This is a genomic window from Streptomyces tendae, from assembly GCF_008632955.1.
Lineage (GTDB): Bacteria > Actinomycetota > Actinomycetes > Streptomycetales > Streptomycetaceae > Streptomyces.
Genome location: NZ_CP043959.1, coordinates 1,427,321 through 1,484,991, shown reverse-complemented (window position 1 = coordinate 1,484,991; position 57,671 = coordinate 1,427,321). Strand labels below are relative to the sequence as shown.

General features: G+C 71.8%; 44 protein-coding genes and 2 pseudogenes (2 of these 46 running past the window's edge). 15 read left to right on the top strand and 31 right to left on the bottom strand.

Translation table 11 applies throughout. The annotated features are described in order from the left end of the window. From gltX to F3L20_RS06955, 3 genes are all read right to left on the bottom strand, one after another. Window positions 1-588: the start of a glutamate--tRNA ligase gene (gene gltX / locus F3L20_RS06965; RefSeq protein WP_206338867.1), read on the bottom strand. Its footprint begins 900 nt before the window's first position; the window shows 588 of its 1,488 coding nt (coding positions 1-588); it begins with the start codon at window positions 586-588; its stop codon lies off the left edge, out of view. Beyond that, entirely contained in the window at window positions 572-1,348 is a 777-nt protein-coding gene (locus F3L20_RS06960; protein ID WP_150153089.1) for a fumarylacetoacetate hydrolase family protein, read from the bottom strand. The genes gltX and F3L20_RS06960 overlap by 17 nt, the downstream gene beginning before the upstream one ends. A gap of 173 nt (window positions 1,349-1,521) precedes the next feature. Then, complete coding sequence (locus F3L20_RS06955) at window positions 1,522-1,710, bottom strand: hypothetical protein (protein ID WP_167534421.1); 189 nt, start codon at window positions 1,708-1,710, stop codon at window positions 1,522-1,524. A 604-nt stretch (window positions 1,711-2,314) separates the two neighbouring features. Between F3L20_RS06955 and F3L20_RS06950 the strand changes: the two genes are divergently transcribed. The 8 genes and pseudogenes from F3L20_RS06950 to F3L20_RS06915 all read left to right on the top strand — a co-directional run bounded on the left by F3L20_RS06950 (window position 2,315) and on the right by F3L20_RS06915 (window position 12,867). Further along, window positions 2,315-6,055 (top strand): sensor histidine kinase, encoded by a 3,741-nt coding sequence (locus F3L20_RS06950; RefSeq protein WP_150153087.1) that lies wholly within the window; start codon window positions 2,315-2,317, stop codon window positions 6,053-6,055. A gap of 9 nt (window positions 6,056-6,064) precedes the next feature. Continuing rightward, window positions 6,065-6,478, top strand: coding sequence for a roadblock/LC7 domain-containing protein (locus tag F3L20_RS06945; RefSeq protein WP_004983056.1), 414 nt, complete (start codon window positions 6,065-6,067; stop codon window positions 6,476-6,478). 111 nt (window positions 6,479-6,589) lie between these two features. Beyond that, window positions 6,590-6,985 carry a DUF742 domain-containing protein gene (locus F3L20_RS06940; protein ID WP_004924977.1) on the top strand — a complete coding sequence of 132 codons (396 nt, stop codon included), beginning with the start codon at window positions 6,590-6,592 and terminating at the stop codon, window positions 6,983-6,985. Then, window positions 6,966-7,556, top strand: a complete 591-nt coding sequence (locus tag F3L20_RS06935; RefSeq protein ID WP_145829948.1) for a GTP-binding protein — start codon at window positions 6,966-6,968, stop codon at window positions 7,554-7,556. The genes F3L20_RS06940 and F3L20_RS06935 overlap by 20 nt, the downstream gene beginning before the upstream one ends. Window positions 7,557-7,933: 377 nt before the next feature. Then, window positions 7,934-11,215 (top strand): nitrate- and nitrite sensing domain-containing protein, encoded by a 3,282-nt coding sequence (locus tag F3L20_RS06930; protein WP_167534483.1) that lies wholly within the window; start codon window positions 7,934-7,936, stop codon window positions 11,213-11,215. Between the two features lie 10 nt (window positions 11,216-11,225). Further along, window positions 11,226-11,639: a roadblock/LC7 domain-containing protein gene (locus tag F3L20_RS06925; protein ID WP_004983065.1), complete on the top strand. Its 414-nt coding sequence runs from the start codon at window positions 11,226-11,228 to the stop codon at window positions 11,637-11,639. A 94-nt stretch (window positions 11,640-11,733) separates the two neighbouring features. Beyond that, on the top strand, window positions 11,734-12,306 hold the full coding sequence (locus F3L20_RS06920; protein WP_024888674.1) for a DUF742 domain-containing protein: 573 nt from the start codon (window positions 11,734-11,736) through the stop codon (window positions 12,304-12,306). Beyond that, a pseudogene (locus F3L20_RS06915) lies at window positions 12,287-12,867 on the top strand (GTP-binding protein). The gene F3L20_RS06920 and the pseudogene F3L20_RS06915 overlap by 20 nt, the downstream one beginning before the upstream one ends. 307 nt (window positions 12,868-13,174) lie before the next feature. Here the strand turns inward: F3L20_RS06915 and F3L20_RS06910 are convergent. The 3 genes from F3L20_RS06910 to F3L20_RS06900 all read right to left on the bottom strand — a co-directional run bounded on the left by F3L20_RS06910 (window position 13,175) and on the right by F3L20_RS06900 (window position 16,730). Further along, entirely contained in the window at window positions 13,175-13,366 is a 192-nt protein-coding gene (locus F3L20_RS06910) for an acyl-CoA carboxylase subunit epsilon (RefSeq protein ID WP_145829950.1), read from the bottom strand. Window positions 13,367-13,381: 15 nt separating this feature from the next. Then, the gene (locus tag F3L20_RS06905; protein ID WP_150153083.1) at window positions 13,382-14,965 is read right to left on the bottom strand and encodes an acyl-CoA carboxylase subunit beta; all 1,584 of its coding nucleotides are present in this window, start codon (window positions 14,963-14,965) and stop codon (window positions 13,382-13,384) included. Between the two features lie 916 nt (window positions 14,966-15,881). Continuing rightward, window positions 15,882-16,730, bottom strand: coding sequence for an SDR family NAD(P)-dependent oxidoreductase (locus tag F3L20_RS06900; RefSeq protein WP_150157246.1), 849 nt, complete (start codon window positions 16,728-16,730; stop codon window positions 15,882-15,884). A 300-nt stretch (window positions 16,731-17,030) separates the two neighbouring features. Between F3L20_RS06900 and hpnR the strand changes: the two genes are divergently transcribed. Next, complete coding sequence (gene hpnR, locus F3L20_RS06895; protein WP_145830231.1) at window positions 17,031-18,530, top strand: hopanoid C-3 methylase HpnR; 1,500 nt, start codon at window positions 17,031-17,033, stop codon at window positions 18,528-18,530. A gap of 146 nt (window positions 18,531-18,676) precedes the next feature. Beyond that, the gene (locus tag F3L20_RS06890) at window positions 18,677-19,279 is read left to right on the top strand and encodes a YceI family protein (protein ID WP_150153081.1); all 603 of its coding nucleotides are present in this window, start codon (window positions 18,677-18,679) and stop codon (window positions 19,277-19,279) included. 117 nt (window positions 19,280-19,396) lie between these two features. Here F3L20_RS06890 and F3L20_RS06885 read toward each other — a convergent pair whose 3' ends face one another. The 7 genes from F3L20_RS06885 to ureA form a co-directional block, all read right to left on the bottom strand. After that, a complete protein-coding gene (locus F3L20_RS06885) occupies window positions 19,397-20,743 on the bottom strand; it encodes a hypothetical protein (RefSeq protein ID WP_150153079.1) in 1,347 nt (448 codons plus the stop codon). 136 nt (window positions 20,744-20,879) lie between these two features. Next, window positions 20,880-22,481: a citramalate synthase gene (gene cimA / locus F3L20_RS06880; protein WP_150153077.1), complete on the bottom strand. Its 1,602-nt coding sequence runs from the start codon at window positions 22,479-22,481 to the stop codon at window positions 20,880-20,882. A 342-nt stretch (window positions 22,482-22,823) separates the two neighbouring features. Then, on the bottom strand, window positions 22,824-23,369 hold the full coding sequence (locus tag F3L20_RS06875) for a TetR/AcrR family transcriptional regulator (protein ID WP_240810930.1): 546 nt from the start codon (window positions 23,367-23,369) through the stop codon (window positions 22,824-22,826). A gap of 56 nt (window positions 23,370-23,425) precedes the next feature. Further along, window positions 23,426-23,917 carry a hypothetical protein gene (locus tag F3L20_RS06870; RefSeq protein WP_150153073.1) on the bottom strand — a complete coding sequence of 164 codons (492 nt, stop codon included), beginning with the start codon at window positions 23,915-23,917 and terminating at the stop codon, window positions 23,426-23,428. A 9-nt stretch (window positions 23,918-23,926) separates the two neighbouring features. Then, window positions 23,927-24,976, bottom strand: coding sequence for an agmatine deiminase family protein (locus F3L20_RS06865; RefSeq protein WP_150153071.1), 1,050 nt, complete (start codon window positions 24,974-24,976; stop codon window positions 23,927-23,929). 8 nt (window positions 24,977-24,984) lie between these two features. Beyond that, window positions 24,985-26,697 (bottom strand): urease subunit alpha, encoded by a 1,713-nt coding sequence (locus F3L20_RS06860; protein WP_150153069.1) that lies wholly within the window; start codon window positions 26,695-26,697, stop codon window positions 24,985-24,987. Continuing rightward, entirely contained in the window at window positions 26,694-27,413 is a 720-nt protein-coding gene (ureA, locus tag F3L20_RS06855; RefSeq protein ID WP_150153067.1) for an urease subunit gamma, read from the bottom strand. Before ureA ends, F3L20_RS06860 begins: the two co-directional genes overlap by 4 nt. Window positions 27,414-27,572: 159 nt before the next feature. Here ureA and F3L20_RS06850 point away from each other — a divergent pair, with 159 nt between their 5' ends. Beyond that, window positions 27,573-29,006 carry a cytosine permease gene (locus F3L20_RS06850; RefSeq protein ID WP_150153066.1) on the top strand — a complete coding sequence of 478 codons (1,434 nt, stop codon included), beginning with the start codon at window positions 27,573-27,575 and terminating at the stop codon, window positions 29,004-29,006. A gap of 54 nt (window positions 29,007-29,060) precedes the next feature. Here the strand turns inward: F3L20_RS06850 and F3L20_RS06845 are convergent, their stop codons facing one another. The 5 genes from F3L20_RS06845 to F3L20_RS06825 form a co-directional block, all read right to left on the bottom strand. After that, complete coding sequence (locus F3L20_RS06845) at window positions 29,061-30,149, bottom strand: branched-chain amino acid aminotransferase (protein ID WP_150153064.1); 1,089 nt, start codon at window positions 30,147-30,149, stop codon at window positions 29,061-29,063. Window positions 30,150-30,398: 249 nt separating this feature from the next. After that, a complete protein-coding gene (locus tag F3L20_RS06840) occupies window positions 30,399-31,442 on the bottom strand; it encodes a 3-isopropylmalate dehydrogenase (RefSeq protein WP_145830220.1) in 1,044 nt (347 codons plus the stop codon). Window positions 31,443-31,605: 163 nt separating this feature from the next. After that, complete coding sequence (locus F3L20_RS35230; RefSeq protein ID WP_106967124.1) at window positions 31,606-31,737, bottom strand: hypothetical protein; 132 nt, start codon at window positions 31,735-31,737, stop codon at window positions 31,606-31,608. Window positions 31,738-32,060: 323 nt separating this feature from the next. Beyond that, entirely contained in the window at window positions 32,061-33,692 is a 1,632-nt protein-coding gene (gene pruA / locus F3L20_RS06830) for an L-glutamate gamma-semialdehyde dehydrogenase (RefSeq protein ID WP_150153062.1), read from the bottom strand. Between the two features lie 34 nt (window positions 33,693-33,726). Next, a complete protein-coding gene (locus F3L20_RS06825; protein WP_150153060.1) occupies window positions 33,727-34,707 on the bottom strand; it encodes a proline dehydrogenase family protein in 981 nt (326 codons plus the stop codon). Between the two features lie 138 nt (window positions 34,708-34,845). Here F3L20_RS06825 and F3L20_RS06820 point away from each other — a divergent pair, with 138 nt between their 5' ends. Beyond that, entirely contained in the window at window positions 34,846-36,084 is a 1,239-nt protein-coding gene (locus tag F3L20_RS06820; protein WP_206338866.1) for a PucR family transcriptional regulator, read from the top strand. Here F3L20_RS06820 and F3L20_RS06815 read toward each other — a convergent pair. Then, window positions 36,065-36,739 (bottom strand): TetR/AcrR family transcriptional regulator, encoded by a 675-nt coding sequence (locus F3L20_RS06815; protein ID WP_240810855.1) that lies wholly within the window; start codon window positions 36,737-36,739, stop codon window positions 36,065-36,067. The genes F3L20_RS06820 and F3L20_RS06815 overlap by 20 nt on opposite strands. An 84-nt stretch (window positions 36,740-36,823) precedes the next feature. Between F3L20_RS06815 and F3L20_RS06810 the strand changes: the two genes are divergently transcribed. After that, window positions 36,824-38,371: an MFS transporter gene (locus tag F3L20_RS06810; protein WP_206338865.1), complete on the top strand. Its 1,548-nt coding sequence runs from the start codon at window positions 36,824-36,826 to the stop codon at window positions 38,369-38,371. A gap of 55 nt (window positions 38,372-38,426) precedes the next feature. Here the strand turns inward: F3L20_RS06810 and serA are convergent, their stop codons facing one another. From serA to F3L20_RS06780, 6 genes and pseudogenes are all read right to left on the bottom strand, one after another. Continuing rightward, the gene (gene serA, locus F3L20_RS06805) at window positions 38,427-40,016 is read right to left on the bottom strand and encodes a phosphoglycerate dehydrogenase (RefSeq protein ID WP_145830215.1); all 1,590 of its coding nucleotides are present in this window, start codon (window positions 40,014-40,016) and stop codon (window positions 38,427-38,429) included. Window positions 40,017-40,284: 268 nt separating this feature from the next. Beyond that, a complete protein-coding gene (ilvC, locus tag F3L20_RS06800; RefSeq protein ID WP_024888026.1) occupies window positions 40,285-41,283 on the bottom strand; it encodes a ketol-acid reductoisomerase in 999 nt (332 codons plus the stop codon). A gap of 117 nt (window positions 41,284-41,400) precedes the next feature. After that, window positions 41,401-41,925: an acetolactate synthase small subunit gene (gene ilvN / locus F3L20_RS06795; protein WP_024888027.1), complete on the bottom strand. Its 525-nt coding sequence runs from the start codon at window positions 41,923-41,925 to the stop codon at window positions 41,401-41,403. Window positions 41,926-41,946: 21 nt separating this feature from the next. Further along, complete coding sequence (locus tag F3L20_RS06790) at window positions 41,947-43,797, bottom strand: acetolactate synthase large subunit (protein ID WP_150153054.1); 1,851 nt, start codon at window positions 43,795-43,797, stop codon at window positions 41,947-41,949. Between the two features lie 231 nt (window positions 43,798-44,028). Continuing rightward, window positions 44,029-47,024 (bottom strand): annotated as a pseudogene (locus tag F3L20_RS06785) (putative bifunctional diguanylate cyclase/phosphodiesterase). A gap of 408 nt (window positions 47,025-47,432) precedes the next feature. Next, window positions 47,433-48,383 (bottom strand): 2-hydroxyacid dehydrogenase, encoded by a 951-nt coding sequence (locus tag F3L20_RS06780; protein WP_150153052.1) that lies wholly within the window; start codon window positions 48,381-48,383, stop codon window positions 47,433-47,435. 75 nt (window positions 48,384-48,458) lie between these two features. On the opposite strand from F3L20_RS06780, the gene F3L20_RS06775 reads away from it, so the two are divergent. Together F3L20_RS06775 and F3L20_RS06770 are read left to right on the top strand one after the other, a co-directional pair. Then, a complete protein-coding gene (locus F3L20_RS06775) occupies window positions 48,459-49,457 on the top strand; it encodes an aldo/keto reductase (protein WP_150153050.1) in 999 nt (332 codons plus the stop codon). Window positions 49,458-49,681: 224 nt separating this feature from the next. After that, window positions 49,682-50,839 carry a PQQ-dependent sugar dehydrogenase gene (locus tag F3L20_RS06770; protein ID WP_240810854.1) on the top strand — a complete coding sequence of 386 codons (1,158 nt, stop codon included), beginning with the start codon at window positions 49,682-49,684 and terminating at the stop codon, window positions 50,837-50,839. On the opposite strand, the gene F3L20_RS06765 is transcribed toward F3L20_RS06770, so the two are convergent. The 6 genes from F3L20_RS06765 to F3L20_RS06740 form a co-directional block, all read right to left on the bottom strand. Continuing rightward, window positions 50,836-51,048 (bottom strand): DUF6191 domain-containing protein, encoded by a 213-nt coding sequence (locus tag F3L20_RS06765; RefSeq protein ID WP_145830211.1) that lies wholly within the window; start codon window positions 51,046-51,048, stop codon window positions 50,836-50,838. The genes F3L20_RS06770 and F3L20_RS06765 overlap by 4 nt on opposite strands. 42 nt (window positions 51,049-51,090) lie before the next feature. Then, a complete protein-coding gene (locus F3L20_RS35225) occupies window positions 51,091-54,186 on the bottom strand; it encodes a helix-turn-helix transcriptional regulator (protein WP_150153048.1) in 3,096 nt (1,031 codons plus the stop codon). Window positions 54,187-54,327: 141 nt separating this feature from the next. After that, window positions 54,328-54,507, bottom strand: coding sequence for a hypothetical protein (locus F3L20_RS06755; protein ID WP_145830210.1), 180 nt, complete (start codon window positions 54,505-54,507; stop codon window positions 54,328-54,330). Between the two features lie 159 nt (window positions 54,508-54,666). Then, window positions 54,667-55,194 (bottom strand): hypothetical protein, encoded by a 528-nt coding sequence (locus tag F3L20_RS06750; RefSeq protein WP_150153046.1) that lies wholly within the window; start codon window positions 55,192-55,194, stop codon window positions 54,667-54,669. Between the two features lie 35 nt (window positions 55,195-55,229). Further along, a complete protein-coding gene (locus F3L20_RS06745) occupies window positions 55,230-55,799 on the bottom strand; it encodes a GNAT family N-acetyltransferase (RefSeq protein WP_145830208.1) in 570 nt (189 codons plus the stop codon). Beyond that, on the bottom strand, window positions 55,777-57,671 hold the 3' portion of the coding sequence (locus tag F3L20_RS06740; protein WP_150153044.1) for an MMPL family transporter. 352 nt of this gene lie beyond the right edge of the window; the window shows 1,895 of its 2,247 coding nt (coding positions 353-2,247); its start codon lies off the right edge, out of view — the gene reads right to left on this strand; it ends in the stop codon at window positions 55,777-55,779. Before F3L20_RS06740 ends, F3L20_RS06745 begins: the two co-directional genes overlap by 23 nt.

Below are 57,671 nucleotides of genomic sequence, written 5' to 3'. Positions count from 1 at the left end.
GCCGTTGGCGCGCACGATGCCGTAGTCCGGGACGTTCTCCGGCTGGTAGGTGATCTCGCCGCGGACCAGGTCCGTGAAGGTGATCGGCTCGTCGGGCATCCGGAAGCGGACGATCGGCTCGCGGCCCTGGGCCTGGTACTCCTCGACCTGCGCGGGCGCGAGCTCACGGCAGTGGCCGTCGTAGCCGGACGGCTTGCCGGCGGCGCGGGCGGCCTCGCGGCGGGTGTCCAGCTCCTCCTGGGAGCAGTAGCAGTGGTAGGCGTGGCCGGCGTCGAGGAGCTTGCGCGCGACGTCCCGGTAGATGTCCATCCGCTGCGACTGCCGGTACGGCGCGTGCGGGCCGCCCACCTCCGGGCCCTCGTCCCAGTCGAAGCCCAGCCAGCGCATGGAGTCGAGCAGCTGGTTGTAGGACTCCTCGGAGTCGCGGGCCGCGTCGGTGTCCTCGATGCGGAAGACCAGGGTGCCGCCGTGGTGCTTGGCGAACGCCCAGTTGAACAGGGCGGTGCGGACCAGGCCCACATGGGGGTTACCGGTGGGCGACGGGCAGAAACGGACGCGTACGGCGGATGCGCTAGCCACGCTTGACAACCTTGTTGGTGAGAGTGCCGATGCCTTCGATGGTGACGGCGACCTCGTCGCCGACGTGCAGGGGGCCGACCCCAGCCGGGGTGCCCGTGAGGATGACGTCGCCCGGGAGCAGCGTCATGGCCTCGGAGATGTTGACGATCAGGTCCTCGATGGAGTGGATCATCTCGCTGGTGCGGCCGAGCTGGCGCTGGCCGCCGTTGACCGTGAGCTGGATCGTCAGGTCGTTCGGGTCCAGTTCGGTCTCCACCCAGGGGCCGAGCGGGCAGGAGGTGTCGAAGCCCTTGGCCCGGGCCCACTGCTTCTCGCGCTTCTGGACGTCGCGCGCGGTGACGTCGTTGGCGCAGGTGTAGCCGAAGATCACGTCCTTGACGCGCTCGCGCGGGACCTCCCGGCAGAGCCGGCCGATGACCACGGCGAGCTCGGCCTCGTGGTGCACGTCCTGCGAGAAGGAGGGGTACTGGATCTCGTCACCGGGGCCGACGACGGAGGTGGCGGGCTTGAAGAAGGCGAAGGGGGCGTCGGGCACCTCGTTGCCCATCTCCTTGGCGTGCTCGGCGTAGTTGCGGCCGAAGGCCACCACCTTGTTCGGGAGCACCGGGGGCAGCAGCCTGACCTTGCTCACCGGGACCTTGGTGCCGGAGAGCTCGAAGTCCGCGAACGGGATGCCCTTGATGATGTCCAGGACGAGCTCGTCCTGCTTCTCGCCCTCGACCGCGCCGAAGGCGACGTTCCCGTCGATGGAGAATCTGGCGATGCGCACGGGATGCTGGTCCCCTTGACTGAAGCGGCTGGAGTCTGACGCTCCAGGCTAACGCGCAGGGGTCCCGGCCCGACGCACCGACGAGGGGCGCCCCACCGTCCGTGGTGGGGCGCCCCTCGTGGTCGCGCGGTGCGCGTTGAGCGTTTCGCGGCCGTCGCGCGTATGGACCGGTGTCAGTGCGCGGCGTCGGCCGCGACGGGGATCTCCATGAGGACGGTGCGCTTGGGGTTGGCAGTCTGGGCGGGGAGTTCGACGGGGTGCTCCTGCTGTACCGGCGTCCGCAGTTCGTCGGCACCGCCGAGGTGCGCCAGCGTCGTGCGCCGCGGGTTGGCGATCTTGTGGAACATCGTCGTCGTCTTCACTGTTTACTTGACCCTGTCCTGTGCACGGGCGCCCGGCGGGGTCCGGAGGACCTCACGCGGGCGCGGGTTGTCAGTTCTGCCGTCCCTGTAAAGCGTCAGGCTAAACATTGAATTCCCGGCGACCCGGGTGCGGATCCGGTGATCTCGGTGTGAGTTTCCTCACGAAGTGATGAACATTTCAGGCAATGTGGACCCGTTCCGGGGTGACCGGAATCGGACATTGACCCCCTGAAGCGACCATTCCGCTGCTGATCATGCCGACTGGGACACCCGCACCACCTCGCCGGTCCGCGTCGTTTCGCCCGATATCGACAAGATCCTTTTCTACCCCCGGTGATGTGTCACTCACCGGGTGTCACGTATGTCACGGGTAAGCCCACGGGCCTTGTTGGAGATCCTGCACTGTGCTGGAATCTCACGGACCGCCGCAGGGATCGAGCCGGCGCACAGGGGGCGCGACCACGCGCCGAGTGGCGGCGAGATGGGGGACCGGCGCCGGATCATCACGACCACCACGGGGGCGTATTCAGGGCGCCCCTATGACGCCGACACCGTGCCTCGCCGTTCACGCGGAGGGGCGCCTGGTTCAGAGGTTGCGACGCTAGTGCAGGGACGTTTCAAGAGGGATGGCAGCGCTTCGGCGGAGCCGGAGCCGCAGGGCGGGACTGGCCCCAAGGCCGTCAGCTCCTCGCCCCAGCACGCCCAGAGCCAGGGTTCGACCACGCCCGGCAACGGCGGCGAGCGCCCCGGCGCGGGCGCGCCGCCCGCACCGCCGACTTCGCCGTCGGCCGCCCCCGCCGAGTCGACCGGCCCGGGTTCGCGAATAGCCCTGCGCAACTGGCGCATCTCGACCCGTCTGGTGTCGCTGCTCGCGCTGCCCGTGGTCGCGGCCACCTCGCTCGGCGCGCTGCGTATCCAGCAGTCGATGGACGACATCCAGCAGCTCGACAACATGAAGCTGCTGACGGACATGACCAAGCAGGCCACCGAACTGGCACACGCGCTCCAGGAGGAGCGCGACCAGTCGGCCGGTCCGCTCGCGCACGGCGGCAAGGGCACGGACTTCTCGGTCAAGGGCTACCGGGAGAAGACCGACCGCGCCAAGTCGAACTTCCTCGACAGCTCCGAGGAGATCGACGCCGCGAGCAAGGACGGCAACCTCAAGGGCGTCCGCGACAACCTGGTGCAGATCGCCGGTGACCTGGGCGAGCTCGAGAAGATCCGCAACACGGCCTTCCAGACGGAGAACAACTCGACCCAGACCGTCGAGGGCTATCACCGCCTGATCGAGAACCTGATCGACCTCTCGCAGGACATGGCGGAGGCGACCAGCAACCCCGACATGATCCAGCGCACGCGTGCCCTGGCGTCCTTCTCCTCCGCCAAGGAGTACGCCTCGGTCCAGCGCGCCGTCCTCGCCGCGGCGCTGCCCGCCAGCAACACCACCAAGGGCAAGCTGAACGAGAACGACCGGCTGTACGCGGAATCGGCCCTGACGAGCCAGAAGTCCGAGCTCCGCAGCTTCAAGAGCATCTACGGCGAGGACCTCGCCGCCGAGCTGCTGCTGCCCATCGAAGAGGGCAACACCACGATCAAGGCCACCGACGAGTACGCCGGCCGCGCGTTGGCCTCGCAGTACGGTCTCGCCTCGGTCGGCGCGCGCTCCTACCGCGACTGGCTGGACGACAGCTCCACCAAGATCCAGCAGATGAAGAACATCGAGCACTCGCTGCTCGAGGACATGGAACAGAAGGCCCGTGAGCTGCGCAGCGCCACCGAGCGCGACGCGATCGTCTCCGGTGCCCTGATCCTCATCGTGCTCGGCGTGTCCCTGGTCGGCGCCTTCGTCGTGGCCCGCTCCATGATCCGCTCGCTGCGCCGCCTGGAGGACACCGCCACCCGGGTCGCCCAGGAGCGCCTGCCCGACCTCGTCAAGCAGCTCTCCGAGTCGGACCCGCAGGACGTCGACACGTCCGTGGAGTCGGTCGGTGTGCACTCCCGGGACGAGATCGGCCGTGTGGCCGCGGCGTTCGACGACGTGCACCGCGAGGCGGTACGCCTCGCCGCCGAGCAGGCCCTGCTGCGGGGCAACGTCAACGCGATGTTCACCAACCTCTCGCGCCGGTCGCAGGGTCTCATCCAGCGTCAGCTGTCGCTGATCTCCGAACTGGAGTCCCGCGAGGCCGACCCGGACCAGCTGTCCTCGCTGTTCAAGCTGGACCACCTCGCCACGCGTATGCGCCGTAACGGTGAGAACCTCCTCGTCCTCGCGGGTGAGGAGCCCGGCCGCCGGTGGACCCGTCCGGTCCCGCTGGTCGACGTGCTCCGCGCCGCCGCGTCCGAGGTGGAGCAGTACGAGCGCATCGAACTGGCCGCGGTGCCCAGCACCGAAGTGGCCGGCCGGGTCGTCAACGACCTCGTGCACCTGCTCGCCGAGCTGCTGGAGAACGCGACCTCGTTCTCCTCCCCGCAGACCAAGGTCAAGGTCACCGGTCACGCCCTGCCCGACGGCCGGGTGCTGATCGAGATCCACGACACCGGTATCGGTCTGTCCCCCGAGGACCTGGCGGCGATCAACGAGCGGCTCGCCTCGCCGCCCACCGTGGACGTCTCCGTCTCCCGCCGCATGGGTCTGTTCGTGGTCGGCCGGCTGTCGCAGCGCCACGGCATCCGTATCCAGCTCCGCCCGTCCGACTCCGGTGGTACGACCGCGCTGGTCATGCTGCCCGTCGACGTCGCCCAGGGCGGCAAGAAGCCTCAGGGCAAGCCCGGTCAGCCCGGCGCCGGTGGTCCGGCCGCCGCGCAGGCCGCCGCCGGTGCCGCCGCGGCCCGGCGCTCCGCCGGAGCCGGTCAGCCCGGCGGCGGCGCCCTCGGCGCCGGTGCTCCCGGTGGCCGCCTCGGATCCGGCCAGGGTCCGCGGGCCGCGCTGCCCGGACGGGACGGCGCCCGGCCCGGTGCCCGGGGACCGCAAGGTCCGTCGGGCAACCAGACGCCCTCGCTGTTCGACCAGGGCGCTCCCTCCGCCCCGCCGCAGGGCCGTCCCGCGCCGGCCGGCGCGGGTGCCTTCGGCGCCCAGGCCCCCGGTGCCCCGCAGGCCTCGGGCCAGGGCGGGAACCAGGGCCAGGACGCCTTCGGCGGTGCCCGGGGCCAGGTGCCCCCGCAGCGGGGCAACGCCCCCGCCGAGCGCGGCCGCCGTCCCCAGCTCCCGCCGCGCGGCGGTGCCCGTCCGGAACTGCCCGGCGGCGACCAGCAGCAGCGCGTGCCCAGCTGGAGCGACGAGAACGCCCAGCCGCCGGTGCCGCGCGCCTCGATGGACGCCCCGCGCGGCCACGAGGAGCCGGACGTCTCCCGCACCGCCTCGATGCCCCGCTTCGACGACCACCAGGGTCCCGGCGCGACGGCGGAGATCCCCCGGTTCGACGAGCAGCAGCAGAGCCCCGCGGCTCCCGCTCACGGTCCGGCGAACGGTCAGCACCCGGGCCAGTACGCCCAGCCGGGCACGAACGGCGCCCACGCCACGGGCCAGTTCGTCCGCGGTGACATCTTCGGCGGCCAGCAGGGCGGTCCCGGCGGCCAGAACCCGCCCGCCACCGGCCAGTTCCCCGCCGTGCAGGGCTACGACAACGGTGCCGCCGGCCAGTACCAGGCTCCGGGCCAGGACAACGGCTCGACCGGCCAGTACGCCCTGCCCGACCGCGGCAACGCCGGTGACCCGTCCTCCACGGGCCAGTTCGAGCGCCCGCGGATGAACGGCAGGCCCGACGGCGGTTTCGGCGCCCCGCGTCCGCAGCCCCCGCAGCAGCGTCCCGAGGAGCAGCGCCAGGCGTCCGACGCCTGGGCCCTGCCGCCGGCGACCGGTCCGGGCGACGGCCGTACGCCGCTGTACGACACGCTCGAGACCAACTGGTTCCGCGGCGGCCAGGGCGGCGCCCAGGAGCAGGCGGGCGGCGCGGCTCCGGCGGCGCCCCAGCAGTACCAGCCCCAGCAGCAGCACCAGCCCCAGCAGCCCCCTCAGCAGCCGCAGGGCCAGACCGGCCCGCAGCGGTCCAACGCCGCCTGGCGCAGCTCGCCCAACGACGAGCTCGTCAAGCAGGCCGAACGCGTCCGCAAGCCGGCCGCGGGCGGCGTCACCACCTCCGGCCTGCCGCGCCGGGTGCCCAAGGCGAACCTCGTCCCGGGCACAGCTCAGCAGCAGTCCCACCAGAGCGGTCCTCAGGTCTCGCGCGCCCCCGATGACGTGCGCGGCCGGCTGACCAATCTCCGCCGGGGTATCGCACAGGGTCGTCAGGCCGGTCCCTCACAGACCGGCAGCTTCCCGCACCCCACTCACCAGCAGGAGCGTTAGTTGAGCCCGATGAGCCAGGCGGCACAGAACCTCAACTGGTTGATCACCAACTTCGTGGACAACACCCCCGGGGTGTCCCACACCGTCGTCGTGTCCGCCGACGGTCTCCTCCTGGCGCTCTCCGAGGGCTTCCCGCGCGACCGCGCGGACCAGCTCGCGGCCGTCGCCTCGGGGCTGACCTCCCTGACGGCCGGCGCCTCGCGGATCTTCGAGGGCGGCAACGTCGCTCAGACGGTCGTCGAGATGGAGCGGGGATTCCTCTTCCTCATGTCCGTCTCCGACGGCTCGTCCCTCGCCGTGCTCGCGCACCCCGAGTGCGACATCGGCCTCGTCGGCTACGAGATGGCGCTCCTGGTCGACCGCGCGGGGGCGGTCCTCACCCCGGACCTGCGCGCCGAACTACAGGGAAGTCTGCTCCACTGATCGGCCCCGGCACCACCCGTCTCACCAAATCACCGTCCGGCCGCCACAATTCCCCCCACCGGCCCCTTCAGACGGCTTGACTGACCGCTTGCTGTCCCGCCCGGAGGATTCATGACCCCGCCCACCGCCTCTCATGATCCGTACGCGGAGCCGTACGAGGACGAGGGCGACCAGCCGCTGGTTCGTCCGTATGCGATGACCGGCGGCCGGACCAGGCCGCGCTACCAACTGGCCATCGAGGCTCTGATCAGTACGACGGCCGATCCGGCAGCGCTCATGGGGCTCCTTCCCGAGCACCAGCGCATCTGCCATCTGTGCCGTGAGGTGAAGTCGGTCGCCGAGGTATCGGCGCTGCTCAACATGCCGCTGGGTGTTGCCCGGATCCTGGTGGCCGACTTGGCGGAGGCGGGACTCGTCGCCGTGCATCAGCCGGGCGGCGACGAGACGACCGGCGCCCCGGACGTGACACTGCTCGAAAGGGTGCTCAGTGGACTTCGCAAGCTCTAGCGGCGGGGCGGTCTCCGAAAGCCGCTCCACCACCTCGGCGAAGATCGTGGTGGCGGGTGGCTTCGGCGTGGGCAAGACCACGTTCGTCGGGGCCGTTTCGGAGATCAACCCGCTGCGCACGGAGGCCGTCATGACGTCTGCTTCGGCAGGCATCGACGACCTCACCCACACCGGGGACAAGACCACCACCACGGTGGCCATGGACTTCGGCCGCATCACCCTGGACCAGGACCTGATCCTGTACCTCTTCGGTACACCCGGCCAGGACCGCTTCTGGTTCATGTGGGACGACCTGGTCCGCGGCGCCATCGGCGCCGTCGTCCTCGTCGACACCCGCCGCCTCGCCGACTGCTTCCCCGCGGTCGACTACTTCGAGAACAGCGGACTGCCCTTCGTCGTCGCCCTCAACGGCTTCGACGGACAGCAGCCGTACCAGCCGGAGGAAGTGCGCGAGGCGCTGCAGATCGGACCCGACGCCCCGATCATCACCACGGACGCCCGCCACCGCGCGGACGCCAAGAGTGCGCTGATCACCCTGGTCGAACACGCCCTCATGGCGCGACTCAGGTAGAGCCTGGCGGAGGGCGACATACTGCGGTTGTCGTAGATGTACCGGTGCCGGCTGTGTCCTTTGACACCGCCGGCACCGGTGTTCATAACGTTTCGGCAGAGGAATCGGGTGAGGCAGACACGCGATGCGTACAAGCGGTACCGCTGTGCGCATGGAAGCCTCGTCATTTGACGGTGCTCGCTCTTTATGACCGTTTTATCTGGGGCTTACCTCGCTCGGAACCATCGCCTTTCCATGTTTGGAAGAGCGCTCGTCGGCATGCTGGAATGCCTGAACTGCCCATGGGTCAAAGACGTACTCAGTAGTCGATGGCATGCCGGGGCTCTGAGACACTGCGGCACGACGAAGGTGCCGACCGCCGAGAGGTTGTTGGTCGAGTGAGGCGAAGCAAGAACAGTCCCGAGCCGTCGGCCCGGGGCAACTTCACGCCGCCGCCGCGCACAGCGGCGCCCGCCCCCGTGCCCGGTCCCGAGCCGAAGGCCGCGCCCGCGTCGAGCGGCGGACGCATGTCCCCGCGCAACTGGCGGGTACCCACCAAGCTCAACGCGATCCTGCTCATACCCGTGCTCGTCGGTCTGGTCATGGGCGGCTTCCAGGTGAAGAGCTCGATCGACACCTGGAACGAGGCCCAGGACGCCGAGAACACCGCGCGTCTGGTGCAGGCGTCCCTGACCTACGCCAACGCCCTCTACAACGAGCGCGACGTCAGCGCGGTGCCGCTGCTGACCGGCAAGGGCCAGGACGACGCGGACGTCACCAAGGTGCGGGCCGCGACCGACCGGGCCGCCGACGCCTTCGACGAGGCCGTGCAGAGCATGCCGGCCACACCCGGACTGGAGCGCCGGCTGAAGCTCCTCCGCGAGGCCGAGCCCAAGCTGTCCGGGCTGCGCGCCGGCGCCTACACCTCGAAGCTCAAGGGCGTGGAGACGGAGGAGGGCTACGTCGCCGTCGCCCACCCCCTGATGGAGTTCGCCAACGAGCTCAGCCTCGGCGCCGGCAACGTCACCAGCTACGGCCGTACGGTCTACGCGATCTCGCTGACCAAGTCCGCGCTGTCGCTGGAGCGCTCCATCGGCATGCACCTCCTGGTGAAGCCGGGCCCGACCGACAGCCAGCTCGCCAGCCAGCGCGTGGCCTTCCTGTCGTACGCCTACCTCGAGAACATCGCTCTCGACGAGTACAAGGGCGGCGGCACCGAGGCGGACAACGCCAAGCTGGAAGAGGTCACCGCGCGCCTCCAGGCCGAGGGCGTCGCGATGTCCAAGGACGCAGCGCAGAGGGACCCGGACTACGTCCCGCCGCCCGCCAAGCCGGAGACGATGATCTCCGAGATCGGCCGCCTGTCCACCACGGACGAGTCCGCGCGCGCCGAGCTCGCCGAGAAGGGCATCACCCCGGAGAACTGGTGGGCGGTGAACACCCTCAGGTTCGACGGCTACCGCGAGATCGAGTCGGGTCTGGCCGACGCCGCGGTGAGCGAGGCCTCGCGGATCGCCGACGACGCGCAGCGGGACGCCTTCATCACCGGCGCCGGGGTCGTGCTCGCGCTGCTCGCCGCGTTCATCCTGGCCGGCATGGTGGCCCGGCAGATGAGCAAGTCCATGCGCCAGCTGCGCAACGCCGCCTTCGGCATCGCCGAGCAGCGCCTGCCGATGCTGGTCGACCAGCTCTCCCGTACCGACCCGGGCCGGGTGGACACCAGGGTCGCGCCGATCCCGATCACCTCCACGGACGAGATCGGCGAGGTCGCCCGCGCCTTCGACCAGGTCCACCGCGAGGCCGTCCGGCTCGCGGCCGAGCAGGCCCTGCTGCGGGGCAACATCAACGCGATCTTCACCAACCTGTCGCGCCGCAACCAGTCGCTGATCGAGGGCCAGCTGACCCTGATCACCGACCTGGAGAACAACGAGGCCGACCCGGACCAGCTGGAGAACCTGTTCCGGCTGGACCACCTCGCGACCCGTATGCGCCGCAACGGCGAGAACCTCCTGGTCCTCGCCGGCGAGGAGCCGGGCCGCCGCTGGGACCAGCCGGTCCCGCTGGTCGACGTGCTGCGTGCCGCCTCCTCCGAGGTGGAGCAGTACGAGCGCATCGAGCTGTCCGGCGTCCCGGACGCCGAGATCCACGGCCGCGCGGTCACCGACCTCGTGCACCTGCTCGCCGAGCTGCTGGAGAACGCCACGACGTTCTCCTCGCCGCAGACCAAGGTGCGCGTCACCGCGACCCGTCTGCCCGACGGCCGCGTGATGATCGAGATCCACGACAAGGGCATCGGCCTCACCGCCGAGGACTTCGCGGACATCAACCACAAGCTGGCCAACCCGCCGACCGTGGACGCCGCGATCTCGCAGCGCATGGGCCTGTTCGTGGTCGGCCGGCTGTCGGACCGGCACGGCATCCGCGTCCAGCTGCGCCCCTCGGGCGAGCAGGCCGGCACCACCTCGCTGGTCATGCTGCCGGACGCGATCACCCACGGTGGTGGCGGCGAGCAGCCGATGGACCGCGACGAGTTCACCGTCTCGCAGATCATCCCCGAGCAGAACTACCCCGGTGAGAACTTCGGCCAGGAGCCGATGCGCACCGCCGCGGAGCTGGGCTTCGACGACAGCCGCTACGCGGAGGTCCCGGACGACATCCGCGAGCTGGACCCCGTCGGCCGTTCCCTGATGCGCGAGGAGCGCCGGGCGGCCCTCGAGTCCCAGTCGCAGCCGGAGCAGGGCGAGTTGACCGCCGGCAACGACCAGCAGGGTGCCGAGACGTCCGGCTACCAGGACGAGTTCGCCGCCCCGCAGGGCTACGACGAGGGCCAGGGTTACGACGGCCAGGGCTACGACAACGGCTACCAGGACCAGCAGGGCGCCGGGTACGACCAGCAGGCGTACGGCGACGGACAGCAGGCCGGGTACGGCGAACAGCAGCAGCAGACGTACGGCGAGGGCTACTACGCGCCGAACGGCGGCCTGCCGCAGAACGACGGTTTCCCGTCGAACGGCGGCTACCCGAACGGCACGTACGCCGAGCCGGACCGCAGCGGCCAGGCCCCCGCGGGTGCCACCGGCTCCTTCCAGGGCTTCGGCGACCGGCGTCAGAACGACGACTGGCCGCAGAACGACGGCTACCGCAACGGCTACCCGGACCAGTACCCTGCTCAGACCCCGGAGGGTGAATCCGCGCAGGCCGCTGACGTACGTGAGCAGGACGGCGTAGGCTTCGACCGTCCGGGACCGGCTCCTTCCGAGGCCCACGAGCTGACCGATGCCGGGCTTCCGCGCCGCGGTTCCACCGCGAGCAACGCGGGCGGTCCGGGCGGCGCGGGTCACGGGAACCAGGAGCCGCCGGCCACCACCCCGGAGAGCAACGGCGACAGCGGCTGGCGCTCGGCGAACGACGAGCGCTGGCAGCAGGCCTCGCAGCTCCGGAAGCCCAAGGCGGGCGGAGTGACCTCCTCCGGTCTGCCGCGGAGGGTCCCGAAGGCCAACCTGGTCCAGGGAGCCGCCGAAACCACCCCCCAGGGAGGCCCACAGGTCTCCCGCGCCCCGGAGGACGTCCGGGGCAGGCTGAGCAACCTGCGGCGCGGTGTCCAACGGGGCCGCACGGCAGGCAGTGAAACGAACGGCCAGGGCTTCGGTCCTGACAGCACCTACAACCAGGAGCGTTAGTGTGAGCCCGATGAGCCAGGCGGCACAGAACCTGAACTGGTTGATCACCAACTTCGTGGACAACACCCCGGGGGTGTCCCACACGGTGGTGGTCTCCGCCGACGGACTCCTTCTGGCGATGTCCGAAGGCTTTCCCCGCGACCGCGCCGATCAGCTCGCGGCCGTCGCCTCCGGTCTGACGTCTCTGACGGCAGGCGCCTCCCGCATCTTCGAGGGCGGCAGCGTGAACCAGACGGTTGTGGAGATGGAGCGGGGATTCCTCTTCATCATGTCCATTTCCGACGGTTCGTCCCTCGCCGTTCTCGCACATCCCGAGGCGGACATCGGTCTCATTGGTTACGAGATGGCCCTTCTGGTCGACCGAGCGGGTACGGTCCTCACGCCGGACCTTCGAGCGGAGCTCCAGGGGAGCCTTCTCAACTGACAAGCGGACGGTGCGTTATGGCGTCCCGGGGCCGTAAGGTTTCGGGACGCGGCTCCACAGTGATGGGTGCCAGGCACAGTCGGAGGAGGAGAAAGTGGCAACACCCCCAGACGGTTCATCAGCGGGTAACTGGTCGTACGGCCCTGCCCAGGGTCAGAACGACGGTTCCCAGAACCGGTACGGTTACCCCTCCGCGCCACAGCACCGGCAGCCGTACGCGCCACAGGGCCCCGGCCCCTCGCCGTACGACCAGCCGCAGGCCCCGCGCATCCAGCCCGTGCAGCCGCAGCGCCGAGCACCCGAGCCGACGCCCGCCGGGGCGTCGAACAATCCCCTGGTGCGCCCGTACGCCATGACGGGCGGTCGTACCAGGCCGCGGTACCAGCTCGCCATCGAGGCGCTGGTGCACACCACCGCGCAGCCGCACCAGATGCAGGGCCAGTTGCCCGAGCATCAGCGGATCTGCAACCTCTGCCGGGAAATCAAGTCGGTGGCCGAGATCTCGGCCCTGCTGACCATCCCTCTCGGCGTGGCCAGGATCCTCGTCGCCGACTTGGCGGAGGCGGGACTGGTCGCCATCCATCAGCCCGGCGGCGACGAGAGCGCCGGCGGCCAGCCAGACGTGACACTGCTCGAAAGGGTGCTCAGTGGACTTCGCAAGCTCTAGCGGCGGTCCTTCCCGCTCCACCACCTCGGCGAAGATCGTGGTGGCGGGTGGCTTCGGCGTGGGCAAGACCACGTTCGTCGGGGCCGTTTCGGAGATCAACCCGCTGCGCACGGAGGCCGTCATGACGTCTGCTTCGGCAGGCATCGACGACCTCACCCACACCGGGACAAGACCACCACCACGGTGGCCATGGACTTCGGCCGCATCACCCTGGACCAGGACCTGATCCTGTACCTCTTCGGTACACCCGGCCAGGACCGCTTCTGGTTCATGTGGGACGACCTGGTCCGCGGCGCCATCGGCGCGATCGTGCTGGTCGACACGCGTCGTCTGGCCGACTGCTTCCCGGCGGTCGACTACTTCGAGAACTCCGGTCTGCCGTTCGTCATCGCCCTCAACGGCTTCGACGGACAGCAGCCGTACCAGCCGGACGAGGTGCGGGAGGCGCTGCAGATCGGGCCCGACACCCCGATCATCACGACGGACGCGCGGCATCGGGCCGATGCGAAGTCGGCGCTGATCACGCTTGTGGAGCACGCGCTGATGGCCCGCCTCCGCTAGCCCTCCCCCACTCACACCAGCCCCCCACGGCGTGTTGCCGCGGGGGGCTGGTGCATTCAGCCCCCGAGGTGGCGGGCGCTGTCGCACGCCGGGTGCGGGCCGCCGGGGGCCGACCGCGCAGTTCCCCGCGCCCCTGAAGGGGCGTTGCCCCCCGCCGCCTGCGGGCAGTCGTGCCGGGGGCCGGCCGCACAGTTCCCCGCGCCCCCCGCCGCCTGCGGGCAGTCGTGCCGGGGGCCGGTCGCGCAGGGCCTCGCGGCCCTCGGGGGGTGCGCAGAAGGGCCCCTCCTTGAGGAGGGGCCCTTCTGGGTCAGCGCCAGCTGTGGGGGGCTCGGAAGCCCGGTTCGCGTTCCAGGCGGCGCCAGCCCGCCCGGGGCCGGCCCCGGTGGGCCGGAGCGGCGGACGGCGGGGTGGCCGCACGGGCCATGAGGATCGCCGCGATCGCGGCCACCTCCTCCGGCTCGGCGTGGCCCTTCTCGACGCGGATGTCAGGTGTCGTCATCGTCTGTTCTCCCAGTTACTGGGGCGGGTTGCCGTGCTTGCGTGACGGCAGGTCGGCGTGCTTGGTCTGGAGCATCGCCAGGGACCGGATCAGCACCTCACGCGTCTCGGCGGGGTCGATCACGTCGTCGACCAGGCCCCGTTCGGCCGCGTAGTAGGGGTGCATCAGCTCGGACTTGTACTCCTTGACCATGCGCGCCCGCATGGCCCCGGGGTCTGGCGCCTCGGCGATCTGACGGCGGAAGATGACGTTGGCCGCGCCCTCGGCACCCATCACCGCGATCTCGTTGGTCGGCCAGGCGTAGGTGAGGTCGGCGCCGATGGACTGGCTGTCCATGACGATGTAGGCGCCGCCGTAGGCCTTGCGCAGGATCAGGCTGATGCGCGGCACGGTGGCGTTGCAGTAGGCGTAGAGCAGCTTGGCGCCGTGCCGGATGATCCCGCCGTGCTCCTGGTCGACGCCCGGCAGGAAGCCGGGGACGTCCAGGAAGGTGAGGATCGGGATGTTGAAGGCGTCGCACATCTGCACGAAGCGGGCGGCCTTCTCGGAGGCCTCGATGTCCAGCACGCCGGCCAGCGCCTGGGGCTGGTTGGCGACGATCCCGACGACCTGCCCGTCCATCCGCGCCAGCGCGCAGATGATGTTGCGGGCCCAGCGCTCGTGGACCTCGAGGTACTCGCCGTCGTCGACGATCTCCTCGATCACCTTCGCCATGTCGTAGGGGCGGTTGCCGTCGGCCGGGACGAGGTCGAGCAGGACCTCGCCGCGGCGTTCGGCGGGATCGGAGCTCTCCACCCGCGGCGGGTTCTCCCGGTTGTTCTGCGGCAGCAGGGACAACAGGTAGCGCACCTCGTGAAGGCAGGTCTCCTCGTCGTCGTAGGCGAAGTGGCACACCCCGGAGGTCTCGGCGTGCACGTCCGCACCGCCGAGCCCGTTCTGGGTGATCTCCTCCCCCGTCACCGCCTTGACGACGTCCGGGCCGGTGATGAACATCTGCGAGGTCTCACGGACCATGAACACGAAGTCCGTCAGCGCCGGGCTGTAGGCGGCACCGCCCGCGCACGGGCCCAGCATCACCGAGATCTGCGGGATCACCCCCGACGCCCTGGTGTTGCGCTGGAAGATCCCCCCGTACCCGGCCAGCGCCGAGACGCCCTCCTGGATACGGGCCCCCGCACCGTCGTTCAGCGACACCAGCGGCGCCCCGGCCGCGATGGCCATGTCCATGATCTTGTGGATCTTCGCGGCGTGCGCCTCCCCCAGCGCACCGCCGAAGATCCGGAAGTCATGGGCGTAGACGAACACCGTCCGCCCCTCCACCGTCCCCCAGCCGGTGATCACACCATCGGTGTAGGGCTTCTTCTCCTCCAGACCGAAACCGGTCGCCCGGTGCCGCCGCAACTGCTCCACCTCACGGAACGAGCCCGGATCCAGCAGCAGTTCGATACGCTCCCGCGCGGTCAGCTTGCCCTTGGCATGCTGCGCCTGGGTCGCCTTCCCGCCCGGGCCGGCCAGTGCCCGGGCACGGATCTCGTGCAGTTCGGCCACGCGTCCGCGCGCGTCGGTCGGCTCACCCGGCGCCTCATCCAAAACGGTCATGTAGTGACCTTACGAAGCCCGCCGCTGATTGCGAGCCGTCGACTCCTCACAGTCTCCAGGTCGTTTTCCTGGTAGCACTGAACAGAACCATGGCCTGGTGCAGGCGTTCCGACTGCTCAGAGGCCCTCACGCTTGTGGGAGTCGCACAAAGCCGTCAGCTGAGAGCCGCCTCACATGTGTGCGTCACACATGCCTCCCCCGGAGTGACGCGCGGCCGCAGCCGGGGTCCGGTGGCCAGAATTTCCACGGACCCGGAGGCCTTGAGCACCTCCCTCACCGGATGATCCCATTCGATCTCCACCGGTTCGCCCGTTCGGGTCGGCTCGCTCACGCCGGGGATGACAGTACGCCCTTGACGGGCGCAGCAGCACATCAGCCGGGCGGGAGGCGGTGAGCCCTCCCGGCGCCTCCGGCCCGCCGGAAGGCAACGGCGGTGAGACCGAGGGCGGTACGGCGACGCCCTGCCGGGCACCGTCGTTGGCCACGGCGTTCGGTGGTGCCGCCCACCCAGCGGGCGTCCGGGACGGGTCCCCCAACTCGCCCCCAGCCCGGTCAGGCAGACGAGGCGAGGGTCAGGGTCCACATGCGGGCGCAGGTGGCGGTGATGCCGGAGGGAGGGTCGAAGGGGAGACGGGCCGGAGGGACCCGGGAGGGGGGTCCATGGCGTCCGGAGGGCGCGGGCGCGTTTCCCGGCGGCCGGCTGGGAGGCGTACGGCTCGGCGGCCGGGTCGTATCCGGTGCCGAGCGTGAGATCCGTCCAACGCCGCCGCAGCGTGTCGTACGGATCGTCCCGGCCGGGTCCCGGCCGCCGTCCCTGCGTCACGTCGCCGTCCTCCGCGCCGGAAACCCGGGGGCCCTGCCCGGCCGGGCAGCCGGGAACACGCCCGCGGGCACCGGGCCGGGGTCGCGAGCGGGCTCAGCCGAAGCGGTTGAGCAGTTTGCGGTAGAGGCCGGGGGTGAGGGCGCGGACCCGGGCGGGAAGGGTGAGCCAGGACGGGACGTAGGTGTCGTCGCGGGCCTCGTCGACCGCCTCCCACACGGCGGCCGCGACCCGGCCGGGCGAGGTGGGGCGTGGCCGGGAGCGGTGGTACGGCCGGCCCCGGCGAGCGAAGAAGCCGGTCTCGACGGGCCCCGGCACGACCAGCGTGACGCCCACGCCGGTGCCGCGCAGCTCCTGCCGGAGCGCCTCGGCGAACGCGGCCAGTCCGGCCTTGGCCGCGGAGTACACCGCCTCCTCGCGCACGCCCACCGAGCCGGCCACCGACCCGACCAGCACCACCCGGCCGCCGCCCGAGGCGACCATGGCGGGCAGCACCTCGCGGACCAGGTGGAGGGTGGCGTTGAGGTCGAGGAAGAGCACCCGGTCGATGTCGGTGTGCGGCATGGTCAGGAAGGGCCCCGCCCAGCCGATGCCCGCCCCGGCGACGAGCAGGTCGATGCGTCCCGCCTGCCTCAACGCGGCCTCGGCCAGCATCTTCGCCCCGTCCGGGGCGGCGAGGTCGGCGGGCAGCAGGACGGCGGACGTGCCCGAGGCCGTCTCCTCCAGCCGTCGCCGGTCGCGCCCGCTGAGCAGCAGGTGCCAGCCGCCGGCGGCGAAGCGCCGGGCGGTGGCCGCGCCGATGCCCGAGGACGCGCCGGTGACGAGGGCGACCCGCCGGTCCGTGCGAGGCGGGCCCTGTCCGGGGGCCGCCGCCCCGGTGGGGACGGCGGAGGCGGCGGGATCCGCCGGGGGGTCGTAGGTGGAATCGGAGCCGGTGGTGGTCACGAGTCGGTCTCCCATGCGCTGTCGCTGCGGGCCTCGCCATCCAGGACACCCCCGGTCCGGTGCGGCTGCCAGCGCAGCGGCCCGTTCGCGGCAGCCGCGGCGGCACCCCGCCGGTGCGCGCGGCCGCCCTGAGCCGGGCGGGACGCGGGCGGTCGCGGGTGCGGCGCGCCGCGCCGCAGGACCACTCCTGCGGGCCGCCGGGTGCGGCCATGCGGGCGTATGGGCAGTACGTGCCGCGCCTCGCCGGGTTACGAAAGGGACGTCCAGCTCCGATCCCGGCTCCGTGGCGAGGTCACACTGATGCGTCTGCTGCTCGTCCACCCCAGCGCCCTGATGTACTCCGAGATCTTCCTCCGGCTCGAACCCCTGGGTCTGGAGCGGGTGGCCGGTGCCGCACGCGAGGCGGGCCATGAGGTCCGGGTGGTCGACCTCCAGGTGCTGAGCGTGCGGCGGCTGCGCGACGAGGTGCGCTCCTTCCGCCCCGAGGCCCTCGGCATCTCGCTGAACTACCTGGCGAACATCCCGGAGGCGATCCGGCTGGCGGAGCGGGTGAAGGAGGAGGTGCCGGGCTGCTTCGTGTTCCTCGGCGGCCACAGCGTCTCCTTCGTCGCCGAGGAGGTCATCGAGCAGGCGGGGGGTGCCGTCGACGCCGTGGTGCGCGGGGAGGGCGAGCCGGCCGTGGCACCGCTGCTGGAGGCGGTGCGGGACGGCGGGGTGGACGGGGTGCCGGGCGTCGTCACGGCGTCGGGGCGCGGCCCGGCCCCGCTGATGCTGCACGGCATCGACACCCCGCTCCCGGCCCGCGACCTGATGCGCGGCAGGCGCCGCTACTTCATCGGGGAACTGGACCCGTGCGCCTCGATCGAGTTCACCCGCGGCTGTCCCTGGGACTGCTCCTTCTGTTCGGCGTGGACCTTCTACGGCCGCAGCTACCGCAAGGCGTCCCCCGAGGCGGCGGCGGAGGACCTGGCGCGGATCCGCGAGCCGAACGTGTTCATCGTCGACGACGTGGCGTTCATCCGGCCCGAGCACGGCAACGCGATCGCGGCCGAGGTGGAGCGGCGCGGCATCCGCAAGCAGTACTACCTGGAGACCCGCGCCGACGTGCTGCTGCGCCATCCCGAGGTGTTCGAGCGCTGGGCACGGCTGGGGCTGCGGTACATGTTCCTCGGCATGGAGGCGATCGACGCCGAGGGGCTCGACCTCTACCGCAAGCGGATCAGCCCCGACGAGAACCTGAAGGCGCTGGAGGTGGCCCGCCGGATGGGCATCCGGGTCGCCATCAACCTGATCGTGGACCCGTCGTGGGACGAGGAGCGGTTCCGGGTGGTGCGGGAGTTCGCGCTGGCCGTGCCCGAGATCGTGCACTTCACGGTGATGACGCCGTACCCGGGGACGGAGATCTGGCACACCGAGTCGCGGCGTCTCACCACGCGCGACTACCGGCTGTTCGACATCCAGCACGCGGTGGTGCCGACCACGCTGCCGCTGGACCGCTTCTACGAGGAGCTGGTGCGCACCCAGGCGGTCATCAACCGCAAGCACCTGGGGCTGCGCACGGCGTTCGGGGCGGCGCGCGTGCTGACCCGCAACCTGGCGCACGGGCAGACGAACTTCGCCCGCATGCTGTGGAAGTTCAACCAGGTGTACAACCCGCGCCGGCAGCTCGCCGACCACGCGCGTCCGGTGCGTCACGAACTGCCGCTCCCGCAGCGGCTGGATGTGGGCGACCGGCGCCAGCTCTACGTCCACACCCGGGGCGCGACGCAGGGCGCTCCGACCCGCCGCACGCCGGACTAGACGGGCCCGGCCGATCACTATCACTCGTTCGAGCGAGGGATCACGACACCTTCCCCGAAAGATGTTGAACTTTGAAGGGAATGGGTCTACGGTGGGCCGTGTTGAGTTAGTTGAACATTCAACGTGATCTCCCCAGGAGGAACATCATGGGTCTCTTCGGCCGCAAGGACAACGACAAGGGCGCCACCGACTCCGCGGTGAGCCCGGACCTGGCCGCGCTGACCGGCGAGTACACGATCGACCCGGCGCACACCACGATCGGTTTCGTGGCGCGCCACGCGATGGTCACCAACGTGAAGGGCAGCTTCAAGGACTTCACCGGCACCCTGCAGCTCGACGGCTCGGACCCGAGCCGCTCCACGGCCACGCTCGACGTGGTGATGGACAGCATCGATACGGGCAACGCCGACCGTGACGGTCACCTGAAGAGCGCGGACTTCTTCAAGACGGACGAGTTCCCGACGATGACGTTCCGCTCCACCAAGGCCGAGGCCCTGGGCGGCGACGACTACCGGATCACCGGTGATCTGAGCATCCTGGGCACCACCCGGCCGATCACCATCGACCTGGAGTTCAACGGCGCCGCGAAGGACCCGTTCGGCAACGAGCGCGTCGGCTTCGAGGGCAGGACCGAAATCCTGCGCTCCGAGTGGGGCCTGACCTGGAACGCCGGCCTGGAGACGGGCGGCGTGCTGGTGTCGGACAAGATCAAGCTGAACTTCGACATCTCGGCGATCCGCAAGGCGTGACGCCCCCTCGCGGCGGTCGACAGCGCCCCGCGCCCGAGCGCGCCCGCTCCCCGGCACCCTGTGCGGGAGGGCGGGCGCTCGCGTGTCCGGGCACCACCGGCGGGCACCGGTGAGCGGTCAGAACCCGCCTCCGCCGAAGTCGCCGCCGCCGCCTCCGCCGAAGTCCCCGCCTCCGCCGAACCCGCCCCCGAAGTCACCGGGGTCGAAGTCGGCGCCCGAGACGTCGCCGCCGCCGTAGCCGCCGAAGTCCCCGTAGCCGGAACCGTAGTCGGCCGCGTAGCCGGGGCCGGCCATCACGCCGCCGAGCAGGGTGCCGACGAGCAGGCCGGGCAGCAGGCCGCCGCCGAAGTAGCCGCCGGCCCAGGGGCCGTAAGCGGGGCCGGCCTCCCAGTAGGGACGGCGGCCGTACTCGGTGTCGACCTCGCGGACGGCCGGGTCCCGGCCGTCGGCCAGACGGGCCTGGTCGGCCGCGCACACCGGCACCTCGCGCTCGGAACCGCCGGGCGGCGTCCACCGGGCGTCGGCGACCGAGGGTCCGTGGCGCGGGTCGAAGAAGCAGGGCGGGCGGCGCTCCGGCACCGGCCTGCCCTCACGGCGGGCGGCCAGCGAGGCGAGTGCGAACCGGCCGTCCTCCACGGCCTCGGTCACCGGCCGGACGTCCTCCGGTTTCCCGGCGGCCGCCATGTACCTCTTGGACTGCTCGTAGGCGTCCAGCGCGCGCTCGTAGTCCGCGCGCATCGCGTCGTCCGCGCCGGGCTCGCCCGGGTGGAAGTCGAGACGGTCGAGTTCCTCGCCGAACGCGGTGATGTCCTCGTCCACCACGACCCGCAGCTTCTCCAGCGCGGCCCGCTGCTCCTCCTCGTGGCGGAGCCTGCGGCGACGGGTCACCGCGTACGCGCCCGCTCCGCCGGCCGCCACGAGCGCGCCGACGGTGATCAGACCTCCGACCGGGACCCCGCCGGACCCGTCGCTCCAGGAGTTCGGCGCGCCGCCGCCGATGTTGCGCACGGCGCTGTCGACGAAGTCGTTCAGCTGGGCCTTGGCGTCCCCGGCGCTCTGCACCGACCCGACCAGGTTGGACACACCCTGCCGGCTCATCACGCTGCTGTCGGCCCGGGCGTCGAAGCGGTCGCCGAGCCGGACGCCGTAGAGCCCGGTGACGCCGGTCTCGGTGCGTAGCTCGCGGAAGAGGTTCTGGGTGGGGAAGTCCGCCGGGAGGACCGCGATGAAGATCGGCTTGTCGGCGTCCTCGATCTTGTCGGCGAGGGCCTCGGCGTCGGACGCCGACAGGATGTCCCGGGCGGCGGGATCGACGTAGACGGGGCTGTCGCGGAGCTTCTCGGCGACGACGGAGAGGTCGGTGGCCGCCCGCGCCCCCGGCGCGCCGGCCATCAGGATCGCCAGGGCGGCGGCCACCGGCAGGATCAGCAGGCGGAGGAGGGTACGCGTCGATGCGGCCTTCATACCTTCGAAGCTACCTGAATATGCCTGGAAACGGACATCCGGACCGGTGGACGTCGAAACCGCCCGCCGGTCCGGTGCCCTCAGGACGCGGACCTGTGGCCTCCGGTCCGGAAGACCTCGGCCGCGCCGGGCCGGGTCAGGCGGGTTCGACCTGGGCGCGCAGCAGTCCGTAGGTGTAGGCGTCCTCCAGGGCCTGCCAGGAGGCGGCGATGACGTTCTCCGCGACGCCCACCGTCGACCACTCGCCCTCCCCGTCGGAGGTGGAGATCAGCACCCGGGTCGTGGACTGGGTGCCGTGCTTGCCCTCCAGGATGCGCACCTTGTAGTCGACCAGCTCCAGCTTGGCGAGCTGGGGGTAGATCTTCTCCAGGGCGACGCGCAGGGCGCGGTCGAGGGCGTTGACCGGGCCGTTGCCCTCGGCGGTGGCGACGATGCGCTCGCTCTTCGCCCACAGCTTCACGGTGGCCTCGTTGGCGTGGGTGCCGTCGGGGCGGTCCTCCACGATCGCCCGCCACGACTCGACCTCGAAGTACCTCAGCGGCCTGCCCTCGGCCTCGGCGCGCAGCAGCAGTTCGAAGGAGGCGTCGGCGGCCTCGTAGGTGTAGCCCTTGAGCTCGCGCTCCTTGACCCGCTCCACGACCCGGCCGACCAGTTCGCGGTCGCCTCCGAGGTCGATGCCGAGCTCCTTGCCCTTGAGCTCGATGGAGGCGCGGCCGGCCATGTCGGAGACCAGCATCCGCATGGTGTTGCCGACCTGCTCGGGGTCGATGTGCTGATACAGGTCGGGGTCCACCTTGATCGCGGAGGCGTGCAGTCCGGCCTTGTGGGCGAAGGCGGAGACACCGACGTAGGGCTGGTGGGTGGAGGGGGTGAGGTTGACGACCTCGGCGATGGCGTGGGAGATGCGGGTCATCTCGCGCAGCCGGCCGTCGGGCAGGACCTTCTTGCCGTACTTCAGCTCCAGGGCCGCGACGACCGGGAACAGGTTGGCGTTGCCGACCCGCTCGCCGTAGCCGTTGGCGGTGCACTGCACGTGGGTGGCGCCCGCGTCGACCGCGGCGAGGGTGTTGGCGACCGCGCAGCCGGTGTCGTCCTGGGCGTGGATGCCGAGCCGGGCGCCGGTGTCGGCGAGGACGGTGGCGACGACGGCCTGGATCTGCGCCGGGAGCATGCCGCCGTTGGTGTCGCACAGGACGACGACGTCGGCCCCGGCCTCGGAGGCGGCGCGGACGACGGCTTTGGCGTACTCGGGGTTGGCGCGGTACCCGTCGAAGAAGTGCTCGCAGTCGACGAAGACGCGGCGGCCCTGCGCCTTGAGGTGGGAGACCGTGTCGCGGACCATCGCGAGGTTCTCATCGAGGGTCGTGCGCAGCGCGAGCTCGACGTGCCGGTCGTGGGACTTCGCGACCAGGGTGATCACCGGCGCGCCGGAGTCGAGCAGCGCCTTCACCTGCGGGTCCTGGTCGGCGGTGGTGTCGGCGCGGCGGGTGGCGCCGAAGGCGACCAGCTGGGCGTGGCGGAACTCGATCTCCTGCCGGGCGCGGGCGAAGAACTCGGTGTCGCGGGGGTTGGCGCCGGGCCAGCCGCCCTCGATGAAGCCCACGCCGAACTCGTCCAGGTGCCGTGCGATGGCCAGCTTGTCGGCGACCGTGAGGTTGATGCCCTCACGCTGGGCGCCGTCGCGCAGGGTGGTGTCGAAGACGTGGAACGAGTCGTCGAGCTCGCTGGGTGCGGTCATGGTCTGAAGGCTCCTGTATTGGATCTCGGTCTACCGGAATGACCGGTTCCACCGTTCCCCCATGGTCCCTCGCGCCCGGTTCCCGGCTGCGGGTGGGCCAGGAAACAGAAAAACCTCTCGCGGGTGCGAGAGGTCTGCGCGCGGGTCGAGGACGACGGTGTCCGCCCGTACGGTGTCGTACGTGCGGTCACTGCGGACCGGCGCGCCTGCTGCCAATAATCGTGGCGAACGAGAGCACGGGGGGATTTTGGCACACACCGCCCGTCCGCTCACCGTCCGTCTCAGGATGCGGGCGGCGCACCCGGTGCGGTGAGACGCCGCACCCGTGGTCCGGCGCGGTTCTCAGCCCTGTCCGAGCAGCGTCTCGTCGAGGAACTCCCTTACGTGGTCCAGGACCTGGAGCCGGTCCGTGCCACGCAGGCCGATCGCCACGTGGATGGACAGGCCGTCGAGCAGCGCGCGCAGCCGGGCGGCGTAACGGTCGGCGTCGACGGCACGGAACTCGCCCCGGGAGACGCCCTCGGCGAGCAGCGCCACCAGGTCGCGGTGCCAGGCGCCCTCGATCGCGGCCTGCCGGTCGCGCGCCTCGGCCGCCGCGTTCTGCGAGCGGTTCCACACCTCCAGCCACAGCGTCCAGTGCGGGTCGCGGTGCCCGTCGGGCACGTACAGCTCGACGTACGCGTCGAGGCGGGCGCGGGCGGTGCCGGTGCGGGCGAGCAGCCGGGCCCGCTCGGCGCCCAGGCGTCCCTCGCTCCACTCCAGGGTGCGCAGCAGCAGTTCGTCCTTGGAGCCGAAGTAGTAGAGCAGGTGCCCGCTGCTCATCCCGACCTCGCGGCCGAGCGCCGCCATGGTGAGCTGTTCCAGACCGCGCTCGGCGATCATCGCCATGGCGGCGGCGAGGACGTCCTCACGCGGCGGCGCGGGGGTGCGACGACGGGCGGCGGTCACGGAGCGGCCTCCACCCGGACGGCGTCCGGGACCAGCCTGGTCTCGTAGCCGCTGCAGCAGTCCGTGCACACGATCGCCACCTCGGCCCCGCAGCCGCAGACGTGGTTGGCCCCCCTGTGTCCGTCGAGACCGCAGCACCCGCTCAAGCGTCGCGAGTCGGGGTGCGGGCCGGTGTGCACGACGTCGTCCGGGCGCAGCACATACGTGCCGCGCGGCCCCTCGGAGAGCAGGAAGCCCCGCTCGTCGGACATCCACCTGCCGCCGGGCACGACGCCGTCGTACTCCGCGTCGGGATCGGCCGGTCGGAACGGCGGCCCGAACGGCAGCGGATCGACGGCGTACGTCCCGCGGGGGACGCTCGGCGGACCCTGCCGGCGGCCGTCCGGGCCCGGGACCCCGTCCCGGCCGGGGTACCCGGACATCTCGTCGAGGCGGCGGACCGGCTCGGTCAGCCGGGTCCCGCAGGTCACGCAGAGCAGTACGTTCACCCGTACGTTCTACCGGACCGTGGTTCTCGGCTGCTGCTGGGTGATGCAGTGGATGCCGCCGCCGCCCGCGAAGACCGTCCGGGCGTCGACCTGGGTGACCGTGCGGTCGGGGAAGAGGCGGCGGAAGATGCCGGTGGCGACCTCGTCGCGGGGGTCGTCGAAGCCGCAGAGCACCACACCGCCGTTGCACAGGTAGTGGTTGATGTAGGAGTAGTCGGCCCAGTGGCCGTCCGCCTCCAGTACGGCCGGGGCGGGCACCTCGACGACCTCCAGGCGACGCCCTCGCGCGTCCGTCTCCCCCCGCAGCAGGCCGATGGCCTCCCGGGTGACCTCGTGGTCCGGGTGGGCCGGGTCGGGCTGGTGGTGGGCGACGACCACACCGGGCCGGGCGAAGGCGGCGACGATGTCGACGTGGCCCAGGGTGCCGAAGCCGTACGGCGGATAGTCGGCGGTGAGGCCGCGCGGCAGCCAGATCGCCTTCCTGGTGCCCAGGTGGGCGTGGATCTCCGCCTCGACCTCGGCCCGGCTCCGGCCGGGGTTGCGCTCGGGGCCGAGCTGGACCGTCTCGGTGAGCAGGACGGTGCCCTCGCCGTCGACGTGGATGCCGCCGCCCTCGTTGACGAGGTCCGTGGCGTACGTCCGCGCCCCGGCGAGGTCCGCGACGTGTGCGGCGATCTTCGCGTCGTGTTCCCAGCGGGCCCACTCCTGGGCGCCCCAGCCGTTGAACGTCCAGTCCACGGCGGCCAGCCGGCCCGCACCGTCGGTGAGGAAGGTGGGTCCGACGTCCCGCATCCAGGCGTCGTCCAGCTCCCGCTCCACGGTGTCGATGCCGGGCCCGAGCAGCCGGCGCGCCTGCGCCGACTGCCCCGGGCCGCACACCACGGTGACCGGCTCGAAGCGGCGCACGGCACGGGCGACCTCGGCCCAGGCGGTACGGGCGGCGGCCAGGTCGCCCGGGTCGGCGAAGGTGGGGTTCGGGCTGGGCCAGGCCATCCAGGTGCGCTCGTGCGGGGTCCACTCGGCGGGCATGCGGAAGCCGTCGGAGGCGGGCGTGTTCATCTGGGTCCTCAGAGGAAGTAGAGGCGGTTGAGGGAGACCTCGTCGGCGGGCCGGGAGCGCAGCGGCTCCCCGTCCAGGGTGACCAGACCGGTGCGCGGGTCGACGTCGACGGAACCGGTGCGGGAGTTGCGGAGCAGGTCGGCGGGCCCGATGCCGCGGGTGCCGCGCACGGCGACGCGACGGCGCCGGGTGGGCAGGGTGTCGTGGCCCTGCTCGACGGCGGCGCGGGCGACGAACGCCACCGACAGGTCGGCGGGCGTGGCACCGTACGCGCCGAACTGCGGTCCGAGGACGAGGGGTTCGCAGGTGTCGGTGGCCGCGTTGGGGTCGCCCGTGACGCCGTACGCGGGAAAGCCGGACTTGAGCACCAGCTGGGGCTTCGCCCCGAAGTACTCCGGGCGCCACAGCACGATGTCGGCGAGCCTGCCCGGTTCGAGGGAGCCGACCTCGTGCGCGAGGCCGTGCGCGATGGCCGGGTTGACGGTCAGCTTGGCGATGTAGCGCAGCACCCGTTCGTTGTCGTCGTCGCCGTCCGCGCCGAGCTCGGCCTTCATCTTCCCGGCCATGGCGAAGGTCCGGCGGACGGTCTCCCCGGCGCGGCCCATGCCCTGGGCGTCGGAGGAGGTGATGCCGATGGCGCCCAGGTCGTGCAGCACGTCCTCGGCGCCCATGGTCCCGGCACGGACCCGGTCGCGGGCCATGGCGGCGTCGCCGGGCAGGTCCGGCTTGAGGTCGTGAACGGAGACGATCATGCCGTGGTGCTCGGCGACCGCGTCCCGGCCGAAGGGCAGGGTGGGGTTGGTGGAGGAGCCGATGACGTTCGGCACACCCGCCATCTTCAGCACGTTGGGGACGTGTCCGCCGCCGCAGCCCTCGATGTGGAAGGCGTGCACGGTGCGGCCCTCCAGCGCCTTGAGGGTGTCCTCCACGGACAGGCACTCGTTCAGGCCGTCGCTGTGCAGGGCCACCTGGACGTCGTGCTCCTCGGCGACGCGCAGCGCGGTGTCCAGGGCGCGGGTGTGGGCGCCCATGTCCTCGTGCACCTTGAAGCCGGACGCGCCGCCCTCGGCGAGCGCCTCGACCAGCGGGGCCGCGTGGGACGACGAACCCCGGCCGAGGAAGCCGATGTTGACCGGCCAGGCGTCGAAGGCGGAGAACGCGTGGCGCAGCGCCCAGGGCGAGTTGACGCCGACGCCCCACACCGGGCCGAACTCCTGCCCGATGACCGTGGTCACCCCGGAGGCGAGGGACGCCTCCATGACGCGCGGCGACAGCAGGTGGACGTGGGTGTCGACCGCGCCGGCGGTGGCGATGAGCCCCTCGCCGGAGACGATCGTGGTGCCGGTGCCGACGACGACGTCCACGCCGTCGAGGGTGTCGGGGTTCCCGGCGCGCCCGATCGCGCTGATCCGGCCCTCCCGGATGCCGACGGACACCTTCCGGACGCCGAGGACGGCGTCGATCACCACCACGTTGCTGATGACGACATCGCAGGTCTCGCGGACGGAGGCGGCCTTGAGGTGGAGTCCGTCGCGGGCGGTCTTGCCGAACCCGGCGAGGAACTCGTCCCCGTACCGCTGGGTGTCGGACTCGACGCGGATCACCAGGCCGGAGTCGCCGAGGCGGAGGCGGTCTCCGGCCCGGGGGCCGTGGGTGGCGGCGTAGGCGTGCGGGTCGAGGCCGTCGTACTCGCCGGTCCCGCGGCCCAGGGTGCGGCTCATGGTGTGGCTCCTTCCGCGGTGCCGGGATGGTCGCCGGGGACCGTGGCACCCAGGTAGCCGCAGGCGGCCGCGCGGCGCAGCGCCTCCTCCTTCGCGCCCGGCGCGTCCAGCGGGCCGTCGACCAGTCCGGCGAAGCCGACGGCGACACGGGCCCCGCCGATCGGCACCAGACCGACCTGCCGGGTCTCGCCCGGCCCGAAGCGCACGGAGGACCCGGCGGGCACGGCGAGCCGCATGCCATAGGCGTCGGCCCGGGAGAAATCCAGGCGCGGGTTGGCCTCGAAGAAGTGGAAGTGGGAGGTGACCGAGACGGGCACGGAGGCGGTGTTCGTGACCGTCAGCGCGGCCACCGGCTCGGGGTCCGAGTGGGCGGGGCCGGGGAGCAGCGCGCCCGGGGCGTCCCCGCCGAGGCCGCCTCCGACGGGGTCGGCGACGATCGCGAGCCGGGAGCCGTCGTCGAAGACGGCCTCGACGTGCACCTCGGTGACCACGTCGGCCACCCCGGGCAGCACGTCGTCCGGGCCCAGCACCGAGCGGGCCCGCTCCACGGCGTCCGCCAGGCGCGCGCCGTCCCGGGCGGCCTCGCAGACGGTGTCGGCGATCAGCGCCGTCGCCTCGGGGACGTTCAGCCTGAGTCCCCGGGCGCGGCGGGCCCGGGCCAGCTCGGCCGCGCCGAACAGCAGCAGCCGGTCGCGTTCCGTCGGGGTCAGTCTCACGCCGTGAACACCTCCTTGCCTTCCCTCGGTCCTCGATTAGAGCATCACTCTAAACCTCCGATTCGTCGAGCGAAACCGTTGACGGGGGGCCTCTGAGAAGACACATTGAACGTCGCTCTAAACAGCTGAACGCCGGGTGACCGTTGAAGGAGACCAGCCATGCCGAGGGAACTGCGCGGAGTCGACACCATCCCCGAGGCGGAACGCACCAGCGGGCCACGTGACCTCGTCTCGATCCTGCTGGGGTCCAACCTCTGCCTGGGCGTGATCGTCTTCGGCTGGCTGCCGCCGTCCTTCGGCCTGGACTGGTGGTCGTCGGTCACCTCGGTGGTGGCCGGCACCGTCGTCGGCACGCTGTTCACCGCGCCGCTGGCCCTGGTCTCGCTGCGCACCGCGACCAACCTGTCGACCTCCTCCGGCGCGCAGTTCGGCGTACGCGGGCGGCTGGTGGGCTCGGTCGTCGGGCTGCTGCTGGCGCTCGGCTACACCGCGCTGACCGTGTGGATCGGCGGGGACGTGATGGTGGGGGTGCTCGGGCGGCTGTTCGGGCTGCCGGCCGACGGGACGGCGTACACCGTGGTCTACGCGCTGCTCGCGGCGGCGACCGTGGCGGGCGCGGTCTACGGCTACCGGGTGCTGCTCGCCATGTCCCGGGTGCTGGCGTTCGGCATGACGGCCCTGCTGGTCCTGGGCGTGATCGCCTACGCGCCCGGCTTCACGACCGGGGCGCTGCCCGAGGCCGGGGGCTATCTGCTGGACGGCTACTGGCCGACCTGGCTGCTGGCCGCGGTGGCCGCCGGGCTGTCCGGGCCGATCGCCTTCATCACCCTGCTCGGCGACTACACCCGGTACATCTCCCCCGCCCGCTTCTCCTCCCGGCGGGTGCTGCGCGCGACCTGGCTGGGCCTGATGCTGGGACTGCTGGTGCCCCAGCTCTTCGGTACGTTCACGGCGTACGCGGCCCACGCCGCCCTCGACTACGCAGGCCCGCTGGTCGACGCGGCCCCCGGCTGGTACCTGGTGCCGCTCCTGCTGGCCGCGTCCGCGGGGTCGGTCGGCAACGCGGGGCTGATGCTGTACTCGATGGGGCTCGACCTGGACGCGATCCTGCCGCGCGCGTCACGGGCGACGGCGACGTATGTCGTCGCGGTGGTCGCGACGGTCTGCGTCTTCGGGGGGCACTACCTCTCGACCGCGCAGGACGCGATGACCTCGTTCGTCCTGCTGCTCACCGCCGTCGGCACCCCGTGGGCGGTGATCACCCTGATCGGGTCCGTGCGCTGCGGAGGTGTCTACGACGCGGACGCGCTCCAGGTCTTCAACCGCCGCGCGCGGGGCGGGGCGTACTGGTACACCGCCGGCTGGAACATCCCGGCGACGGTGTCCTGGGCCCTGGGTTCGACGGTCGGCCTCCTCGCCGTCTCCCTGCCCTCCTACGAAGGCCCGCTGGTCGCCCTGACGGGAGGGGTGGACGGGAGCTTCCTGCTGTCGGGCGCGGCGGGCGGGGCGTCGTACGTCCTGGCGACGCGCCGCACCCGGGAAACCTCGGCGCCCGTGACGCCCGTACGGGCGCTGGAGGACGAGCGGGTCTAACAGCGCCGTACAGGTACGAGGGGTCCGGGGCCGCGGCCCCGGACCCCTCACCCGTCACGCCAGCTTGTGCATCCAGCCGTGCTTGTCCTCCACCGTGCCGCGCTGGATGTCGAGGAGGGCCTGGCGGAGGCGGACGGTGACCTCGCCGGGCTCGCCGCCGCTCTGCTGCCACTCCCCGCTCGCGCGCTTCACCGTGCCGACCGGCGTGATGACGGCGGCCGTACCGCAGGCGAACACCTCGGTGAGGCTGCCGTTCTCGGAGTCGCGCTGCCACTGCTCGACGGAGACGCGCTCCTCGACCGCCTCGTAGCCGAGGTCGCGGGCGACGTCCAGCAGGGAGTCACGGGTGACGCCCTCCAGGATCGACCCGGTGAGGGCCGGCGTGACGATCTTGTTCCCGTACACGAAGTACAGGTTCATGCCGCCCAGCTCCTCGACCCACTGGTGCTCGACGGCGTCGAGGTAGCAGACCTGATCGCAGCCCTTGGCCGCCGCCTCGGCCTGCGCGAGCAGGGAGGCCGCGTAGTTGCCGCCGGTCTTGGCGTCGCCCATGCCGCCGGGGACGGCGCGGACGCGGTCCTCGGAGACCCAGATGGACACCGGTTTCACGCCCCCCGGGAAGTAGGCGCCGGCCGGGGAGGCGATCACCAGGAACAGGTACTCGTTGGCCGGCTTCACGCCCAGCCCGACCTCGGTGGCGATCATGAAGGGCCGCAGGTACAGCGACTCCTCGCCGCCGTGCGCCGGGACCCACGCCTGGTCCTGGGCGACCAGCGCGTCGCACGCCTCGATGAAGGTCTCGACGGGCAGCTCCGGCATGGCCAGGCGCGCGGCGGAGCGCCGGAAGCGTTCGGCGTTCTTCTCGGGGCGGAAGGTGGCGACGGACCCGTCGGGCTGCCGGTAGGCCTTGAGGCCCTCGAAGATCTCCTGCGCGTAGTGCAGCACGGTGGTCGCCGGGTCGAGGGAGATCGGCGCGTACGGGACGAGCTGGCCGTCGTGCCAGCCGCGGCCCTCGGTCCACTTGACCGCCACCATGTGGTCGGTGAAGTGGCGGCCGAAGCCGGGGTTGGCCAGGATCGCCTCGCGCTCCGCGTCGGAGAGCGGGTGGGCCGAGGGCTTGAGCTCGATCGTGGGCGTCGTCATGAGTGCTTGTCCTTCACCAGTTGTAGTGACGGGCCGCGCACACGCCCGTACGGCCCGTGGCCAGTACCAGGACGTCCGAGCATTCCCTCAGTCCGCGGCTCCGCGTTCGATTATCGCCCGGCGGAGGCAGGGGAAGAAACAGGGTGATTGCGGCCCGGTGGTCGTCGACGTCACCCGGCGGTGAACAGACGAAGCCGCCGGGTGCGGATGCGACCCGGCGGCTTCGAGTGGTGTCGAGGTGGCGCCGGGTCAGCCGGCTACTCGTGCGGCGAGCGCGTCGCCGATCTCCGAGGTGCTGCGGGCGGGCAGGCCACCGCGCTCCGCGAGGTCGGCGGAGACGGCGTCCTCGATGCGGGCGGCCTCGGCGTCGTGGCCCAGGTGGCGCAGCAGGAGCGCGACGGACAGGACCGTGGCGGTGGGGTCCGCCTTGCCCTGGCCCGCGATGTCCGGGGCCGAGCCGTGCACGGGCTCGAACATGGACGGGAACTCACGGCCCGGGTTGATGTTGCCGGAGGCCGCGACACCGATGCCGCCGGAGACGGCCGCGGCGAGGTCGGTGATGATGTCGCCGAAGAGGTTGTCGGTGACGATGACGTCGAACCGGGCCGGGTCGGTGACCAGGTAGATGGTGGCGGCGTCGACGTGGATGTAGTCGGTGGTGACGTCCGGGTACTCCTCGGCCACCTTGTTGAAGACGTTCGTCCACAGGTGGCCGGCGAAGGTGAGCACGTTGTTCTTGTGGACCAGCGTCAGCTTCTTGCGCGGGCGGGCCTGGGCGCGGGCGAAGGCGTCACGGACGACACGCTCGACACCGAAGGCCGTGTTGACGGAGACCTCGGTGGCCACCTCGTGCGGGGTGCCCTTGCGGATGGTGCCGCCGTTGCCCGTGTAGGGGCCCTCGGTGCCCTCGCGGACGACCACGAAGTCGATCTCGGGCTGTCCGGCGAGGGGCGTGGCGACGCCCGGGAGGAGCTTCGACGGCCGCAGGTTGACGTGGTGGTCGAAGGCGAAGCGGAGCTTGAGCAGGAAGCCCCGCTCGAGGACCCCGGAAGGGACGCTCGGGTCGCCGATGGCGCCGAGCAGGATCGCGTCGTGCCGCTTGAGCGCGTCGAGGTCGGCGTCGGTGAGGGTCTCACCGGTGGCGTGGTAGCGCCGGGCGCCGAAGTCGAACTCCTTGGTCTCCAGCTTCACATCCTGCGGAAGGACGGCGGAGAGGACCTTCAGGCCTTCGGCCACGACCTCCTGGCCGATGCCGTCACCGGGGATCACTGCGAGATCGATGCTGCGAGACATGCGGGAACCCTACTCCTCGTCCCACGGGATGACATGCGGCGTCCGCCATACGGACACCCGGGCGGGTCAGCATCCGGTTGGGCAGGTCAGTGGCCGGTCGGGCAGGTCAGGTCGGGCAGGTCAGTGGCCGGTCGGGCAGGTCAGTGGCCGGTCGAGCCGCCGGTCAGTGGCCGGTCGAGCCGCCGTTGTCCCGGCGGTCGAGGGCGCGCTGCAGGGCGGCGGCGGCGTTCTTGCGGTCGTTCTCGGCGCTGCGGACGGAGCGGCGGACGCGGCGGCGGGCGGTCGTCTCGGGCATGGCTGATCGACTCCTTCGGAAGCGCGCGCAGAGATGCGGGTGCGCGGAGGGTGACGAGACGCCGGAAGGGGCGGGGAGCCACGGCCACAGGGGTCGCCTGTGTGGGGCCGGCTCACGACCGCCGTTCGCTGGATCGAGCGATGCGTTCGGCTCCTACAAAAGTAAGGGTGCCGGGAGCATCTGTCTGCACAATTACTTGGGCTTCCTACTATCTGAGACGGTGGAGTGGGTCACACCCTCCTGACCTGGGGTTCTTCCGGATGCGGACAGACGAACGGGCCAGGTCGGGGGGTGACCTGGCCCGTTCGCGATCGGGGTGGGCGTCAGCCCATGTGCGGGTACGTGTAGTCGGTCGGCGGGACCAGCGTCTCCTTGATGGCGCGGGTCAGCGTCCAGCGCATCAGGTTCTGCGGGGCACCGGCCTTGTCGTTGGTGCCGGAGGCACGGCCGCCACCGAAGGGCTGCTGACCGACCACGGCACCGGTCGACTTGTCGTTGATGTAGAAGTTGCCGGCCGCGTAGCGCAGCTTCTCCATCGTGTACGCCGCCGCCGCGCGGTCGTTGGAGATGACCGAGCCGGTGAGGGCGTAGTCGGACACCGACTCCATCTGGGTCAGCATCTCGTCGTACTTGTCGTCCTCGTAGACGTGCACGGCGAGGATCGGGCCGAAGTACTCGGTGCGGAACACCTCGTTCTCCGGGTCGGCGCACTCGATGACGGTCGGGCGCACGAAGTACCCCACCGAGTCGTCGTAGGAGCCGCCCGCGACGATCGTGCAGGCCGGGTCCTCCTGGGCACGGTCGATGGCGGCCTTGTTCTTGGCGAAGGACCGCTCGTCGATGACGGCGCCGATGAAGTTCGACAGGTCGGTGACGTCACCCATCGTGATGCCGTCCACCTCGGCCGCGAACTCCTCCTTGAAGCCGGAGTTCCAGATCGAGGCCGGGATGTAGGCGCGGGAGGTGGCCGAGCACTTCTGGCCCTGGTACTCGAAGGCGCCACGGGTCAGCGCGGTCTTGAGGATCGCGGGGTCGGCGCTCGGGTGGGCGACGACGAAGTCCTTGCCGCCGGTCTCGCCGACCAGACGCGGGTAGGTGCGGTACTTCTCGATGTTCTGGCCGACCGTCTTCCACAGGTGCTGGAAGGTCTTGGTCGAGCCGGTGAAGTGGATGCCCGCCAGGTCGCGGTGGGCGAGGGCCACCTCCGACACGGCGAGGCCGTCGCCGGTGACGAGGTTGATGACGCCCTTGGGCAGTCCGGCCTCCTCCAGCAGCTGCATCAGCAGCACGGCGGCGTGGGTCTGCGTCGGGGACGGCTTCCACACCACGACGTTGCCCATCAGCGCGGGCGCGGTGGGCAGGTTGGCCGCGATGGCGCTGAAGTTGAAGGGCGTGATCGCGTAGACGAAGCCCTCCAGCGGCCGGTGGTCGAGGCGGTTCCACACGCCCGGGGAGTTGGCCGGGGGCTGCTCGGCGAGGATGCCGCGCGCGTAGTGGACGTTGAAGCGCCAGAAGTCGACCAGCTCGCAGGGGCTGTCGATCTCGGCCTGCTGGGCGGTCTTGGACTGACCCAGCATGGTGGAGGCGGCGATGGTCTCGCGCCAGGGGCCGGCCAGCAGTTCGGCGGCGCGCAGGATGATGGCCGCGCGGTCGTCGAAGGACATCGCGCGCCAGGCGGGGGCGGCGGCGAGGGCCGCGTCGATGGCGTCCTGGGCGTCCTGCTGGGTGGCGTTGGCGTAGGTGCCGAGGCGGGCCTTGTGGTTGTGCGGCTGCACGACGTCGAAGCGCTCGCCGCCGCCCATCCGCTTCTCACCGCCGATGGTGCAGGGCAGGTCGACCGGGTTGTCGGCCAGCTCCTTGAGCTTGGCCTCCAGCCGGGCCCGCTCGGGGGTGCCGGGGGCGTAGCCGTGCACCGGCTCGTTGACGGGGGTGGGGACCTGGGTCACAGCGTCCATGGGTTCCGTAACTCCTTGTGTGAGCGGTGTGGTGTCAGCCCTTGGTGATCATGCTGCGGGCGAAGAACCGGAGGTTGGCCGGCTTCTCCGCCAGACGCCGCATGAAGTAGCCGTACCAGTCGGTGCCGTAGGCGGTGTAGACGCGCATGCGGTGCCCCTCGGCGGCGAGCCGCAGGTGCTCGTCCCCGCGGATGCCGTAGAGCATCTGGAACTCGTACTCGTCGAGCTTGCGTCCGGCGGTGCGGGCCAGTTCCTGGGCGATGGAGATCAGGCGCGGGTCGTGCGACCCGATCATCGGGTAGCCCTCGCCCTCCATCAGCGTCCGCAGGATGCGCACGTACGCCTTGTCGATCTCGTGCTTCTGCTGGTAGGCGACCTCGGCGGGCTCCTTGTAGGCGCCCTTCACCAACCGTACGCGACTGCCGGCCGCGGCAAGGCGGCGCGCGTCCTCCTCGGTGCGGAAGAGGTAGGCCTGGATGACGCAGCCGGTCTGCGGGAAGTCCTTCCGCAGCTCCTCGTGGATGGCGAACATCGAGTCGAGGGTGGTGTGGTCCTCGGCGTCGAGGGTGACCGTGGTGCCGATCTCGGCGGCGGCCTCGACGACCGGGCGGACGTTGGCGAGGGCCAGTTCGTGGCCGCCGGGAAACGCGGAGGTGGACCCGGAGGGTCCTCCGTCGAGGCCGGCGGTGGGCGACGGGAGGGACTGACCGAACATCGACAGCTTCACCGACATCTCGGCGCGCGGCCCGAGCTCCAGCGGCTTCAGCCGGCCGATCAGCTCCAGGTAGGCGTCACGGGCGGCGGCGGCCTGCGCGGGCGTGGTGATGTCCTCGCCGACGACGTCCATGGTCAGCTCCAGCCCGTTGCCGGTGAGCTCCTGGACGATGGGCAGGATCTCGTCGACGGTCTCACCGGGGATGAAGCGGTCGACGACCTGCTTGGTCACCGGGGCCGCCGAGATCAGGCGTCGCATCCGGTCGCTGCGCGACGCGGCGAGAATCACGGGACCCAGCACGGGGCACCTCCACAAGCTGCATGAGGCCGTCACCCGACGTTTCGGGGACGGCACGGAGAACCACCGTGAAACCTAAGGATGACCCCGATCCTGTGCCATCGACAGACGTCACGCATCCCTGAACCAGATCTCAGACAGATGTATGAAGGGCGCCGGCTTTTGAGGCAGAATGCCCGGGTGACGTCGGAATACAGGGACGACTACCAGGAGCTGGTGGACGAGATCTCGGAGCTCCTCGGCGCTCCGGCGACCCTGGAGAACCGCGACTTCGAGCTGATCGCCTTCGGCGCGTACGACAGCGAGGGTGACCTCGACCCGTCCGCCCTGGACCCGGTGCGCGCCCGCTCGATCCTGACCCGGCGCTCCACGGCGGCGGTCCGCGCCTGGTTCGAGGGCTTCGGCATCACCCGCGCGACCGGCCCGGTCCGCATCCCGCGCACCCCGGAGGCGGGCGTGCACCGGGGGCGCGTCTGTCTCCCGGTGCGCCATCGCGGGATCGCCCTCGGGTACGTCTGGCTCCTGGAGGACGACCCGGGGCCGACACCGGAGCAGCTGGACGCGGCCATGCGGGTGACGGCGCGGATCGGCGCGCTGCTCGCGGACGAGGCCCAGCACGGCGCGGACCTCACACGCGAGCTGCGCGCGGTGCTGACCGCGGAGCGGGACTGGCAGCGGGACATGGCGGTCGCCGAGCTGCGCAGCGCCCTCGGCCCTCGCTCCGAACGCCTGCACACGGTGGTCTGCGTCGCCCCCTGGCCGTCCGCCGACCCCGACGACGCGCCCTCCGTCCGTACGGTGCCGGGGGCGACGGCGCTGTGCACCCTGCCGTGGGGGGCCACCTCGGTGTCGCTGGCGCTGCTGCTGCGGCTGCGCTCGACCGACGTGCTGTCACCGGCGACGACGGCGGCCGGGCGGCTGCTGGAGCGGGCCCGCGACAGCCGTCCGGCGGGCCGGTCCGGGCCTCCTCCGGTGGCCGCCGGCATCGCCGCGCCCCGCAGCGGCCTGGCCGACCTGGGCACCGCCTGGGACGAGGCGTCGGCGTCGGCGCGGGCGGCGCTGGCCGAACCCCGCCTCGGGCCGGTCGCCCGCTGGGCGTCGATCGGCCCGTACCGCCTGCTGACCGCGCTGTCGCCCGGCGCCGCCCACGACCCCGCGGTCGGCCCGCTGCTCTCCCCCGCGCACACCGAGCTGGCCCGCACCGCCGAGGCGTACCTCGACTGCGCGGGCCAGGCCGGGCGCACGGCGGCGGAGCTGGGCATCCACCGCCAGACGCTGTACTACCGGCTGTCGCGGATCGAGCAGCTCACGGGCCTGGACCTGGACGACGGGGAGGACCGCCTGCTGCTGCACATGGCGCTCAAGGCGCACCGTCTGTAGGCGCGTTCCCGGTGGCCGCCCCGGGTGCGCCGTCCGGGGCCGCCGCGGGTGGGTTGTGCGTGGCCGCCTCGGGTGCCTTGTCCGTGGCCGCCCGGAACACCTGGCGCAGGCCGGCGGTGAGCCGCCGGGCGTCGGGAGCACTGTCCGGGTCGAAGGTCCACTGGGCGATGAGACCCGTCATCAGCGTGACGTAGAAGGAGCCCAGGGTGTCGGCGGTCTCGTCGGACACGTCCTCCTCCCGGCCGCCCATCAGCAACGGCACCAGTCCGCGCCCGGCCTCCCGCTGGGCCGCGGCCAGGTGTGCGCGCACCTCGGGCAGCCGGTCGCCGAGGGCCAGGACCTCCATGCTGAGCCGCCACACCGAGCCGGGGTCCTTCATGGTGGCGATGATGTTCGCCCACACCCGCTCGAACCGCTCCAGTGAGCCGGGCGCGGCCTCGTCCACCGTGCCGTCGCCGTCGAAGGCGTCGCCCATGCCCTCCACGAGGGAGACGTAGGCCTGGGCGAGCAGCGCGTCCTTGGAGCCGTAGTGGTAGCCGATGGACGCGAGGTTGGTCCCCGACTCCTTGACGATGTCGCGCGCCGTCGTACGCACGAACCCCTTGGCGAGCAGGCAGCGCTTGGCGCCCTCGAGCAGATCCTCACGGTGTCCCATGGCGGCAGCCTACCCCGGTGTTCATACAGCCGTCTTATACAAGCGTTCTAGACAGCCGTATAAGACGTGCGTACAGTCACCGGCATGACATCCAACACCCACCCGCCCCGGGCCGGCCGCCGTGAGTGGACCGCGCTCTGCGTGCTGATGCTGCCGCTGCTGCTGGTCTCGATGGACGTCTCCGTCCTCTACTTCGCGGTCCCGCAGATCAGCGCCGATCTGGAGCCGACCGGCACCCAGCAACTGTGGATCTTCGACATCTACGGCTTCGTGCTGGCCGGACTGCTGATGACCATGGGCGCGCTCGGCGACCGCATCGGCCGCCGCAGGCTGCTGCTCGCCGGCGCGGCCGCCTTCGGCGCCGCCTCCCTGCTCGCCGCCTACGCGCACAGCGCGGAGACCCTGATCGTCGCCCGCGCGGTCCTCGGCATCGGCGGCGCCACCCTGATGCCCTCGACCATGGCGCTGGTCCGCACGATGTTCACCGACCCCGGCCAGCGGGCCAAGGCGATCGGGCTGTGGTCCGGGGTGATGACCGGCGGCATCGCCCTCGGCTCGGTGATGAGCGGGCTGCTGGTCGAGCACTTCTGGTGGGGCTCGGTCTTCCTGGTCAACCTGCCCGCGATGGTCCTGCTGCTGGTGCTCGGTCCGGTGCTGCTCCCCGAGTCGCGGAATCCCTCCCCCGGCCGCTTCGACCTGCTGAGCGTCCCGCTGTCCATGGCCGCGGTGCTGCCCGTCGTCTACGGCCTGAAGGAACTGCCCTCCGAGGGCTGGAACGTCCGGTACGTCGTCTCGATCACCGTCGGCCTGCTGTTCGCCGCGCTGTTCGTCCACCGGCAGCGCACCGCGACGTCACCGATGATCCCGCCCGCGCTGTTCCGAGGGCACGGCTTCAGCCCCGCGCTCGCCCTCAACACCCTGTCCGCCTTCGGCATGATGGGCTCGGCCTACTTCACCACCCAGTACCTGCAGTCGGTCCTCGGCAGGAGCGCCCTGGAGGCCGCGCTGTGGAGCCTGCTGCCGTCGGTGCTGATCGGCGCCGCCGCGCCGGCCGCCGCCCAGCTGGTGCGGCGCGGGGTAGAACGCGCCTGGGTGGTCACCGCCGGATTCGTCGTCGCCGCCTGCGGCTACGGCCTGCTCGCACTGGCGGGCACGGACTCGCTGTGGCTGGTGCTGGCCGCCTGCGGGGTGATGGCCGCGGGCATCGTCGTCGTGATGTCCCTGCTCACCGACCTGGCGCTGAGCTCGGCCCCCGTGGACCGGGCGGGCGCCGCGTCCTCCCTGCTGGAGACCGGCACCGAGTTCGGCGGCGCCCTGGGCATGGCAGCCCTGGGGTCCGTCGGCACCGCCGTCTACCGCCACGGGATGCCGGACTCTGCCCCCGCCCCGGCCCAGGAGACCCTGGGCGGCGCGCTGGCCGTCGCCGCCGAACTGCCGGGGCGCGCGGGGGACGTCCTGGCCGCGGCGGCACGCGAGGCGTTCACCGACGGGATGCGGGGCGCCGCGATCGCCGGGGCGCTGCTTCTCCTCGTCGCGGCGGCGGTCGCGGTGGCGGGACTGCGGCACATCCGCGTGCGGCCGGACACGGAGAACGCCGGACAGGCTGACACACTCAGCCCGTCCGGCGTGTGAGGACGAGTCCGTTCAGGGCGAACGGGGGGGCACCGGGGGCGAAGCCCCCGGAGTCTCAGACCAGGTTCACGGAACGGGCCGAGGTCGCCCCGATCTCCGCGGCCAGCTCACCCAGCACCGTGGTGGTCACGGTGTCGTCGACCGTCAGCACGGCCAGCGCCTCGCCGCCGACCGTCGCACGGGCGACCTGCATGCCGGCGATGTTGATCCCCGCCTCGCCGAGGATGCGGCCGACGGTGCCGACGACACCCGGGCGGTCCTCGTAGCGCAGGACGACCATGTGGTCGGCGAGCGCGAGGTCGACGTCGTACTCGCCGACCGCGACGATCTTCTGGACGTGCTTCGGACCGGCCAGCGTGCCGGAGACCGAGATCTCCTCGCCGTCCGCGAGGGTGCCGCGCACGGTGACCACGTTGCGGTGCTCGGCCGACTCCGAGCTGGTGGTCAGCCGGACCTCGACACCGCGCTCCTGGGCGAACAGCGGGGCGTTGACGTAGGAGACGGTCTCGTCGACGACGTCCTCGAAGACACCCTTGAGCGCGGAGAGTTCCAGCACCTTCACGTCGTGCTGGGTGATCTCGCCGTACACCTCGACGTCGAGGCGGACCGCGACCTCGCCCGCCAGCGCGGTGAAGATCCGGCCGAGGCGCTCGGCCAGCGGCAGGCCCGGCTTGACGTCCTCGGCGATGACCCCGCCCTGCACGTTCACCGCGTCGGGGACCAGCTCACCGGCGAGCGCCAGGCGCACCGAGCGGGCGACGGCGATACCGGCCTTCTCCTGGGCCTCGTCGGTGGAGGCGCCGAGGTGCGGGGTGCAGACGACCTGGTCGAACTCGAAGAGCGGGGAGTCGGTGCAGGGCTCCTTGGCGTACACGTCGAGGCCGGCGCCGGCGACGCGGCCCTCCTTGAGCGCCGAGTACAGCGCCTCCTCGTCGACGATGCCGCCGCGCGCGGCGTTGATGACGCGCACGCTCGGCTTGACCTTGCGCAGCGCCTCGTCGCCGATCAGCCCGAGGGTCTCGGGGGTCTTCGGCAGGTGCACGGTGATGAAGTCGGAGACCTCGAGCAGCTCGTCGAGGGACAGCACCTTCACGCCCATCTGCGCGGCGCGCGCCGGCTGGACGTAGGGGTCGTACGCGACGACCTTCATGCCGAAGGCCGACATGCGCTGTGCGACGAGGGCGCCGATGCGGCCCAGACCCACGACACCGAGGGTCTTCTCGGCGAGCTCGACGCCCGTGTACTTGCTGCGCTTCCACTCGCCGTTCTTCAGCGCGGCGTTGGCCTGCGGGATGTTGCGCGCGGTGGCGACGATCAGACCGCAGGCGAGCTCGGCGGCGGTGACGATGTTGGAGGTGGGGGCGTTGACGACCATCACGCCGGCCTTGGTGGCGGCGGAGACGTCGACGTTGTCGAGGCCGACGCCGGCTCGCGCGACGACCTTCAGCTTGTTCGCCGCGGCGATCGCCTCGGCGTCCACCTTGGTGGCGGAGCGGATCAGGATCGCGTCGACGTCGGCGATGGCGGGGAGCAGTTCGGCTCGGTCCGCGCCGTTGCAGTGCCGGATCTCGAAGTCCGGGCCGAGTGCGTCGACGGTGGCGGGCGACAGCTCTTCAGCGATGAGTACGACGGGTTTCGAGCTCACGTGAGTCCTCACAAGTCCCAATGCGGACGGCCGTCCCGACGGCCGCAGGCGGTGAAGAAGTGCTAGCCGCGTGGAAGACGCACGACGCTGTGGGCCTGACGCGTATGTAGTGCAGCAGTCTAGTGGCGCCGAGGGCGTCGTCTTACGCCGCTTCGGAAGGATCACCCGTCCGTGGTGGGACGGGACGGACAACGCGGTACCACCGACGTTACCCCTGGTTCGCCCGAAGGGCCGGAGCATGCCGCTCCGGCCCTTCCGACGGATCGGCTCAGGCCTCCTCGTCGACCCAGCTCATCAGCTTGCGCAGCTGCTTGCCGGTGGTCTCCAGGAGGTGCTCGGAGTCCTGCTTCTTGTACTCGTCGTACTTCTTCAGGCCGCCGTGGTACTCGTCCATCCAGGTCTGGGCGAAGGTGCCGTCCTGGATCTCGGCGAGGACCTTCTTCATCTCGGCCTTGGTGGCGTCGGTGATGATCCGCGGGCCGGTGACGTAGTCGCCCCACTCGGCGGTCTCGGAGATCGACCAGCGCATCTTCTCCAGGCCGCCCTCGTACATGAGGTCCACGATGAGCTTCAGCTCGTGCAGGCACTCGAAGTAGGCGATCTCCGGCTGGTAGCCGGCCTCGGTCAGGGTCTCGAAGCCCGCCTTCACCAGGGCCGCGGTGCCACCGCACAGCACGGCCTGCTCACCGAACAGGTCGGTCTCGGTCTCCTCGGTGAAGGTCGTCTTGATGACGCCCGCGCGGGTGCCGCCGATGCCCTTGGCGTACGACAGGGCCAGCGCGAAGCCGTTGCCCGTGGCGTCCTGCTCGACGGCCGCGATGCAGGGGACGCCGCGGCCCTCCTCGTACTGGCGGCGCACCAGGTGGCCCGGGCCCTTGGGGGCGACCATGCAGACGTCGACGCCGGCCGGGGGCTTGATGAAGCCGAAGCGGATGTTGAAGCCGTGGCCGAAGAACAGCGCGTCGCCGTCCTTCAGGTTCGGGGCGATGGACTCCTCGTAGACCTGGCCCTGGATCGGGTCCGGGACGAGGATCATGATGACGTCGGCCTCGGCGGCGGCCTCGGACGGGGTCACCACGCGCAGGCCCTGCTCCTCGGCCTTGGCCTTGGACTTGGAGCCCTCGTGCAGACCGACGCGCACGTCGACGCCGGAGTCGCGCAGCGACAGGGCGTGGGCGTGGCCCTGGCTGCCGTACCCGATGACCGCGACCTTGCGGCCCTGGATGATGGACAGGTCGGCGTCGGCGTCGTAGAACAGCTCGGCCACTGGGTTCTCTCCTTGTGTGCAGGTGTTGCGTCCCACCGTATGACGGTGAGGGAGGGGGAAGGTGGGGGGTCTCGCGATGCGGGCGGCCGGCCGTGTCCCGGCCGCCCGTTCAGGGTCCTACGCCGACCGGTCCAGGGCGCGCAGCGACCGGTCCGTGATCGAACGGGCACCGCGTCCGATCGCGATCGTGCCGGACTGGACCAGCTCTTTGATGCCGAACGGCTCCAGCATCTTGAGCATGGCGGAGAGCTTGTCGCTGCTGCCGGTGGCCTCGATGGTCACGGCCTCCGGGGAGACGTCCACGGTCTTGGCGCGGAAGAGCTGGACGATCTCGACGATCTGGGAGCGCGTCTCGTTGTCGGCGCGCACCTTCACCAGAACGAGTTCGCGCTGGACGGCGTGCCCGGGTTCGAGTTCGACGATCTTCAGCACGTTGACGAGCTTGTTGAGCTGCTTGGTGACCTGCTCCAGCGGGAACTCGTCGACGCTCACCACGATGGTGATGCGGGAGATGTCGGGGTGCTCGGTGACACCCACGGCGAGCGAGTCGATGTTGAAGCCGCGGCGGGAGAACAGGGCGGCGATCCGGGCCAGGATGCCGGGGGTGTTCTCCACCAGGACGGAGAGCGTGTGCTTGGACATGATCTCTTCGGTCTCTCTCGCTCAGTCGTCTTCGTTGTCGCCGAAGTCGGGGCGCACGTCCCGGGCGGCCATGATCTCGTCGTTGGAGGTGCCGGCGGCGACCATCGGCCAGACCATCGCGTCCTCGTGGACGATGAAGTCCACCAGGACCGGGCGGTCGTTGATCGAGTTGGCCTCCTCGATGACCTTGTCGAGGTCGGCGGGGTCCTCGCAGCGGATCGCGTAGCAGCCCATGGCCTCGGCCAGCTTCACGAAGTCGGGGACGCGGGTGCCCCTCGCCTCCGGGTTGACGTCGTCGGGGCCGGAGTGCAGGACCGTGTTGGAGTACCGCTGGTTGTAGAAGAGGGTCTGCCACTGGCGGACCATCCCGAGGGCGCCGTTGTTGATGACCGCGACCTTGATCGGGATGTTGTTCAGGGCGCAGGTGGTGAGCTCCTGATTGGTCATCTGGAAGCAGCCGTCGCCGTCGATCGCCCACACCGTGCGGTCGGGCACGCCCGCCTTGGCGCCCATGGCGGCGGGGACCGCGTAGCCCATGGTTCCGGCGCCGCCGGAGTTCAGCCAGGTGGCGGGCTTGTCGTACTGGATGAAGTGCGCGGCCCACATCTGGTGCTGGCCGACGCCCGCCGCGAAGACGGTGCCCTCGGGGGCCAGCTGTCCGATGCGCTCGATGACCTGCTGCGGGGAGAGGGAGCCGTCCGCGGGCAGGTCGTAGCCCAGCGGGTAGGTGTCGCGCCAGCGGTTCAGGTCGTTCCACCAGGCGGAGTGGTCGCCGCGGTGGCCCTCCGCGTGCTCCTTCTGGACGGCCTGGATGAGGTCGGCGAGGACCTCGCGGGCGTCACCGACGATCGGCACGTCGGCGGCGCGGTTCTTGCCGATCTCGGCCGGGTCGATGTCGGCGTGGACGATCTTGGCGTGCGGGGCGAAGCTGTCCAGCTTGCCGGTGACACGGTCGTCGAAGCGGGCTCCGAGGGCGACGATCAGGTCGGCCTTCTGCAGCGCGGTGACGGCGGTGACCGCACCGTGCATGCCCGGCATTCCCACGTGCAGCGGGTGGCCGTCGGGGAATGCGCCGAGCGCCATCAGGGTGGTGGTGACGGGCGCTCCGGTGAGCTCTGCGAGCATCTTCAGTTCGGCGGTGGCGCCTGCCTTGATGACGCCGCCGCCGACGTACAGGACGGGCCGCTTGGCGGCCGTGATCAGCTTGGCGGCCTCGCGGATCTGCTTGGCGTGCGGCTTGGTGACGGGCCGATAGCCGGGCAGGTCCATGACGGGCGGCCAGGAGAAGGTGGTCCTCGCCTGGAGGATGTCCTTGGGGATGTCCACCAGCACCGGGCCGGGGCGGCCGGTGGAGGCGATGTGGAAGGCCTGCGCGATCGCCCGGGGGATGTCCTCCGCCTTGGTGACCAGGAAGCTGTGCTTGGTGATCGGCATGGTGATGCCGACGATGTCCGCCTCCTGGAAGGCGTCGGTGCCGATCGCCTTGGAGACGACCTGGCCGGTGATGGCCACCAGCGGCACGGAGTCCATGTGCGCGTCGGCGATCGGCGTGACCAGGTTGGTGGCGCCGGGTCCCGAGGTCGCCATGCAGACGCCCACCTTGCCGGTGGCCTGCGCGTAACCCGTGGCCGCGTGACCGGCACCCTGCTCGTGACGGACCAGGACGTGGCGCACCCGGGTCGAGTCCATCAGCGGGTCGTAGGCGGGCAGGATCGTGCCGCCGGGGATACCGAATACCGTGTCGGCGCCGACCTCCTCGAGGGAGCGGATGAGGGACTGCGCGCCCGTGACGTGCTCGACGGGGGCGGACTGCTGTCCTCCGGAACGGGGCCGCGGCTGCGGGTGATGGGCCCCGGTGGCCTGCTCGGTCATCGGCATTCTCTTCTCGATGCTGAGGGTTTTTGCGAAGTTCGTGCGGGTTACGCGTGCTGCTCGACTGGTGCCTGTGCAACAAAAAACCCCTCGTGCCGTAAGGCAAGCGAGGGGAGCGCGCCGGGTGGTGGGTCGCTGAGCGTTCGTCGCTCAGCGTCAGCCGACGCGCTGTCCAAGTACGAGAATTCGGGTGCGCATGGCACTGACCCTCCCCCCGGCGCACACCCACTGTCAAGTGGGTGGGACGGGAGTCTCATTATGTGAGCGGAGTGCCGTACCACCTTTGAGCACCGCGGTCACCCCGGAGGAGTACACCGCGGAACCCCCGCCGGCGAGCACCGGTTCGGCCGGTCCGTGCGGCGTCGGGTAGTGGCCGACGGCCAGCGCCCGGCGCAGCCGGTACTCGTCCAGCGGCCCGGAGAAGGCCAGACCCTGCCCGTGGGTGCAGCCCATCGCGCGCAGGGCCTCGGCTTGTTCGGACAGGTCCACGCCGTCGGCCACGGACTGCAGTCCGAGGTCGGAGGCGATCCGCAGCAGCCCGTGCGTGATCTTGTACAGCCGCGCGGACTCGGCCACTCCGTCGACCAGGCTGCGGTCCAGCTTCAGCATGTCGACGGGCAACCGCCGCAGGGCGGTGATCGCCGCGGGTCCGCTGCCGAAGCCGTCCAGGGCGATCCGCACGCCGAGCCGCTTGAGCACGGTCAGCCTGCGCTCCAGCTCGTCGAGGGAGACCCGGGGGTCGATGTCGGCCAGCTCCACGATCAGCGAGCCGGACGGGAGTCCGTGCCGGGTGAGCAGGGCCTCGATCGAGCCGAGAGGCAGCGACCGGTCCAGCAGCCGGCGGGCGCTCAGCCGGACGGCCACCGGCACGGGGAGCCCGGTCGCGTGCCGTTCGGCGGCCTGCTCCACGGCCTCGTCCAGCAGCCAGCGGCCCAGCTCGGCGGTCTTCTCGCTGTCCTCCGCCACGCGCAGGAACTCCGCCGGGGTGAACAGCACGCCCTGCGAGGAGCGCCAGCGCGCCTGGGCGCACACCGAGGTGATCCGGCCGTCCGCCAGGCACACCACCGGCTGGTGCAGCAGGGCGAACTCGCCGTGGTGCAGCGCCGCGCGCAGCCGCGTGGCCAGCTCCGCCTTGCGTACGACGTCCTGTTGCATGTGCGGCTCGTACAGCTCCACCCGGCCCTTGCCGGCCGCCTTCGCCCGGTACATCGCGAGGTCGGCGTTGCGCAGCAGTTCGCCCGCGCCGAGTCCCGGCTCGGCGAAGGCGACGCCGATGGAGGCGTTGACGCGGACATCGTTGCCGTCGATGAGGTAGGGCTGGGAGAGGGTGACTCTGAGCCGGTCGGCGAGTTCGAGGAGGTGCCGCTCGCGGGCGTCCCGGTCACGGACGCCGTCACCGACGATGAGGGCCGCGAACTCGTCGCCGCCCAGACGGGAGGCGGTGTCGCCCTTGCGGACGGCGTCCTGGAGTCTGCGGGCGGCCTGCACGAGCAGTTCGTCGCCCGCCTGGTGCCCGATGGTGTCGTTGACGCCCTTGAAGCCGTCGAGGTCGATGAACAGCACCGCCGTGCCGCGCAGGGCGGCTCCGCGGTCCGAGGCACGGCGGCCGGAGAGGGCCTGCTGTACGCGGCGGGTGAACAGGGCGCGGTTGGGCAGGTCGGTCAGCGGGTCGTGCTCGGCGTTGTGCTGGAGCTGGGCCTGGAGCCGCACCCGCTCGGTGACGTCACGGCTGTTGAAGATGAGACCGCCGTGGTGACGGTTGACCGTCGACTCCACGTTCAGCCAGCTTCCCCCGCCGCCGGAGCGGAAGCGGCACTCGATGCGCGTGGTGGGTTCCTCGACCGGGTCGGCGGCGAGGAACCGGCGCACCTCGTGCACCACGCGGCCCAGGTCCTCGGGGTGGATGAGCGCGGCCAGTTCGGTGCCGACCAGCTCCTCCGCCGGGCGGCCGTACACCCCGGCGGCGGCCGGTGAGACGTAGCGCAGGATGCCGCTGGGCGCCGCGATCATGATGACGTCGCTCGACCCCTGCACCAGGGAGCGGAAGTGGTTCTCCTTCTGCGCCAGTTCCTGGGTGAGGGTGATGTTGTCGAGGAGCATGATGCCCTGGCGCACGACGAGCGCCAGCGCGACGGTGCCGCCGGTGAGCAGCACGACGCGGTCGACGCTGCGCCCGTTGAGGACGTTGTAGAGGATGCCGAGGGTGCACACGGCCGCCGCCAGGTACGGCGTGAGTGCGGCGAGGGATCCCGCGATGGGCCGTGAGAGCTGGTACCGGCCGGGGTCCTGGCCGGGCGGCAGGGCGTGCTGGTGGTCCGGGGCGCCACGCCGTCCGGGCAGATGCTCGCGGACCACGCGCGTGTGCCCCTCCCGCTCCGGTCCGCCGCGGCGGGGAGCCGTCCAGGGGGCGTAGGCCAGCAGCAGCGAGCCGGCGAACCAGCCCGCGTCGAGCAGTTGCCCGGACGGTAGTCGGCGTGCAACAGCGGGGAGGTGAACAGGGCGTCGCACATCACGGTGAGCGCGAGCGCCCCGATCGCGGTGTTCACCGCGGACCGGTTGACCGCCGAGCGCCGGAAGTGCAGCGCCAGCACCATGCTGACGAGGGCGATGTCGAGCAGCGGGTACGCCAGCGACAGCGCCGCGTGCGCGACGCCCGGGCCCTCGGCCTGGGCGGCCTGGGCGAGCGCGAGACTCCACGCCAGGGTCAGCAGCGAGCCGCCGATCAGCCAGGCGTCGAGGCCTAGGCAGACCCATCCGGCCTTGGTCACCGGCCGTTTGGCGAGCACCAGCAGTCCGACGATGGCGGGCGGCGCGAAGCAGAGGAAGAACAGGTCGGCGTAACTGGGGCTCGGAACCTCGCGGTTCAGCACGACCTCGTACCAGCCCCAGACCAGGTTGCCCAGGGAGGCCATGGCCGAGGAGAGGCCGAACAGCAGCCAGGCGGGCCGGTAGCGGGTGCGGCGGCCGCGGGCGTAGACGACGCAGGACACGGCGGCGGCAGCGGCGGCGGCGCTGAGTCCGAAGTCGCCCATGATCAGGGCCAGTCGCTCGGAGCCCCAGCCGCACGCGGCCCCTACGGCGTAGGCGGCACAGACCAGGGCCAGGACGAGTTGCGCCGCCGGACCGGGCCGGCGGCCGGCGGCGGGCGCATTGGGCAGCAGTGTCCGCGGGGCGGACGCGGGACGCAGCGCTCCGTCCAGGGTGGAGGTCGAGGGCGGCGCGCTCACCGGTCCCTCCCGGTCCGCGCCATGGCCGCGCCCCACGGTCCCCGGTGCGTCCGGGGCCTGGGCCGCCGGCCGGTCCACCGGCCGTCGCCGGGGTGGTGGTGAGGGCCGGCGCCGTCGGTCCGGTCGCCGCACCGGATGTGGTGGCCGCGCCTGTGCTTGTCCGCGCGCCGGTGTCGCCGCCGACGCGTCCGCCGCGTCGGATCGCTCGTCCAGTGGCCGTGCATCGCCCGTCGCCCCCTCACAGTCTTCGTGTCGCTCCCCCGCGCCGTTGGTCGACGGCGCAGCCCCAGTCGGGACGATACACCAGTATCGTCACTCAGGGACATAGGTCCTCTACGCTCCGTGACGATCAACGGACCGTCGAGTACCCACCGCTCCCGAGAAGATGCGGACGGTACTCGAAGCGGACTACACGTCTTCCCTTCCCGTCACCAGGATCACGTTGCCGAGCTCTTCACGGTTCACGTATCGGCGCAACTGGTCGCGGAGCAAACGCTTCGCGCGGGGGAGGAAGGCGGACGTGGGTCCGCCGACGTGCGGGCTGACGAGAACGCCGGGGGCCCGCCACAACGGGTGGTCGGCGGGCAGCGGTTCGGGGTCGGTGACGTCGAGGGCCGCGGTGAGGCGGCCGCTCTCCAGCTCGGTGAGCAGGGCCTTGGTGTCGACGACGGGTCCCCGGGCGACGTTCACGAGCAGGGCGCCGTCCTTCATCCGGGCCAGGAATCCGGCGTCCACGAGGTGCCGGGTGCTGTCGGTCAGCGGGGTGGAGAGGACGACGACGTCCGCCTCCGGCAGCAGGGAGGGCAGTTCGGTGAGTGGATGCACCGGCCCGCGCTCCGTGGTGCGCGCGGAGCGCGCGACGCGCGCCACCCGCGCGACCTCGAACGGAGCGAGCCGGTCCTCGACCGCCGCGCCGATCGAGCCGTACCCGACGATCAGCACGTTCCGGTCGGCGAGCGCCGGCCGGAACCCGCCCCGCCACTCCCCCCGGTCCTGGGCCCGCACGAAGTCGGGAATGCCGCGCAGGGAGGCGAGGATCAGGGTGAGCGCGAGCTCCGCGGTGCTGGCCTCGTGCACCCCGCGGGCGTTGCACAGCCGCACACCCGCGGGCAGGTCCTTCAGGCCCGGCTGCACGTGGTCGGTTCCGGCCGACAGGGTCTGCACCACGCGCACGGAACGCATCCGCGGCAGCGGCCGCAGGCACACCTCGGCGGGCCTCATGTACGGCACGACGTAGAAGGCGCAGTCCGCCGGGTCGGCCGGGAACGCGTCACCGCCGTCCCAGAAGTGGTACCGCGGCCCCTCGGGGAGCCCTTCGATCTCGTCCGGCGGGATGGGGAGCCACACGTCAGCAGTCATGCTTCGGAGGCTAGTTCAGGCGTCCGCGGACGCAGAGGTTAGGTTGGGGGACCGGAGAGGGAGGGTCACGAGCAGGTGGAGCGCAGGACGATCGGCGCGGCGGCGCTCGCGGTGGGTGCCGTAGGACTCGGGTGCATGCCGATGAGCTGGGCCTACAGCACGTCCCGGCAGCGTGGCGAGGAGTCGCTGAAGGCGGTGCACCGGGCGCTGGACGCCGGCTCGTCCCTCCTCGACACCGCCGACATGTACGGGCCGTTCACCAACGAGCTGCTGCTGGGGCGGGTGTTGAAGGAGCGGCGCGCCGACGCCTTCGTGTCGACCAAGGTCGGACTGCTGGTGGGTGACCAGCACATCGTGGCCAACGGCCGCCCGGGGTACGTCCGACGGGCCTGCGACGCGTCGCTGCGCAGGCTGCAGACCGACGTCATCGACCTCTACCAGCTGCACCGCGCCGACCCGGAGGTGCCGGTGGAGGAGACCTGGGGCGCGATGGCGGAGCTGGTGCGGGCGGGGAAGGTGCGGGCGCTGGGGCTGTGCGCGGTCGGGGCGCGTTCGTCGCGCCGGCCGGGGGCGCGGCTGCACGACGCGACGATCCGGCAGCTGGAGCGGGTGCAGCAGGTCTTCCCGGTCAGCGCCGTGGAGGCGGAGCTCTCGGTCTGGTCGCCCGAGGCGCTGGAGCACCTGCTGCCCTGGTGCGCGTCGCGGGGCGTCGGCTTCCTGGCGGCGATGCCGCTGGGCAACGGCTTCCTGACCGGCACGCTGACCCCCGGGGTGGGGTTCGAGGCGGACGACCTGCGCGCCCGGCACCCCCGCTTCACGGCCGAGATGATGGCCGCTAACCAGCCGATCGTGGTGGGTCTGCGCCGGATCGCGCGCCGGCACGGGGAGCACGTGACCCCGGCGCAGGTGGCGCTGGCCTGGGTGCTGAGCCGGGGCCGCCAGGTGATTCCGGTGCCGGGCACGAAGCGGGAGCGGTGGGTCACGGAGAACGCGGCCGCGGCGGACCTGCGCCTGACGGAACGGGACCTCGCGGAGATCGCGGCCCTTCCGGCGGCGCAGGGGTCCTGGGACTGAGCGGGCTCGTGTCACCGGCCGGGGAGCGCGAACCCTCGTGACCGGTGGCCGACGGTGGCCGGGCGGCGGGCGGCGGGCGGCGGGCGGCGGGCGGCGGGCGGGACCTGATGCCCGGCGGGGCCGCCTGGGATGCGGGCCGGGGGTTCGGCCCGGGCGAAGCGGGAACCTGGGAGGCGCGAGCGGTGTATGACAGACAGAACCCGCCGCGTCGAAGGGACGAGATCGTGCAACGACGAGCCGTGACGGCCGTGCTGGCCGCCGCCGCGTTCCTGCTGACGGCCGGCTGCTCCTCCGACGAGGGAGCACCGCCGGACCGGGACGGCACCGCATCCACCGCCGCGGCGGCCCCCTCCTCGCCTGCCGGGAAGGCCGAGGAGACCCCGCCCGCGAAGGGCTCGGTGACCGTCGTCCGCACGGTGGCGACGGGACTGGGCACGCCCTGGGGCCTGGCCCCGCTGCCGGACGGCGACCTCCTGGTGTCCTCCCGGGACGACGCCACGATCACCCGGGTCGACGGGAAGACCGGCAGGAAGACCGAGCTGGGCGAGGTGCCCGGGGTCTCCCCCGAGGGCGAGGGCGGTCTGCTGGGCATCGCCCTGTCCCCCGAGTTCGCCTCGGACCACATGATCTACGCCTACTTCACCTCGGCCTCCGACAACCGCATCGTGCGCATGCTGTACACCGAGCGGAAGCCGGCCGACGAGCAACTGGGGGCTCCCGACACGGTCTTCCGGGGCATCCCCAAGGGATTCGTGCACAACGGCGGACGGATCGCCTTCGGCCCGGACCGCATGCTCTACGCGGGCACGGGCGAGAGCGGCGACACGGGCCTGTCCCAGGACAAGGAGTCCCTGGGCGGCAAGATCCTGCGGATGACCCCGGACGGCGAACCGGCCCCGGGCAACCCGTTCCCCGGCTCCCCCGTGTACTCCTACGGCCACCGCAATGTGCAGGGCCTGGCTTGGGACCCTGAACAGCGGCTGTTCGCCTCGGAGTTCGGCCAGGAGACCTGGGACGAGCTGAACGCCGTCGCGCCGGGCGACAACTACGGCTGGCCGGAGGCGGAGGGCCACTCCGACGAGGGCGGTTTCCACAACCCGATCGCCCAGTGGAGCACCGACGAGGCGTCCCCCAGCGGCATCGCGTACGCCGAGGGCTCCGTCTGGATGGCGGGGCTGGGCGGCGACCGGCTGTGGCGCATACCGCTCAAGGGCACGGAGGCATCCGCGGACCCGCAGGCCTTCCTGGAGGACGAGTACGGCCGGCTGCGCACCGTGGTCGCCGCGGGCGGCGACCGGCTGTGGCTGGTGACCAGCAACACGGACGGCCGGGGCGACCCGAAGAAGGACGACGACCGCATCCTGGAGCTCCGGGTGCGCTAGCCGGCGGGCCGCTCCCCTTCGGAGGCGTCCTCGGCATTGCCCTCCAAGGGCGCCGGACGGCGGACGGTGACCTTCCCGGACGCGAGGTCTATCGGCCCGCGTCCGGGGTCGGCGTCACCGACGTCCTCCCGGCTCAGTTCCAGGCGCTTGCGTTCGTCGTCGCCGTGCTTGCGTCCGGGGGCGAACAGCTCCTCGAAGGCGTTGAACATCGCTCCCCTTCCCAGGGCCACGGGTGCCGGGCCGCGTTCGCCCTACACCGATTGTCGCGCGGTCTCCCGCTGTCCGGCCCCGGCCGGGACCAGGCCCACCCGGTGGGCCACGGCCGCCGCCTCGCCACGGCCGGAGACGCCCAGCTTGGCGAGGATGTTCGAGACGTGGACGCTGGCCGTCTTCGGCGAGATGAACAGTTCCTCGGCGATACGGCGGTTGGTGTGTCCGGCGGCCACCAGGCGCAGGACGTCCCGCTCCCGGCTGGTCAGCCCGAGCGCCTCGGCCGGGTCGGCCGGCGGGGGCGTGTCCTCGCGCGGGGCGGGCGTCAGCGCCAGGCGACCGCGCCGGGCCAGCAGCACGGCCTCGCGCGCCAGCGGCGCCGCGCCGAGGTGACCGGCGACGGCGGCCACCAGCCGCAGCAGTTCGGTGGCGCGGGCCCGCTCGTCCTCCTCCGCGCCCGCGGCCAGCAGCGCCTCGGCGAGCCGCAGGCGGACGCAGGCGAGGTCGTAGGGCCGCCCCAGCGGTTCCGTCGCGGCCACGGCCTCGGACCACGCGTCCGGCTCGGTCCTGCCCTCGGCGCGCAGCAGCTCGGCGCGCAGCCACAGGTCGTGGGCCGTCCACAGGGGGACTCCGGTGGCCAGGCGCTTCGCCGCGCCGCGGATGCGGTCGAGGACCTGCGCGCGGCCGGCCTCGGTCGCCGGGTCGCCGTACCGGTCGGCCTCGGCCGTGGCGGCGGCGAGCAGCAGGGGCCAGCCGTAACGCTGGGTGCCGGGCGGGAAACCGGTGCCCAGTGCGTCGAACAGCTGGGCGCGGGCCTCGTCGACGCGGCCCTCGGCGGCGGCGACATGGAGGGCGACCCACGTCATCGGGAGGGCGTACTGCGGCATCGGGTCGTGGGTGCCGAACTGGGCGCGGGCCTCGGCGAGGCGGCGGACCGCCCCGGCGGCGTCCCCCCGGAGGTGGGCCAGGTGCGCCAGGCGGATCGAGCCGCCGGCGCGCGGCTTGGCGCCCTGCCCGGGGCGCTGCGCGCTGGCCGCGGCCCGCTCCGCCTCGTCCCAGCGGCCCACGGAGATGAGGGACTCGGCGAGGTTGCCCCACATCCAGCCCTCGGGGTCCACCAGTCCGAGCCGCCGGGTGACCCGCACGCCCTCCTCGAGCAGCCGCACGGCCTCCTCGGAGCGGCCGACGCCCTCGAGCACGGACGGCAGGTTCACGAAGGCGCGCGCCACCACCGTGTCGACGCCGAGTTCGGTGGCCCGTTCCTTGACCTCGTACAGCTCGGCCAGTCCGGCGTCGATGTCACCGGCGTCGACCATGAGGCCGCCGAGGGTCAGCCGGGCGTTGAGCTCGATGTCGTGGGCGCCGACCATGCGGGCGTACTCGACGGCGCGTTCCGCGGCGGTCATGGCGTCCGCGCCGGGTTCGTGCAGCATCGACCAGCCGGCCGCGGAGGCCAGCACCTCGGCGTGCACCTCGGAGGGCGGCAGTCCGCGCACCAGTTCCCGCGCGGTGCCGAGCTCGTCCCAGCCGTCGCCACGGGAGAGGGCCTGGGTGAGCCGGGAGCGCTGCACCCAGAACCACGCGGCACGCAGCGGGTCGGGGTCCTCGTCGAGGAGGCGCAGCGCCCGCTTGGTGATCTTCAGGGCGCGTTCGCGCTCCCCGCAGAGGCGGCCGGCGACGGCGGCCTCCGCCATGAGGTCGAGATAGCGCAGCGGCCTGCCCCCGGCGTCGTGGGCGTCGGGCGTTCCGTCGGGTCCTTCCGGCACCGCGCAGGGGTAGGTCTCGGCGTGGTCGAGCGGGCGCAGTGCGGCGCGCACGGCGTCGGGGACGGCGTCCCACAGCTCCATCGCCCGCTCCAGCAGGCGCAGTTGTTCGGCGTAGGCGTGGCGTCTGCGGGCCTCGACGGAGGCGTCGAGGACGGCGGGCAGGGCCTTGGCGGCGTCGTGGGCGTGGTACCAGTAGCTGGCCAGCCGGGTCGCCCGTTCGTCGGCGGGGACGAGGGCGGGGTCGGCCTCCAGGGCCTCGGCGAAGCGGCGGTTGAGGCGGGAGCGCTCGCCGGGCAGCAGGTCGTCGCTGACGGCCTCGCGGACCAGGGAGTGCCGGAAGCGGTAGCCGTCGCGCTCGGGGGCGGGGGTGAGGATGCTGGCGTTGACGCCCGCGCGCAGGGCCTCGATGAGCTCGTCCTCGCCGAGTCCGGCGACGGCGGCGAGCAGCCGGTCCTCGACGGCGGAGCCGCCCTCGGCGACGATCCGGGCCACCCGCTGGGCGTTCTCCGGGAGGGTCTCGACCCGGACCAGGAGCAGGTCGCGCAGGGAGTCGGTGAGGCCGGTGCGGCAGCCCTCGTGGGCGGCGACGGCGAGTTCCTCGACGAAGAAGGCGTTGCCGTCGGAGCGTTCGAAGATCTCGTCGACGTGGTGCGGTTCGGGTTCGCGGGCGAGGATGCCGGCGATCTGCCGGTGCACCTCCTCGCGGTTGAAGCGGCCCAGTTCGACGCGGAGCACGGTGCGCAGCCGGTCGAGTTCGGCGAGCAGGGGGCGCAGTGGGTGGCGGCGGTGGATGTCGTCGGAGCGGTAGGTGGCGAGGACGACGAGGCGGCCGGTGCCCAGGGTGCGGAACAGGTAGGCGAGCAGGTGGCGGGTGGAGGCGTCCGCCCAGTGCAGGTCCTCCAGGACGAGGACGACGGTGCGCTCGGCGGCGACCCGTTCCAGCAGTCGGGCGGTGAGCTCGAAGAGGCGGGCCATGCCCTGTTCGTCGCGGCGGGCCTGGCGGGCGGCGGCGGTGCCGAGTTCGGGCAGCAGGCGGGCCAGTTCCTCCTCCTGGCCCGAGGCGGCGGCCGCGAGCTGCTCGGGGAGCTCCCGGCGCAGCTGGCGCAGGGCGGTGGAGAACGGGGCGAAGGGCAGCCCGTCGGCGCCGATCTCCACGCAGCCGCCGGCGGCGACGACCGCGCCCCGGTCGCGGGCCGCGGCGGCGAACTCCTCCACGAGGCGGGTCTTGCCCACCCCGGCCTCGCCGCCGATCAGCAGCGCCTGCGGTTCGCCGGCGCCGGCGCGGGTGAACACGTCGTACAGAGTGGCGAGTTCGGCGGAACGGCCGACGAACACGGGACTGACGGACTTGGTCTCCACGCCCCTGAGCATCGCACGCGCGTCCGGCGTCGGCGCAGCGGTTTTCCCGTCCCGGCGCACCGGCACGACATCGCCTCCTTGAAACCGTGTGGGTCACAGCGAACGAAAGGGGCGGCGGCCGCGTTCGGCGCGGCCGCCGCCCCGGTCCGTGTGTCACGCGGCCCGGGCGAACCAGGACCGTCGCCGGGTATGGCTCTCGGGCTCGGTGCTGCGTGCCGCCGTTCCGCGGCGGGCGGCGCGGCGGCCCCGCACGGCCTCACGGGCGCGGCGCTCGGTCGCGGCCCTGCGGACGAGGTCGTCGTGGCGGAGCCGGTACAGCTCGTGTTCCCACATGGTGTTCCCCCTGGGAGTCGGTGTCGACGTCGCTTTCTGCGATGCCTCCACCTTCGTCTCCGAGGCGGGTCCGCCACATCGGGAGAGTTCCATATCTTGAGGCGGGCCCGATGCCTTAGAAGGCGTTCCTCAGGCGGGCCGCAGGCCTTAGGCGCCTCCTCAGCCGGTCGCGGGGAGCCCCAGAAGGACGTCGGTGTACTTGAGAACGGCGAGCAGCAGTCCTACGACACCGAGGGCGACACCGGCCCAGGCGACCGACTTGATCCAGGGCGCCTGCGCCGTGCGGCCGGGTGTGCCGAACGCGGGCCGCACCAGCACCACCGCGCCGACGATCAGCGCGGTGAGGGCGAAGAGGCCGCCCCACAGGGCGCTGGTGTGCCAGGCGTCGCCGTAGATCTCCTTGACCTGGGTGGCGACGCCCGCGTCGGCGGCGGTCCGCAGCTGGCCGACCAGGGTCTCGCGTGCGGCGGCCACGGTGCCCAGCCAGCTGCCGGTGAGCGAGACCACGCCGAGCGCCGCGGAGACGACCGCGGCGGCTCCCTGTCCGACGCCGGCCGGGCCCTCGGCCGGTTCGACCAGGTCCTCGGCGGCGGGTTCCCCGGGCTGTTCCGTCACCTGCTCGTCAGCCTCGGCCGTGGTCGCGGTCGGGGTTCCGGTTTCGGTCTCGTCCTCTGTCTTCGTTCCCATGTCTCGCACCGTACGGACGGCTTCTGAGATTCCGCTTAACGCGGGTCCGGATGCCTGTCACGGGCACGCCACTCGGGGGCGAGGACGGACCAGACCTCCAGGTCGTGCCGTACGCCGTGGTGCAGGTGGGCCGCGCGGCGGACGCCGTCCCGGGTCATGCCGAGCCGGCGGGCGACGGCGATGCTGGCCGTGTTGCCGGACGCGGCGACCCATTCGACCCGGTGGATCCCGCGTTGCTCGACGGCCCAGTCGATGAGCACGCGCATCGCGCGGGTGACCAGTCCCCGTCCGGTGGCGGCGGGCTCCAGCCAGCAACCGACCTCGCAGCTGCCGTTCGCCGCGTCGAAGTTCAGCGTGAGCACCCCGCCGACCAGCGTGCCGTCCAGCCACAGCCCGTGCACCGAGGCGGTGTCGGCGGCGCGCATGTCGGCGTACCGCTGGAGCGCCTCACGGGCCGTGGTGACGTCCGTGGCCCGGGAGCCGAAGGGGATGTACTGGTTGACGAAGTCCCGGCCCCGGTCCAGGTGGGCGAGGAACTCCTCGGCGTGCCACGGCTCCAGCGGGCGCAGTTCCGCGCCGTCGTCACCCAGTCGTATCGCGTACATCCCGCTGCCGCTCCTCTTCCGCCAGCACGTCCGCCACCTCGGCGTCCGTGACGGCGGCCAGCCTCTCATGGGCGGCACGGCACTCGGGCGGCTCGATGCTGATCCGGGGCAGGAACCGGTCCAGCCACTTGGGCAGCCACCAGTTGGCACCGCCGAGGAGGTGCATCAGGGCGGGCACGAGCAGGGTGCGCAGGATGAAGGCGTCCAGGGCGACGGCCGCGGCGAGGGCGATGCCGAACATGGCGATCACGCGGTCACCGCTGAGCACGAAGGCGAGGAACACCGAGATCATGATGACGGCGGCGGAGTTGATCACGCGGCTGGTCTCGGCGAGGCCGACACGGACGGCACGGCGGTTGTCGCCGGTCTCCAGCCACTCCTCGTACATCCGGCTCACCAGGAACACCTGGTAGTCCATGGACAGCCCGAAGAGCACGGACACCATGATCACGGGCAGGAAGGGTTCGATGGGGCCCGCGCGGCCGAGGCCGAGCAGTTCGCTCCCCCAGCCCCACTGGAAGATCATCACGACCACGCCGAAGGCACCGGCGACGGCGGCCACGTTCATCGCGGCGGCCTTGAGCGGTATGCCGATGGACCGGAAGGCGAGCAGCAGGAGCAGACAGCCCAGGCTGATCACGACGCCGACGAACAGCGGCAGCTTGCCGACGATGACGGAGGCGAAGTCGTCGTAGCCGGCCGTCACGCCTCCGACCTGCAGGTCGAGCGAGGTGCCCGACTCGGCCCGGGGCAGCACGTCCTCCCGCAGCCGGTCGACGAGGTCGCTGGTCTGCTTGGACTGCGGGGACGACTCCGGCACGACGGTGAGGAAGGCGGTGTCACCGCCCTGGTTGTACGTCACCGGTGACGCCGAGGCGACGCCCTCGGTGGTGCGCAGGGTGGCGTCGAGGTTGTCCAGGGCGAGCCGGTCGGGGGCGCCGTCGACCTTGGTGATCAGGGTGAGCGGTCCGTTCACGCCCGGGCCGAAGCCGTCGGCGAGCAGGTCGTAGGCCTGGCGGGTGGTGGAGGTCTTGGGATCGTTGCCCTGGTCGGACGTGCCCAGGTGCAGCGAGAAGGTGGGCAGCGCGAGGACGGCCATCACGACGACGGCGATCGCGCCGAGCAGCTTGGGGTGGCGCTCCACGAACGCCGACCAACGGGCGGCGAACCCGGTGGGCATCTCCGGCTCGGGGCCGTGCTCGGCCAGCCGGCGCCGCTCGCGGCGGCTGAGCGCCCGGGTGCCGATCAGCGACAGCAGGGCGGGCAGCAGGGTGACGGAGGCGCCGACGGTGAGCACCACGGTGAGCGAGGCGGCCACGGCCACGCCGTTGAGGAAGTTCAGGCGCAGGATCAGCATGCCCAGCAGGGCGATGCACACGGTCGCACCCGCGAACACCACGGCGCGGCCGGTGGTGGCGACGGCGTCGGTGGCGGCCTCGGTGACGCTCAGGCCGCGCTTCAGTCCGCGCCGGTGCCGGGTGACGATGAACAGCGCGTAGTCGATGCCCACGCCGAGCCCGATCAGCAGGCCGAGCATGGGTGCGAAGTCCGCGACGGTCATCAGGTGGCCGAGCAGGACGATGCCCGCGTAGGCGGTGCCGACACTCACCAGCGCGGTGGCGATCGGCAGCAGGGAGGCGGCGAGCGAGCCGAAGGCGAGGAACAGCACCACGGCCGCGACGGCCACGCCGACGATCTCGGCCATGTGCCCGCCGGACGGCTCGCTCAGCTCGACGGCGCTGCCGCCCAGATCGACGCTCAGGCCGTCGGTCTCGGCCGCCTTGGCCTCCTTGACCACGGCACCGGCCTGACCTGGGGACATGTCCTTGGTCTGGTGCTCGAAGGTCACCGTGGCGTAGGCGGTGCGGCCGT

Excerpts from the sequence above, each read along its gene's own strand:
- F3L20_RS06945 (WP_004983056.1), top strand. The coding sequence starts at position 6,065 with ATGAGCCAGGCGGCACAGAACCTCAACTGGTTGATCACCAACTTCGTG.
- F3L20_RS06940 (WP_004924977.1), top strand. The coding sequence starts at position 6,590 with ATGACCCCGCCCACCGCCTCTCATGATCCGTACGCGGAGCCGTACGAG.
- F3L20_RS06925 (WP_004983065.1), top strand. The coding sequence starts at position 11,226 with ATGAGCCAGGCGGCACAGAACCTGAACTGGTTGATCACCAACTTCGTG.
- F3L20_RS06910 (WP_145829950.1), bottom strand. The coding sequence starts at position 13,366 with ATGACGACACCTGACATCCGCGTCGAGAAGGGCCACGCCGAGCCGGAG.
- F3L20_RS06905 (WP_150153083.1), bottom strand. The coding sequence starts at position 14,965 with ATGACCGTTTTGGATGAGGCGCCGGGTGAGCCGACCGACGCGCGCGGA.
- hpnR (WP_145830231.1), top strand. The coding sequence starts at position 17,031 with ATGCGTCTGCTGCTCGTCCACCCCAGCGCCCTGATGTACTCCGAGATC.
- F3L20_RS06890 (WP_150153081.1), top strand. The coding sequence starts at position 18,677 with ATGGGTCTCTTCGGCCGCAAGGACAACGACAAGGGCGCCACCGACTCC.
- F3L20_RS06885 (WP_150153079.1), bottom strand. The coding sequence starts at position 20,743 with ATGAAGGCCGCATCGACGCGTACCCTCCTCCGCCTGCTGATCCTGCCG.
- cimA (WP_150153077.1), bottom strand. The coding sequence starts at position 22,481 with ATGACCGCACCCAGCGAGCTCGACGACTCGTTCCACGTCTTCGACACC.
- F3L20_RS06875 (WP_240810930.1), bottom strand. The coding sequence starts at position 23,369 with ATGGCGATGATCGCCGAGCGCGGTCTGGAACAGCTCACCATGGCGGCG.
- F3L20_RS06865 (WP_150153071.1), bottom strand. The coding sequence starts at position 24,976 with ATGAACACGCCCGCCTCCGACGGCTTCCGCATGCCCGCCGAGTGGACC.
- F3L20_RS06860 (WP_150153069.1), bottom strand. The coding sequence starts at position 26,697 with ATGAGCCGCACCCTGGGCCGCGGGACCGGCGAGTACGACGGCCTCGAC.
- F3L20_RS06850 (WP_150153066.1), top strand. The coding sequence starts at position 27,573 with ATGCCGAGGGAACTGCGCGGAGTCGACACCATCCCCGAGGCGGAACGC.
- F3L20_RS06845 (WP_150153064.1), bottom strand. The coding sequence starts at position 30,149 with ATGACGACGCCCACGATCGAGCTCAAGCCCTCGGCCCACCCGCTCTCC.
- F3L20_RS06840 (WP_145830220.1), bottom strand. The coding sequence starts at position 31,442 with ATGTCTCGCAGCATCGATCTCGCAGTGATCCCCGGTGACGGCATCGGC.
- F3L20_RS35230 (WP_106967124.1), bottom strand. The coding sequence starts at position 31,737 with ATGCCCGAGACGACCGCCCGCCGCCGCGTCCGCCGCTCCGTCCGCAGC.
- pruA (WP_150153062.1), bottom strand. The coding sequence starts at position 33,692 with ATGGACGCTGTGACCCAGGTCCCCACCCCCGTCAACGAGCCGGTGCAC.
- F3L20_RS06820 (WP_206338866.1), top strand. The coding sequence starts at position 34,846 with ATGTATGAAGGGCGCCGGCTTTTGAGGCAGAATGCCCGGGTGACGTCG.
- F3L20_RS06815 (WP_240810855.1), bottom strand. The coding sequence starts at position 36,739 with ATGGGACACCGTGAGGATCTGCTCGAGGGCGCCAAGCGCTGCCTGCTC.
- F3L20_RS06810 (WP_206338865.1), top strand. The coding sequence starts at position 36,824 with ATGACATCCAACACCCACCCGCCCCGGGCCGGCCGCCGTGAGTGGACC.
- ilvN (WP_024888027.1), bottom strand. The coding sequence starts at position 41,925 with ATGTCCAAGCACACGCTCTCCGTCCTGGTGGAGAACACCCCCGGCATC.
- F3L20_RS06790 (WP_150153054.1), bottom strand. The coding sequence starts at position 43,797 with ATGACCGAGCAGGCCACCGGGGCCCATCACCCGCAGCCGCGGCCCCGT.
- F3L20_RS06780 (WP_150153052.1), bottom strand. The coding sequence starts at position 48,383 with ATGACTGCTGACGTGTGGCTCCCCATCCCGCCGGACGAGATCGAAGGG.
- F3L20_RS06765 (WP_145830211.1), bottom strand. The coding sequence starts at position 51,048 with ATGTTCAACGCCTTCGAGGAGCTGTTCGCCCCCGGACGCAAGCACGGC.
- F3L20_RS35225 (WP_150153048.1), bottom strand. The coding sequence starts at position 54,186 with ATGCTCAGGGGCGTGGAGACCAAGTCCGTCAGTCCCGTGTTCGTCGGC.
- F3L20_RS06755 (WP_145830210.1), bottom strand. The coding sequence starts at position 54,507 with ATGTGGGAACACGAGCTGTACCGGCTCCGCCACGACGACCTCGTCCGC.
- F3L20_RS06750 (WP_150153046.1), bottom strand. The coding sequence starts at position 55,194 with ATGGGAACGAAGACAGAGGACGAGACCGAAACCGGAACCCCGACCGCG.
- F3L20_RS06745 (WP_145830208.1), bottom strand. The coding sequence starts at position 55,799 with ATGTACGCGATACGACTGGGTGACGACGGCGCGGAACTGCGCCCGCTG.